This window comes from Pseudomonas sp. RIT411, from assembly GCF_003057735.2.
Taxonomy (GTDB): Bacteria; Pseudomonadota; Gammaproteobacteria; order Pseudomonadales; family Pseudomonadaceae; genus Chryseomonas; species Chryseomonas oryzihabitans.
In genome coordinates this window covers 1-56869 of the sequence record NZ_QBIZ02000010.1, presented here as the reverse complement: position 1 = coordinate 56869, position 56869 = coordinate 1, and the positions used below count along the sequence as shown (strand labels likewise).

Annotated in this window: 53 protein-coding genes (1 of these 53 cut by a window edge); 24 read left to right on the top strand and 29 right to left on the bottom strand. The window is 66.2% G+C overall.

Annotated features, from left to right (window positions below; translation table 11 throughout):
* From DBY63_RS15180 to DBY63_RS15115, 14 genes are all read right to left on the bottom strand, one after another.
* Positions 1-305, bottom strand: the 5' end (the start) of a protein-coding gene (locus tag DBY63_RS15180; protein ID WP_044341956.1) for an MFS transporter. 1219 nt of this gene lie to the left of the window's left edge; the window shows 305 of its 1524 coding nt (coding positions 1-305); its start codon is at positions 303-305; its stop codon lies off the left edge, out of view.
* A gap of 111 nt (positions 306-416) precedes the next feature.
* Positions 417-1430: an Ldh family oxidoreductase gene (locus tag DBY63_RS15175; protein ID WP_108582368.1), complete on the bottom strand. Its 1014-nt coding sequence runs from the start codon at positions 1428-1430 to the stop codon at positions 417-419.
* 92 nt (positions 1431-1522) lie between these two features.
* On the bottom strand, positions 1523-2590 hold the full coding sequence (gene hemE / locus DBY63_RS15170; protein WP_042136641.1) for a uroporphyrinogen decarboxylase: 1068 nt from the start codon (positions 2588-2590) through the stop codon (positions 1523-1525).
* Positions 2591-2686: 96 nt separating this feature from the next.
* Entirely contained in the window at positions 2687-3127 is a 441-nt protein-coding gene (gene cynS, locus DBY63_RS15165) for a cyanase (protein WP_108582367.1), read from the bottom strand.
* A 190-nt stretch (positions 3128-3317) separates the two neighbouring features.
* On the bottom strand, positions 3318-4736 hold the full coding sequence (locus tag DBY63_RS15160; RefSeq protein ID WP_027598906.1) for an FAD-dependent oxidoreductase: 1419 nt from the start codon (positions 4734-4736) through the stop codon (positions 3318-3320).
* A 91-nt stretch (positions 4737-4827) separates the two neighbouring features.
* Complete coding sequence (gltB, locus tag DBY63_RS15155) at positions 4828-9276, bottom strand: glutamate synthase large subunit (protein WP_108582366.1); 4449 nt, start codon at positions 9274-9276, stop codon at positions 4828-4830.
* A gap of 216 nt (positions 9277-9492) precedes the next feature.
* Positions 9493-11091: an AAA family ATPase gene (locus tag DBY63_RS15150; RefSeq protein ID WP_074584071.1), complete on the bottom strand. Its 1599-nt coding sequence runs from the start codon at positions 11089-11091 to the stop codon at positions 9493-9495.
* A gap of 18 nt (positions 11092-11109) precedes the next feature.
* A complete protein-coding gene (gene aroB / locus DBY63_RS15145) occupies positions 11110-12204 on the bottom strand; it encodes a 3-dehydroquinate synthase (protein ID WP_077173122.1) in 1095 nt (364 codons plus the stop codon).
* A 52-nt stretch (positions 12205-12256) separates the two neighbouring features.
* Positions 12257-12775, bottom strand: a complete 519-nt coding sequence (gene aroK, locus DBY63_RS15140) for a shikimate kinase AroK (protein ID WP_077173123.1) — start codon at positions 12773-12775, stop codon at positions 12257-12259.
* Between the two features lie 5 nt (positions 12776-12780).
* Entirely contained in the window at positions 12781-15012 is a 2232-nt protein-coding gene (pilQ, locus tag DBY63_RS15135) for a type IV pilus secretin PilQ (RefSeq protein ID WP_077173164.1), read from the bottom strand.
* Between the two features lie 18 nt (positions 15013-15030).
* Entirely contained in the window at positions 15031-15549 is a 519-nt protein-coding gene (locus DBY63_RS15130) for a pilus assembly protein PilP (RefSeq protein WP_027602907.1), read from the bottom strand.
* A complete protein-coding gene (pilO, locus tag DBY63_RS15125) occupies positions 15546-16199 on the bottom strand; it encodes a type 4a pilus biogenesis protein PilO (protein WP_007161624.1) in 654 nt (217 codons plus the stop codon). Before pilO ends, DBY63_RS15130 begins: the two co-directional genes overlap by 4 nt.
* Positions 16196-16786, bottom strand: a complete 591-nt coding sequence (locus DBY63_RS15120; RefSeq protein ID WP_108582365.1) for a PilN domain-containing protein — start codon at positions 16784-16786, stop codon at positions 16196-16198. Before DBY63_RS15120 ends, pilO begins: the two co-directional genes overlap by 4 nt.
* Positions 16787-17851 (bottom strand): pilus assembly protein PilM, encoded by a 1065-nt coding sequence (locus tag DBY63_RS15115; RefSeq protein ID WP_027598915.1) that lies wholly within the window; start codon positions 17849-17851, stop codon positions 16787-16789.
* A gap of 167 nt (positions 17852-18018) precedes the next feature.
* Here DBY63_RS15115 and DBY63_RS15110 point away from each other — a divergent pair, with 167 nt between their 5' ends.
* Complete coding sequence (locus DBY63_RS15110) at positions 18019-20439, top strand: penicillin-binding protein 1A (protein ID WP_039976065.1); 2421 nt, start codon at positions 18019-18021, stop codon at positions 20437-20439.
* A 53-nt stretch (positions 20440-20492) separates the two neighbouring features.
* On the opposite strand, the gene DBY63_RS15105 is transcribed toward DBY63_RS15110, so the two are convergent.
* The 3 genes from DBY63_RS15105 to rpmE form a co-directional block, all read right to left on the bottom strand.
* A complete protein-coding gene (locus DBY63_RS15105) occupies positions 20493-21761 on the bottom strand; it encodes a malic enzyme-like NAD(P)-binding protein (protein WP_027598917.1) in 1269 nt (422 codons plus the stop codon).
* A 112-nt stretch (positions 21762-21873) separates the two neighbouring features.
* The gene (locus DBY63_RS15100) at positions 21874-22698 is read right to left on the bottom strand and encodes a thermonuclease family protein (RefSeq protein WP_074584070.1); all 825 of its coding nucleotides are present in this window, start codon (positions 22696-22698) and stop codon (positions 21874-21876) included.
* Positions 22698-22913, bottom strand: coding sequence for a 50S ribosomal protein L31 (rpmE, locus tag DBY63_RS15095; protein WP_007161618.1), 216 nt, complete (start codon positions 22911-22913; stop codon positions 22698-22700). Before rpmE ends, DBY63_RS15100 begins: the two co-directional genes overlap by 1 nt.
* A gap of 157 nt (positions 22914-23070) precedes the next feature.
* Between rpmE and DBY63_RS15090 the strand changes: the two genes are divergently transcribed.
* The 6 genes from DBY63_RS15090 to DBY63_RS15065 all read left to right on the top strand — a co-directional run bounded on the left by DBY63_RS15090 (position 23071) and on the right by DBY63_RS15065 (position 30417).
* Entirely contained in the window at positions 23071-25284 is a 2214-nt protein-coding gene (locus DBY63_RS15090) for a primosomal protein N' (protein ID WP_007161617.1), read from the top strand.
* 96 nt (positions 25285-25380) lie between these two features.
* Positions 25381-27138: an arginine--tRNA ligase gene (gene argS, locus DBY63_RS15085; RefSeq protein WP_108582363.1), complete on the top strand. Its 1758-nt coding sequence runs from the start codon at positions 25381-25383 to the stop codon at positions 27136-27138.
* Positions 27139-27156: 18 nt separating this feature from the next.
* Positions 27157-27897: an SPOR domain-containing protein gene (locus DBY63_RS15080; protein WP_007161615.1), complete on the top strand. Its 741-nt coding sequence runs from the start codon at positions 27157-27159 to the stop codon at positions 27895-27897.
* 101 nt (positions 27898-27998) lie between these two features.
* On the top strand, positions 27999-28532 hold the full coding sequence (hslV, locus tag DBY63_RS15075; protein ID WP_007161614.1) for an ATP-dependent protease subunit HslV: 534 nt from the start codon (positions 27999-28001) through the stop codon (positions 28530-28532).
* A 19-nt stretch (positions 28533-28551) separates the two neighbouring features.
* Complete coding sequence (gene hslU / locus DBY63_RS15070) at positions 28552-29901, top strand: ATP-dependent protease ATPase subunit HslU (RefSeq protein WP_042136625.1); 1350 nt, start codon at positions 28552-28554, stop codon at positions 29899-29901.
* A 144-nt stretch (positions 29902-30045) separates the two neighbouring features.
* On the top strand, positions 30046-30417 hold the full coding sequence (locus DBY63_RS15065; protein WP_007161612.1) for a DUF971 domain-containing protein: 372 nt from the start codon (positions 30046-30048) through the stop codon (positions 30415-30417).
* A 6-nt stretch (positions 30418-30423) separates the two neighbouring features.
* Here the strand turns inward: DBY63_RS15065 and DBY63_RS15060 are convergent, their stop codons facing one another.
* Positions 30424-30702 (bottom strand): polyhydroxyalkanoic acid system family protein, encoded by a 279-nt coding sequence (locus DBY63_RS15060; RefSeq protein WP_027598922.1) that lies wholly within the window; start codon positions 30700-30702, stop codon positions 30424-30426.
* 150 nt (positions 30703-30852) lie between these two features.
* Here DBY63_RS15060 and ubiE point away from each other — a divergent pair, with 150 nt between their 5' ends.
* From ubiE to DBY63_RS15015, 9 genes are all read left to right on the top strand, one after another.
* Positions 30853-31623: a bifunctional demethylmenaquinone methyltransferase/2-methoxy-6-polyprenyl-1,4-benzoquinol methylase UbiE gene (gene ubiE / locus DBY63_RS15055; protein ID WP_007161610.1), complete on the top strand. Its 771-nt coding sequence runs from the start codon at positions 30853-30855 to the stop codon at positions 31621-31623.
* On the top strand, positions 31623-32258 hold the full coding sequence (locus DBY63_RS15050) for an SCP2 sterol-binding domain-containing protein (RefSeq protein ID WP_108582362.1): 636 nt from the start codon (positions 31623-31625) through the stop codon (positions 32256-32258). Before ubiE ends, DBY63_RS15050 begins: the two co-directional genes overlap by 1 nt.
* Positions 32255-33853, top strand: coding sequence for a ubiquinone biosynthesis regulatory protein kinase UbiB (gene ubiB / locus DBY63_RS15045; RefSeq protein ID WP_108582361.1), 1599 nt, complete (start codon positions 32255-32257; stop codon positions 33851-33853). Before DBY63_RS15050 ends, ubiB begins: the two co-directional genes overlap by 4 nt.
* A gap of 135 nt (positions 33854-33988) precedes the next feature.
* Positions 33989-34390, top strand: a complete 402-nt coding sequence (gene hisI / locus DBY63_RS15040) for a phosphoribosyl-AMP cyclohydrolase (protein ID WP_007161607.1) — start codon at positions 33989-33991, stop codon at positions 34388-34390.
* Positions 34383-34715: a phosphoribosyl-ATP diphosphatase gene (locus tag DBY63_RS15035; protein WP_007161606.1), complete on the top strand. Its 333-nt coding sequence runs from the start codon at positions 34383-34385 to the stop codon at positions 34713-34715. Before hisI ends, DBY63_RS15035 begins: the two co-directional genes overlap by 8 nt.
* A 27-nt stretch (positions 34716-34742) precedes the next feature.
* Complete coding sequence (locus DBY63_RS15030; protein WP_007161605.1) at positions 34743-35009, top strand: twin-arginine translocase TatA/TatE family subunit; 267 nt, start codon at positions 34743-34745, stop codon at positions 35007-35009.
* 9 nt (positions 35010-35018) lie between these two features.
* The gene (gene tatB, locus DBY63_RS15025) at positions 35019-35375 is read left to right on the top strand and encodes a Sec-independent protein translocase protein TatB (protein ID WP_007161604.1); all 357 of its coding nucleotides are present in this window, start codon (positions 35019-35021) and stop codon (positions 35373-35375) included.
* Positions 35372-36169: a twin-arginine translocase subunit TatC gene (tatC, locus tag DBY63_RS15020; RefSeq protein ID WP_007161603.1), complete on the top strand. Its 798-nt coding sequence runs from the start codon at positions 35372-35374 to the stop codon at positions 36167-36169. The genes tatB and tatC overlap by 4 nt, the downstream gene beginning before the upstream one ends.
* Positions 36166-36876, top strand: a complete 711-nt coding sequence (locus DBY63_RS15015; RefSeq protein ID WP_108582360.1) for a 16S rRNA (uracil(1498)-N(3))-methyltransferase — start codon at positions 36166-36168, stop codon at positions 36874-36876. The genes tatC and DBY63_RS15015 overlap by 4 nt, the downstream gene beginning before the upstream one ends.
* Positions 36877-36947: 71 nt before the next feature.
* Here the strand turns inward: DBY63_RS15015 and mdoH are convergent, their stop codons facing one another.
* The 4 genes from mdoH to pip all read right to left on the bottom strand — a co-directional run bounded on the left by mdoH (position 36948) and on the right by pip (position 42671).
* The gene (gene mdoH / locus DBY63_RS15010; protein WP_108582359.1) at positions 36948-39545 is read right to left on the bottom strand and encodes a glucans biosynthesis glucosyltransferase MdoH; all 2598 of its coding nucleotides are present in this window, start codon (positions 39543-39545) and stop codon (positions 36948-36950) included.
* Positions 39538-41055 (bottom strand): glucan biosynthesis protein G, encoded by a 1518-nt coding sequence (locus DBY63_RS15005; RefSeq protein ID WP_026083843.1) that lies wholly within the window; start codon positions 41053-41055, stop codon positions 39538-39540. The genes mdoH and DBY63_RS15005 overlap by 8 nt, the downstream gene beginning before the upstream one ends.
* Before the next feature lie 216 nt (positions 41056-41271).
* Positions 41272-41709: a D-aminoacyl-tRNA deacylase gene (dtd, locus tag DBY63_RS15000; protein WP_027598929.1), complete on the bottom strand. Its 438-nt coding sequence runs from the start codon at positions 41707-41709 to the stop codon at positions 41272-41274.
* Positions 41706-42671 carry a prolyl aminopeptidase gene (pip, locus tag DBY63_RS14995; protein ID WP_027598930.1) on the bottom strand — a complete coding sequence of 322 codons (966 nt, stop codon included), beginning with the start codon at positions 42669-42671 and terminating at the stop codon, positions 41706-41708. The genes dtd and pip overlap by 4 nt, the downstream gene beginning before the upstream one ends.
* 132 nt (positions 42672-42803) lie before the next feature.
* On the opposite strand from pip, the gene DBY63_RS14990 reads away from it, so the two are divergent.
* Positions 42804-43607 (top strand): hypothetical protein, encoded by an 804-nt coding sequence (locus DBY63_RS14990; protein WP_108582358.1) that lies wholly within the window; start codon positions 42804-42806, stop codon positions 43605-43607.
* Between the two features lie 17 nt (positions 43608-43624).
* Here the strand turns inward: DBY63_RS14990 and DBY63_RS14985 are convergent, their stop codons facing one another.
* From DBY63_RS14985 to DBY63_RS14955, 7 genes are all read right to left on the bottom strand, one after another.
* Positions 43625-44119: a YbhB/YbcL family Raf kinase inhibitor-like protein gene (locus DBY63_RS14985; RefSeq protein ID WP_027602891.1), complete on the bottom strand. Its 495-nt coding sequence runs from the start codon at positions 44117-44119 to the stop codon at positions 43625-43627.
* Positions 44120-44135: 16 nt separating this feature from the next.
* Positions 44136-44699 carry a lipocalin family protein gene (locus DBY63_RS14980; protein WP_007161595.1) on the bottom strand — a complete coding sequence of 188 codons (564 nt, stop codon included), beginning with the start codon at positions 44697-44699 and terminating at the stop codon, positions 44136-44138.
* Positions 44696-44950 (bottom strand): hypothetical protein, encoded by a 255-nt coding sequence (locus DBY63_RS14975; protein WP_108582357.1) that lies wholly within the window; start codon positions 44948-44950, stop codon positions 44696-44698. Before DBY63_RS14975 ends, DBY63_RS14980 begins: the two co-directional genes overlap by 4 nt.
* 64 nt (positions 44951-45014) lie before the next feature.
* Entirely contained in the window at positions 45015-46928 is a 1914-nt protein-coding gene (gene speA, locus DBY63_RS14970) for an arginine decarboxylase (protein ID WP_007161593.1), read from the bottom strand.
* Between the two features lie 86 nt (positions 46929-47014).
* The gene (locus DBY63_RS14965) at positions 47015-47359 is read right to left on the bottom strand and encodes a translation initiation factor Sui1 (protein WP_027598933.1); all 345 of its coding nucleotides are present in this window, start codon (positions 47357-47359) and stop codon (positions 47015-47017) included.
* 143 nt (positions 47360-47502) lie between these two features.
* Positions 47503-48054 carry an NUDIX hydrolase gene (locus DBY63_RS14960; protein ID WP_108582356.1) on the bottom strand — a complete coding sequence of 184 codons (552 nt, stop codon included), beginning with the start codon at positions 48052-48054 and terminating at the stop codon, positions 47503-47505.
* Complete coding sequence (locus DBY63_RS14955) at positions 48054-49070, bottom strand: DUF2333 family protein (protein WP_007161590.1); 1017 nt, start codon at positions 49068-49070, stop codon at positions 48054-48056. Before DBY63_RS14955 ends, DBY63_RS14960 begins: the two co-directional genes overlap by 1 nt.
* Positions 49071-49338: 268 nt before the next feature.
* On the opposite strand from DBY63_RS14955, the gene DBY63_RS14950 reads away from it, so the two are divergent.
* The 7 genes from DBY63_RS14950 to DBY63_RS14920 form a co-directional block, all read left to right on the top strand.
* A complete protein-coding gene (locus DBY63_RS14950; RefSeq protein ID WP_017641054.1) occupies positions 49339-50958 on the top strand; it encodes a PleD family two-component system response regulator in 1620 nt (539 codons plus the stop codon).
* Between the two features lie 51 nt (positions 50959-51009).
* Entirely contained in the window at positions 51010-52764 is a 1755-nt protein-coding gene (gene dsbD, locus DBY63_RS14945) for a protein-disulfide reductase DsbD (protein ID WP_108582355.1), read from the top strand.
* 116 nt (positions 52765-52880) lie between these two features.
* Positions 52881-53327, top strand: a complete 447-nt coding sequence (gene aroQ / locus DBY63_RS14940; RefSeq protein ID WP_007161587.1) for a type II 3-dehydroquinate dehydratase — start codon at positions 52881-52883, stop codon at positions 53325-53327.
* Between the two features lie 53 nt (positions 53328-53380).
* Positions 53381-53848 carry an acetyl-CoA carboxylase biotin carboxyl carrier protein gene (accB, locus tag DBY63_RS14935; protein ID WP_007161586.1) on the top strand — a complete coding sequence of 156 codons (468 nt, stop codon included), beginning with the start codon at positions 53381-53383 and terminating at the stop codon, positions 53846-53848.
* Between the two features lie 16 nt (positions 53849-53864).
* Positions 53865-55211, top strand: a complete 1347-nt coding sequence (gene accC, locus DBY63_RS14930; protein ID WP_027598936.1) for an acetyl-CoA carboxylase biotin carboxylase subunit — start codon at positions 53865-53867, stop codon at positions 55209-55211.
* A gap of 94 nt (positions 55212-55305) precedes the next feature.
* A complete protein-coding gene (gene prmA, locus DBY63_RS14925) occupies positions 55306-56181 on the top strand; it encodes a 50S ribosomal protein L11 methyltransferase (RefSeq protein WP_108582354.1) in 876 nt (291 codons plus the stop codon).
* Positions 56182-56289: 108 nt separating this feature from the next.
* Positions 56290-56869 (top strand): MJ0042-type zinc finger domain-containing protein (locus tag DBY63_RS14920; RefSeq protein WP_177411460.1); only part of this gene is annotated, 580 nt, incomplete at its 3' end.

Below are 56869 nucleotides of genomic sequence, written 5' to 3'. Positions count from 1 at the left end.
AGATCGGTAGCCACCAGGCAGCACACCTGGCCGACCAGGTGGATGCCGACGGCGGCGAAGATCAGGTTGCGATAGCCCAGGCGCTGGGCGAACCACTGGTGCGGGGCGCTGGTGACGATGACCGCGGCGCTGTAGCAGGCGGTGGCCAGGGTGTAGCTGCGCTGGTCGATACCCAGGCCGCCATAGACATAGCGGTTGGCCAGGGCGATCGACAAATTGTCGAGAAAGTACACCAGCACCATCAGGGTGATGCTCAGCAGCAACAGGCCGCGATGATGGGGGCGATCGGTGTCGTCGGCGTACATGAAGACCCAAGGCTGGCACTAAGGGGGCCAGTCGTGGACCCTGCGTCCGGGGCGGGGTTCAGAGACTGCGTTGGCGCAGCCTCTTCGAAGTGATGCGGATCGCGTCCTGGCTCAGCCGGGCAGCAGCGCCCGGACGTCGGCCAGGAGTTCGTCGGGCACCTCCAACCAGCCACGGGTGGTATTGCGTTCTCGTGCCTGGTAACGACGCTGCGACGGCAGGCGGGCGCCCTGGGCTTCGATGCCGGCGAACAGCTGCTCGGCGCGCTGCTGGTAGTCGGCTACCGCGGCGCCGAGAAAGCGCTGGGGATCGAAGGCCAGGATGAGTTCGCCGTGATAGGGCAGCCCGCCGGCACCAGCGTCGACCGCGGAAGACTCCGGACTGGTGAGATCGCCGATCAGCGGACCGGCGAGCAATTCGATCATGGCCGCCAGCGCCGAGCCCTTGTGACCGCCAAAGGTGAGCATGGCGCCCTCCTCCAGCACGGTGCGGGCATCGTTGCTGGGCGCGCCCTCGGCATCCACCCCCCAGCCCTCGGGCAGGGCCTTGCCTGCGCGACGATGCAATTCGATTTCGCCGCGGGCCACGGCGCTGGTGGCGAAATCGAAGACGAAGGGCGGACCCTCGGGCCGCGGCCAGCCGAAGGCCAGGGGATTGGTACCGAACAGCGGGCGACGACCACCGGCCGGGGCGACATAGGCCTGGGTCGGATTGCAGGCCAGGGCCACCAGGCCCCTGGCGGTAAGGGCTTCCATCTCCACCCAGAGCGCCGAGAAGTGCACGCAGTTGTTGATCGCCAGGGCTGCCAGGCCACAGCTGCGCGCCTTGGCATCGAGCAGGGGCAGCCCCGTCTCGAAGGCCAGCGGGGAGAAGCCGCCACCCGCATCGACCCGGACGATGGCCGGAGCCACGTCCTCTACCGTCGGCTCGGCATCGGGCACCACCTTGCCGGCCTTGAGCGTCTTGACGATGCCCAGCAGCCGATAGATGCCGTGGGAGGCGCAGTCGTCACGCTGGCCGGCGACCATCATGGCGGCGATGGCCGCGCCCTGCGGCTGACTGAAACCTTGGGCCGCGAGCACCTCTTCGGCCAGGTGCTGCAGGTCTTCCGGGGTCATCTGGGCCATGGCGGCGCTCCATCGGGAAAACCCCGACTATGCCGCAACCGGCCACGACCCGCTCGCTCGACTTGGGATCGGTCGTGCCGATCCCGGCACAATCAGCCCTGGTGGTAGCGCCCCGACAACTCGTGCACGGCTTCGATGAAGGCACCGGCATGGGCCGGATCCACCTCGGGGGTGATGCCGTGGCCGAGGTTGAAGACGTGGCCGCTGCCCTGGCCATAGCTTTCCAGGATGCGCCCCACCTCGGCGCGGATGGCCGCCGGCTTGGCGTAGAGCACGCTGGGGTCCATGTTGCCCTGCAGGGCGACCTTGCTGCCGACCCGCCGACGGGCTTCGCCGATGTCGCAGGTCCAGTCCAGGCCCAGGGCCTCGGCGCCGCTGTCGGCCAGGCTTTCCAGCCAGAGACCGCCATTCTTGGTGAAGAGGATCACCGGCACCCGGCGTCCTTCATGCTCGCGGATCAGCCCGGCGACGATCTTGCGCATGTAGGCCAGGGAAAATTCCTGGTAGGCCGCGGCGGACAGGTTGCCTCCCCAGGTATCGAAGATCTGCACCGCCTGGGCGCCGGCGCGGATCTGGCCGTTGAGGTAGGCGGTGACCGCCTGGGCCAGCTTGTCCAGCAGCAGGTGCAGGGCCTCGGGGGTGTCGTAGAGCATGGCCTTGGCCTTGCGGAAATCCTTGCTGGAGCCGCCTTCGATCATGTAGGTGGCCAGGGTCCAGGGGCTGCCGGAAAAGCCGATCAGGGGTACCCGCCCGTCCAGCGCCGTGCGGATGGTGCGCACGGCGTCCATGACGTAGCCCAGGTCGGATTCGGCATCGGGTATCGGCAGCGCCTCGATGTCGGCCGGGGTGTCGATCACCTTGCGAAAGCGCGGACCCTCGCCGGTCTCGAAGTAGAGGCCCTGCCCCATGGCGTCGGGGATGGTGAGGATGTCGGAAAAGAGGATGGCGGCATCCAGCGGATAGCGCTCCAGCGGCTGCAGGGTCACCTCGCAGGCGAATTGCGGGTTCTTGCACAGACTCATGAAGTCCCCGGCACGCGCCCGGCTGGCGCGGTACTCGGGCAGATAGCGTCCGGCCTGGCGCATCATCCACACCGGGGTGACATCCACCGGCTGCTTGAGCAGGGCACGCAGGAAACGGTCGTTCTTCAGGGCAGTCATGGTGACATCCGGCAGCAAAAGTGCCGGCATTGTCGCAAAGCGGCTGGCAAAAGGCACGGCACCGGGGCGTGCCTTTTGTCTATCGCACCGATCGGCTTACCAGCTCTTGTAGGGCAGGAACTTGCCGTTGAGCACGATCTGCACCCGGTCGCCCTTGGGATCGGCCACCCGCGAGATGTCCATGCTGAAGTCGATGGCACTCATGATGCCGTCACCGAACTCTTCATGGATCAGGGTTTTGATGGTATCGCCGTAGACATTGATCATCTCGTAGAAGCGATAGATCAGCGGATCGGTGGGCACGGCCTTGTCCCACTGCTTGTGCGGGCAGGCTTGCAGCGCCAGGGACACCTCGGCCGGCAATTCCAGCACCTGGCACAGGCGTTCCGCCACCGCCGGCGCCATGCTGTTCATGCCCAGGCAGGCGGAGGTGGTCCAGACCCGCGACATTTCCAGGCTGGCGGCGATCGCCGCCCAGCTCAGGCCCAGGCGCTGCTTGGCGGCGAGAATGGCGGCGGTCATTTCGGGCTTGTTCATGGCAGTACCTCGCAGGAGAGAACCGGGATCTTTGCAGACCCTGTGCCAGACGCAGAAAGCGCTCTGGCACAGGCTCCGCAGCTCACTTACCTGCCATCACTGCACCAGAACGCAGCCCTGCCCCTGGATGACGCCCAAGAAAAAAGCCGACCGGCTCAGCGCCGGTCGGCTCTTGTCCAGCCGTCGGGTATTAGACGCCCAGGTAGTCGAGGATGCCCTCGGCGGCGTTGCGACCTTCGAAGATGGCGGTCACCACCAGGTCGGAGCCGCGCACCATGTCGCCACCGGCAAAGATCTTCGGGTTGCTGGTCTGGTGCTTGAACTCGTGCAGCCCCGGCGCGACCACGCGGCCCTGGCTGTCGAGGTCGATGCCGAATTGCTCGAACCAGGGCGCCGGGCTCGGCCGGAAACCGAAGGCGATGACCACCGCATCCGCCGGCAGGATCTCCTCGGAACCGGGGATCGGCTCGGGACTGCGGCGACCGCGGGCATCGGGCTCGCCCAGGCGGGTCTCCACCACCTTGACGCCTTCCACCCGGTCTTCGCCGATGATGGCGATGGGCTGGCGGTTGAAGAGGAACTTCACGCCCTCTTCCTTGGCATTCTTCACTTCCTTGCGCGAGCCCGGCATGTTGGCGGCGTCGCGACGGTAGGCGCAGGTCACGCTCTTGGCGCCCTGGCGAATGGAGGTGCGGTTGCAGTCCATGGCGGTGTCACCACCCCCCAGGACCACCACGCGCTTGCCCTTCATGTCGACGAAGTCGGCCGCATCCTTTTCGAAGCCCAGGTTGCGGTTGACGTTGGCCACCAGGAAATCCAGGGCGTCATGCACGCCCGGCAGGTCTTCGCCGGGGAAGCCGCCCTTCATGTAGGTGTAGGTGCCCATGCCCAGGAAGACCGCATCGAATTCCTCGAGCAGTTGGTCCATGGTCACGTCCTTGCCCACCTCGGTATTGAGGCGGAACTCCACGCCCATCCCGCCGAAGACCTCGCGACGGCGGCTGAGCACGGTCTTTTCCAGCTTGAACTCGGGAATGCCGAAGGTCAGCAGGCCGCCGATCTCGGGGTGCTTGTCGAACACCACCGGGGTCACGCCATTGCGCACCAGGATGTCGGCACAACCCAGGCCGGCCGGACCGGCACCGATGACGGCGACGCGCTTGCCGGTCGGCTTGACCTTGGACATGTCCGGGCGCCAGCCCATGGCGAAGGCGGTGTCGGTGATGTACTTCTCCACCGAACCGATGGTCACCGCGCCGAAACCGTCGTTGAGGGTACAGGCACCCTCGCAGAGGCGATCCTGCGGGCAGACCCGGCCACAGACTTCGGGCAGGGTGTTGGTCTGGTGCGACAGCTCCGCCGCCGCCAGGATGTTGCCTTCGGACACCAGCTTGAGCCAGTTGGGAATGAAGTTGTGCACCGGGCACTTCCATTCGCAATAGGGGTTGCCGCAACCCAGGCAGCGGTGCGCCTGCTCGGCAGCCTGCTGGGGCTTGAAGGGATCGTGGATCTCGACGAATTCCTTCTTGCGCTGGCGCAGCAGCTTCTTCTTCGGATCCTTGCGACCGACCTCGATGAACTGGAAGTCGTTGTTCAGACGTTCAGCCATTTCCAAACCTCTTGAAGCGACGCCCTTTTCTGCCGGGCGCCACGAGCTATCACGGTGAAACCGGCGCCCTGGGGAGCCGGCATCGAAGTCGTTATTCCGGACGGGCGCGGGTGCTGACCAGCAGCGACGCCAGGCTTGCGGCCTTGGGCTTCACCAGCCAGAACTTGCGCAGGTAGTCGTCCAGGTTTTCATGGAGATGGCTGCCCCAGGCACTGCCGGTCTCGCGTACGTATTCGGCCAGCACCCCTTCCAGGTGGCTGCGATAGGCTTCCATGGCTTCGCTGTTGATGCGCTGGATTTCCACCAGCTCGTGGTTGACCCGGTCATAGAAGCCGTTGTCCAGGTCCAGCACATAGGCGAAGCCGCCGGTCATGCCCGAGCCGAAGTTGTAGCCGGTCTTGCCCAGGACGCAGACGAAGCCGCCGGTCATGTATTCGCAGCAGTGGTCGCCGGTGCCTTCCACCACGGTGTGGGCCCCGGAGTTGCGCACCCCGAAGCGCTCACCGGCGGTGCCGGCGGCGAACAGCTTGCCACCGGTGGCGCCATAGAGGCAGGTGTTGCCGATGATGGCCGATTCCTGGCTCCTGAAGCCCGCGCCCTGGGGCGGGGTGATGACCAGCTTGCCGCCGGTCATGCCCTTGCCCACGTAGTCGTTGGCGTCGCCTTCCAGATACAGATGCAGGCCGCCGGCGTTCCAGACGCCGAAGCTCTGGCCGGCGGTGCCCTTGAAGCGGAAGGTCAGCGGCGCCTTGACCATGCCCTGGTTGCCGTGGCGTCGGGCGATCTCGCCGGAGACCCGGGCGCCGATGGAGCGGTCGCAGTTGCCGATGCTCAGGCTGAACTCACCGCCTTCGAGCTTTTCGATCCCTCGCAGCGACAGACGCACCATTTCCTCGGCCAGCAGACCCTGGTCGAACGGCGGGTTCTTTTCCACCTGGCAGTATTGCGGCTTCTCGGCCGGAATGTGATCGCTTCCCAGCAGCGGGGTGAGATCCAGGTGCTGCTGCTTGGCGGTCTCGCCCGGCAGGATTTCCAGCAGGTCGGTACGGCCGATCAGCTCGCCCAGGCTGCGCACGCCCAGCCTGGCCAGCCACTCGCGGGTTTCCTCGGCGATGAAGGTGAAGAAATTCATCACCATCTCCACCGTGCCGATGAAGTGTTCCTTGCGCAGCCGGTCGTTCTGGGTGGCGACGCCGGTAGCGCAGTTGTTCAGGTGGCAGATGCGCAGGTACTTGCAGCCCAGGGCGATCATCGGCGCGGTGCCGAAGCCGAAGCTCTCGGCGCCGAGGATGGCCGCCTTGATCACGTCCAGACCGGTCTTCAGGCCGCCGTCGGTCTGCACCCGCACCTTGCCGCGCAGATCGTTGCCGCGCAACGTCTGGTGCGCCTCGGCCAGGCCCAGCTCCCAGGGCGAGCCGGCGTACTTGATGGAGGTTACCGGCGAAGCGCCGGTACCGCCGTCGTAGCCGGAGATGGTGATAAGGTCGGCATAGGCCTTGGCCACACCGGCGGCCACCGTACCCACCCCGGGCTCGGAGACCAGCTTGACCGACACCAGCGCCTTGGGGTTGACCTGCTTGAGGTCGAAGATCAGCTGCGACAGGTCTTCGATGGAATAGATGTCGTGGTGCGGCGGCGGCGAGATCAGGGTCACGCCGGGCACCGCATAGCGCAGCTTGGCGATCAGGCCGTTGACCTTGCCGCCCGGCAGCTGGCCGCCCTCGCCCGGCTTGGCGCCCTGCGCCACCTTGATCTGCAAGACCTCGGCGTTGACCAGGTACTCGGGGGTGACGCCGAAGCGGCCGGTGGCCACCTGCTTGATCTTGGAGCTCTTGATGGTGCCGTAGCGCGCCGGATCCTCGCCACCCTCGCCGGAGTTGGAGCGCCCGCCCAGGCGGTTCATGGCCTCGGCCAGGGCCTCGTGGGCCTCCGGCGACAGGGCGCCCAGGGAGATGCCGGCAGCGTCGAAGCGGGTGAAGATGTTGGCCAGCGGCTCGACCTCTTCCAGGGCCAGGGGCTGGTCGCTGGTCTTGACCTTGAGCAGGTCGCGGATCATGGCCACCGGACGCTGGTCCACCAGCGCGGTGTATTCGCGGAACTTGGCGTAGTCGCCCTGTTGCACGGCGGCCTGCAACAGATTGACCACGTCCGGGTTGTAGGCGTGGTACTCGCCGCCATAGACGAACTTGAGCAGGCCACCCGGCTGGATCGGCTTGCGGTTGTTCCAGGCTTCGCCGGCCAGCAGCTTCTGCTCGGCTTCCAGGTCGACGAAGCGCGCACCCTTGATGCGGCTGGTAACGCCGGGGAAGCAGAGGTCGGTGACCTCGTCCGCCAGCCCCACGGCCTCGAACAGCTGTGCGCCGCGATAGGAGGCGACGGTGGAGATGCCCATCTTGGAGATCACCTTGAGCAGGCCCTTGGTGATGCCCTTGCGGTAGTACTTGAACACCTCGTAGAGATCGCCCAGCACCTCGCCGGTGCGGATCAGATCGCCCAGCACCTCGTAGGCCAGGAACGGATAGACCGCGGTCGCACCAAAGCCCAGCAGCACGGCGAAGTGGTGCGGATCGCGGGCGGTTGCGGTCTCCACCAGGATGTTGCTGCTGGTGCGCAGGCCCAGGTTGACCAGGTGGTGGTGCACGGCGCCGGTGGCCAGCACCGCGTGCACCGGCAGCTTGCCCGGCTCGATGTGGCGGTCGGTCAGCACCAGCAATACCTTGCCGGCGCGCACGGCCTCCTCGGCCTGCTCGACGATGTTGCGCAGCGCCGCCTCGAGCCCCATGGACTCGGGATAGTTGAGGTCGATCTTGACATGCTCGAAGCCGGGCTTGGGCATGTTGAGGATGGTCCGCCACTTGGCCGGCGAAACCACCGGGCTGCTCAGGATGGCGCGATCGGCGTGCTCGGCGGTTTCCTCGAAGACGTTGCGCTCGGCGCCCAGGCAGGTCTCCAGGGACGTGACGATGGACTCGCGCAACGGGTCGATCGGCGGGTTGGTGACCTGGGCGAATTGCTGGCGGAAATAGTCGTAGGGCGAACGGATGCGCCGCGACAGCACCGCCATGGGCGTATCGTCGCCCATCGAGCCCACGGCTTCCTGGCCCTGCTCGCCCAGCGGGCGCAAGACCTGGTCACGCTCCTCGAAGGTGACCTGGAACATCTTCATGTACTGGCGCAGCTGATCCTGGTCGTAGAAGGCCGAACCGTGATCGTTGTCGTCCAGGGTCGCCTGGATGCGCATGGCGTTCTTGCGCAGCCACTGCTTGTAGGGATGGCGCGCCTTGAGGCGATTGTCGATGTCGTCGGTCTGCAGCACCTCGCCGGTCTCGGTGTCCACGGCGAGGATCTGGCCCGGGCCGACCCGACCCTTGGCGATGACGTCGTCGGGCTGGTAGTTCCAGACGCCGACTTCCGAAGCCAGGGTGATGTAGCCGTTCTTGGTGGTCACCCAGCGCGCCGGGCGCAGGCCGTTGCGGTCGAGCAGACAGACCGCGTAGCGGCCTTCGGTCAGCACCACCCCGGCCGGACCGTCCCAGGGCTCCATGTGCATGGAGTTGAATTCGTAGAAGGCGCGCAGATCGGCGTCCATGGTCTCGACGTTCTGCCAGGCCGGCGGAATGATCATGCGCACGGCGCGGAACAGGTCCATGCCGCCGGTCACCAGCAGCTCCAGCATGTTGTCCATGCTGGAGGAATCGGAACCGACGCGGTTGACCAGCGGACCGAGCTGGTCGAGGTCCGGAATCAGTTCGTTGACGAACTTGGTGCGCCGCGCCTGGGCCCAGTTGCGGTTGCCGGTGATGGTGTTGATCTCGCCGTTGTGGGCGAGGTAGCGGAAGGGCTGCGCCAGCGGCCACTTCGGCAGGGTGTTGGTGGAGAAGCGCTGGTGGAACACGCAGATGGCGGTCGCCAAGCGCGGATCGCCGAGGTCCGGATAGAAGGCGGCGAGATCCGCCGGCATCATCAGGCCCTTGTAGACGATGACCCGCGACGACAGGCTGCAGATGTAGTGCTCGGCGTCCTCGGCATTGCGCACCGAGGAACGGCGGCGCGCGGAGAACAGCTTGACCCCGAACTGCTGGTCGTCGAGACCGGGACCGGCGACGAATACCTGCTCGATGCGCGGCAGGCGGGCCAGGGCCAGTTCGCCCAGCACCGAGGTGTCGATGGGCACCTTGCGCCAGCCGACCAGGGTCAGGCCGGCGGCCTCGATCTCCAGGTTCATGTTGGCGCGGGCCTGTTCGGCGCGGGCCTCGTCCTGGTTGAAGAACACCACGCCCGCGGCGTACTGCTCGGGCAACTCGGCGCCGAATTGCTCCTGGGCGATGGCGCGCAGGAAGGCGTCCGGCTTCTGCATGAGCAGACCGCAACCGTCGCCGGTCTTGCCGTCCGCGTTGATACCGCCCCGGTGGGTCATGCAGGTCAGGGCTTCGATGGCCGTTTCCAGCAGGTCGTGGCTGGGCTCGCCCTGCATATGGGCGATCAGGCCGAAGCCGCAGTTGTCCTTGAAGCTATCGGGATTGAACAGGCCTGCTTTCATAGCGCTCTCACCGGCAATCAGGTTATTGCGAAGGCATCACAAAACGGTCCGCTTATTTGAACTTTTTTCGGACAGTCAAAGGCTGACCAGTGTAGCGAAAAAATCGCTTACGACAAACACTGATGACACCTGATGAAAATTCGATGACGCAAAACAGAAAGCCCCGGCGTCACTCTCGTGATAGCGCCGGGGCTTTCTTTTCGTGCCAGGCAAGAATCAGCGACTGGTGGCGATGTCCTGCTGGATGCTGGCGAAGGTCCGCGGCCAGGGCTTGCTGGCCTGTACCTTGGCCGGCAGCTGCTTGACCGCCGCCTCGGCCGCCGCCCGATTGGCGAAGTTGCCGTAGGTCACCACATAGAGCGCCTTGCCCTGGTAGCTCTTCTTGAAATAGCGGAAGTTGCCACTGTCGGCCTGGGCGGCGATGAAGTCCTGCGCAGCCTTTTCGGTGCTGGTGCCCACCACCTGCAAGGCGTACTTGCTGCCCGCCTGACTGCCGTACCAGCCCGCCGCAGCGCCACCGGTGTGCGCAGGGGCAGCAGCCGGGGCCGGCTTGGCCGGTGCCGGCGCGGGGGTCGGCGCAGGTGCGGTATGCCGGGGCGCCGGAGCGGCCACTGCCGGCGCGCTGGGCGCTGGCGTGCGTGTCGGTGTCCGGCTGGGCAGTTCGTCCTCGTCACTGATGGGCGGGGCGTCGGTGGTCACGGTGGGCGGTACGCCACCCGCACCCATGTCGTTGCCAGCAGCGGTACCAGCCTGACGCCCTCCCGCCGCTTCCGCCAGGGGTTCGCGGATGACCGGCTGCGACTCGCCCACCAGCGGCAGGGGTAGCGGCTTGGAAGAGCCATCGAACTGGATGGGCGCCCCCTGGGCGTCTTTGCCGACGGACGCGGTGTTCTGGCCGCCCATGGGCAGGTCCTGCCCGGCCGTGCCGGTCGCCGGGGTTTCGCTCTTGCCGCCCTTGAGCGACAGCGCCGCGGCGCCGACTGCCAGCACCACCACCCCGAGAATGACCAGATGCTTGCGCGGCAGCGCCGCCAGCAGATTGCGCGAGCCCTTCGCCGGAGCAGCGGCCTTCTTGCGCCGGGCGGTCATGCCGGCCACCAGGACATCCCGGGCTTCCTCGTTGAGCCGACCGGGCCAGCCACCGGAGCGCTGGTGAATGGTCGCGAGTTGCTCGTCGGTAAAGATCTCCAGCCCCTGACCGGCACCCTCCAGGCGCTGGGCGAGATATTCCTCGGCCTCGCTTTCGCTGTAGGGCAGCAATTCGATGGCGTGATAGCGCTCTTCGCCCTGGGCGATGTCCTCCAGGCGCATCACCACTTCCGCCTCGCCGAACAGGAAGACGTGCAGACGCTCCTTTTCGCCGCCACCGGCCAGCTCCAGCAGGGCTTCCAGGGCGGGGGTGGCCAGCGCCTCGGCGTCATCCACCAGGATGTAGACCTCCTGCCCCGCCAGGCGCACTTCCGCCGCCTGCGCGAGAATGGCCGCCGGCGTCTGGCTGTCGGCGCCCACGCCCTTGGCGACCTGGGCCAGCACGGTGCGGGCGTCGCCGCCGTTCTGCGCGGAAATCACCACGCAGTGCACGGCTTCCTTCTTGGTGCTGGCCGCCAGCGCCTGGCGCAGCAGCGTCTTGCCGCTGCCCTCGGGACCGCTGACCACCAGCAACAACTGGCTGTAGCGGGCCAGGTGATGCAACTGACCCAGCACCGGCTTGCGCTGCGCCGGAAAGAATTTGAAACCGGGAACGCGGGCGGCGAACGGGTCGTGAGTGAACTGATAGTGACCGAGGAAGGCTTCGTCGGCGTGCAGATTGGACATGGGACTCTCTTGTTCTCCTTACTGGGCGGTCAGCGCTTGGTAATCGGTACGCAGCGTCTGCTCGAGAATGTCGCGGGCGAAGTCGGCGGTCACCACGGCCTGGCCCAAATCACTGAGCAGTACCAGCCGGAGTTGTCCATCCAGGACCTTCTTGTCCACCGCCATGAGGCGTTCGAAATCGGCCGGCTGCATGTCGGCCGGCGGTACCACGGGAAGCCCGGCCCGGACCAGCAGGCGCAGGGCGCGGTCGCGCTGGGCGGCCGTGAGCCAGCCCAGCAGCAGGGACATCTGCAGCGCCATGACCATGCCGGCGGAAACCGCTTCGCCGTGCAGCCAGACGCCATAGCCCTGGTGGGTCTCGATGGCGTGGCCGAAGGTATGCCCCAGGTTGAGGATGGCCCGCAGGCCCGACTCGCGCTCGTCGCTGCCGACCACTTGGGCCTTGGCCGCGCAGGAGCGCTCGATGGCTTCGGTGAGGGCCTGCTGGTCCAGTGCCAGCAGCGCCTCGACATGCTCTTCGAGCCAGCCAAGGAAGGACTCGTCGCAGATCAGGCCGTACTTGATGACCTCGGCCAGACCCGCCGACAGTTCACGCGCCGGCAGGGTCGCCAGGCTGGCGGTGTCGATGACCACGGCCTTGGGCTGGTAGAAGGCGCCGATCATGTTCTTGCCCAGTGGGTGGTTGATGCCGGTCTTGCCGCCCACCGAGGAATCGACCTGGGACAGCAGCGTGGTCGGCACCTGGATGAAGTCCACCCCGCGCTGATAGCAGGCCGCGGCGAACCCGCCCATGTCGCCGATCACCCCGCCACCGAGGGCGATGAGGGTGGTCTTGCGATCATGACGATCCTGCAGCAGACCGTCGAAGATCAGCTGCAGGGTTTCCCAGTTCTTGTGCGCCTCGCCATCGGGCAGCACGATCGAGCTGACCTGGCGATCGCCCAGGGTGCGCAGCAGGCGCTCCAGATAGAGCGGCGCGATGGTTTCGTTGGTGACGATCGCCACCTTGCGCCCGGCGAGATGGGGCAGGAAGCATTCCGGCTGATCCAGAAGGCCCTGGCCGATGTAGATCGGGTAGCTGCGCTCACCGAGCTCGACGTGAAGAGTCCGCATGCCGTCACCTTGATTCAAAGGGCGCCTAGCATAGCGCAGAACGTCGACGGCTTTAATGCGGCGCCAGGGCTTTCAGACGGTCGAGTATCTGCAGTACGACCAGCCGGGGCGGCCGCTCGTCGGTATCGATGATGATGTCGGCGATCTCGCGATACAGCGGATCGCGCATGGCCATGAGAGTGCGCAGCACCGCCGCGGGATCGGCGGTCTGCAGGAGCGGGCGATTGCGATCGCGGGAGGTGCGCTCGATCTGCTGCTCGATGGAGGCATGCAGATAGATGACCCGCCCACCGCGCTTGAGCGCCTGGCGATTGTCCTCGCGCAACACGGCGCCACCGCCGGTGGCCATCACCAGGCCGTTTTCCGCACACAGCTCGGCGATCGCGGCGCGTTCGCGCTCGCGAAAGCCCTGCTCGCCTTCCACATCGAAGATCCAGGGGATGTCGGCACCGGTACGTTCTTCGATTACCTTGTCGGAATCCTTGAACGGCAGCCGCAATTCCTTCGCCAGGAGCCGGCCGATGGTGCTCTTGCCCGAGCCCATCGGTCCTACGAGAAACAGATTACGCACTTATGTCATCGACCAACCGCTATCGCCTGGTTGTTCATGATACGCGGCGTGAGGAAGATCAGCAGCTCGACTTTGCTGTCGGTGACCGAATCCCGGCGGAACAGTCGGCCGACATAGGGGATGTCGCCCAGCAGAGGGACCTTCTCAGTAGAGCGAGTTTGACTGTTAGAGAAAACACCACCTAAGACGATGGTCTCGCCATCGGACACCAGCACCTTGGCATTAACTTCGTTTTTACTGATCGGCGGAACACCGTTTAACACTCGGTTGTAGTCTGGCGCATCCTTATTCACTTTGACTTCCATGATGATGCGATTGTCCGGGGTAATTTGCGGCGTGACCTCCAGCGACAGGGCGGCCTGCTTGAAGCTGGTGCTGGTGGCACCACTGGAGCTGGCTTCCTGGTAGGGGATCTCGGTACCGCGCAGGATCTTGGCGGTCTCCTTGTCCGAGGTCACCACCTTGGGCTGAGAGATAATTTCGCCATTTCCACTAGCCTGTAGAGCAGACAGCTGCAGATCAAGCATCTTGCCACCGACCATGAAGCCGATGCCGATGCCCGAGGTGCTGCCGGAAACGCCCATGTCGACGAAAGGCGTGGGCGCGACGCCGTTGGTCGAGGTGAAGTTACCCACGGTACTGGTACCCGGCAGGAAGGCCTGACCGGTAGTGGGGTCGACCGTGGTGGCGCCGTCCTTGCCATAGACCGCGAAGTTGCCCGAACTGGCGTTACCGCCCCAGCGCACGCCCAGCTGCTTGCTGTAGTCGACGTTGGCCTCCACCAGGCGCGCCTCGATCATTACCTGGCGCACCGGGATGTCCAGCTGCGAGACGATGCGGCGCAGTTCATCCAGGCGACTCTGCGTCTGGTAGGCGATGATGCTGTTGGTGCGCTCGTCCACCGAGATGGAGCCACGCTCGTCAGCGGTCTTGTCGGCACTGGTCACCGACTGGAACAGCTTGGCGATGTCGGCGGCCTTGGCGTAGTTAACCTGGATCAGGTCGCGACGCAAGGGGGCCAATTGCTGGATCTGCTTCTGGGACTCCAGCTCCTGACGTTCGCGGGCGGCGATCTCGTCGGCCGGGGCCACCAGCAGCACGTTGCCGATCTGGCGCTTGTCCAGCCCCTTGGTCTTGAGGATCAGATCCAGCGCCTGGTCCCAGGGCACGTTCTGCAGGCGCAGGGTGATGTTGCCCTGCACGGTGTCGCTCGCCACCAGGTTGAGATTGGTGAAGTCGGCGATCAGCTGCAGCACCGAGCGGACATCGATGTCCTGGAAGTTCAGCGACAGCTTCTCGCCGGTATAGGTGAAGCGATCGGCTGCGCGCTTTTCCTTTTCCTCGGTGGTGAGCGGCTTGACGCTCAGGGTCAGACGGTTGTTGGTCTGGTAGGCCAGGTAGTCGTAGGTACCGGTCGGCTCGATGACGATGGACGCCCCGCCGCTGTCAGCGGAGGCGTTGACGAACTGCACCGGGGTGGCGAAATCCTTGACGTCCAGCCGTACCCGCAGCTCTTCAGGCAGCTGGGTACCGGCAAAGGTCAGGCGAATCTTGCCGCCCTGCTCCTGGATGTCCGGATTGATGCCGGTCTCGCTCAGGTCGATGACCACGTTGCCCTCGCCCTGGGGCCCACGCTGGAAATCGATATGGCGGATCGCCTTGCCGCGCAATTGCGGCCGCGGCGCGGTCATGGCCGCCACGGTAGAGGTGGCCTGGGTCGGCGGCAGCGGCGTGCGGGCGATCGCGCCGGGCAAGGGAGCGGACGACGGCGCGGTCACGGTGGTCGGCGCAGCGGCGCGCGGCAGGTTGGGCGTCAGGTTGGCCTGGGCGCTGGCGGTCTGGCGACCGGCGGTGCCCCCGATGGTGACGAACAGGTTGCGACCGTCGGCCCGGGTGTCATAGCTGGCCAGATTGGTGAGGTTGATGATCAGGCGGGTGCGGTTGCCTGCCTCGACCACCGTCACGCTGCGGGCATTGCCATTGCCCAGCTCACGACTCTTGGTACCGAGCTTGTTGGCGACGCCGGGCAGGTCCAGGGCGATGCGCGCCGGCTGCTCGATGGTGTAGCCCTTGGGCACCGGCACCGGCTGATCGAAGGTCAGCTTGAGTTCGATGCGATCCCCGGGCAGGGAGGCGACGTTCAAGGCCTGCAGATCGGCTGCCAGAGCCTGGCAGGCCAGGCTGCTCAGCAGCAGGGCCAGGCCCAGCCCCAGTCGTCCCGCGATAGTAGTGTTCACAGTGCTCGCCCCGCCCATTTAAGTCTTTTCCTTCAAGGTGATGGTGCGCGGCCGTTCCAGCCAGCCACCCTCGCCATCCGGGACGATTTCGATCACGTCGATCTCGCCATCGGTAATCTTGGTGATGCGCCCGTCATTGCGTCCCAGGTAGTCGCCCACCTTGACGCGATGCACGCCCCCGGCGCCGTTGACCAGCGCATAGCGGCCACTGGCATTGGCCAGGATGCCGACCATGCTGAAGGTCTCGATGTTGAAGCCTTCGAGAAACTGCTTGGGCCGATTCACGTCCGGCTTGATGTTGCCGGTTCCGCGCTGGCGCACCGTGGGATCGATGCGTACCGGTGCCTGGAAGGGGCTGCGCAGGGCCGAAGCCGCATAGGTGAAGGGTTCGTAGGCGCGAAACTGCGGCAGCGGCTCGATGGAACCACGCGGCTTGGCGCGGGTTTCGTCCATGAAGGCCTGCAGATCGCTGGTATCGCTGGAACCGCAGCCGACCAGCACGCCGGTCAGCAGGCATAACAACAGGGGCGTCCTCATTTGCCGAGCCCCTTGTCGTTGTAGCGATAGGTCTTGGCCAGGACATTCATGCGCAACTTGCCGCCGCCTCCGGAGACCGTGCCGCCGCCATTGGCGTTTCTGTCGTCCACCGGCTTGAGGTCGAAGTCGTGCAGGGTGACGATGCGCGGCAGGCTGGACACGCTGCTGACGAAAGTCGCCAAGTCATGATAGCTGCCCACCACGGTGATCTGGATCGGCAACTCGACATAGAACTGCTGGGTGACCTCGGGCAGCAGCTTGATCTGCTCGAATTCCAGGCCGCTGCCGAGACCGGTGCGGGTGATGTCTTCCAGTAGCGCCGGCACCTCGGTATCGCCGGGCAGTTGCCGCAGCAGGGCACCGAAGGACTCCTCCATCTCCACCATCTGCTGCTTGTAGGCATCCAGATTGGCGGCCTGGAAGGCCTTGCTGGCGTATTGCTGCTTGAGCGTCTCTTCCTGGTTGCGCTGGCTGTCCAGCTGGGCCTGCATGTCGCTGAGGTGGAACTGATAGCCGAGCAGCAGCACCACCAGCACGATCAGCAGGCAGGCGATGACTTTTACCGGCTTGGGCCAGGAACCCAGATTCTCGAGGTTGAGGTCGTTGATGTCGACCTTGCGCAGGCTGGCCAGGGAATCGGCGAGACTCATGGTTTGCCTCCCTGGGCGAGCGGGGCCGGCGCAGCGGGGGCGCCGGGCTGGGTCTGCTTGACGGTGAGCTGGAAGGTGTTGGCCTGGTCCACCGCACCCGCGGTGGTGGCCTTCACCTCGATTAGCGTAGGCGAGGCGAACCAGTCCGAGGCATCCAGGTTACGCATCAGGTTGGAGACCCGGTTGTTGGACTCCGCCTCGCCGCTGATCGACAGGGTGTCACCCTGCATCTTCAGCTCGCGGAAATAGACGCCGTCCGGCAGCGTCCGCACCAGTTGATCGAAGACATGGCCGATGACTGGGCGGTTGCCCTGCAGGTCCTGGATGATCTTCATCCGCGCCAGCAGTTGCTGACGACGGGTCTTGAGTTCGCTGATCTCCTTGATGCGCACGTCCAGCTGGGCGATGTTCTGCTGGATGAAGGCATTGCGCGCCTCCTGGCGGGCGATCTCGCCGGACAGGTACTGGTCGCCGAGAAACACGGCGCCACAGGAGAGCACGAAGATGCCACCCAGGATCACCAGGAACTGCTTGCGCCTTTCTTCGCGCAGCTGCTCCCGCCAGGGCAAGAGGTTGATGCGGGCCATCTAGTCGAAACTCCTCATGGCCAGGCCGCAGGCGATCATCAGCGCCGGGGCGTCACCCGCCAGGGCCGCCGCGTTGACCTTGTTGCTGACGGTCATGTCGGCGAAGGGATTGGCCAGGACCGTGGGGGTGCCGATTTTCTGCTGGATCAAACGGTCGAGTCCGGAAATTGACGCGGTTCCTCCAGCAAGCAAGATGTAGTCCACATCATTGTATTGCCCGGCGGCGAAAAAGAACTGCAGCGAACGCGCCACCTGTTGCACCACCGCCTCGCGGAAGGGCGTCAGCACCTCGCTCTGGTAGTCGTCCGGCAGCCCGCCCTGCTTCTTGGCCAGACCGGCCTCTTCCACCGACAGGCCATAGCGACGCTGGATCTCTTCGGTGAGCTGGCGACCGCCAAACAGCTGTTCGCGGGTGTAGATGGTCTTGCCGTTGTGCAGCACGCTCAGGGTGGTCATGGTGGCGCCGATGTCGACCACCGCCACGGTCAGGTCGTCGACGTGGCCACCGAGCTGATTGGCCAGCAGCTGATAGGCGCGCTCCAGGGCATAGGCCTCGACGTCGACCACCTTGGCCGAGACGCCGGCCAGCGCCAGGGCCGCTTCGCGGACCTCGACGTTTTCCTTCCGGCAGGCGGCCAGCAGCACCTCGACGCGCTCGGCGTTGCGCGGCGACGGCCCCTGCACCTCGAAATCGATGGCGACCTCGTCCAGCGGATAGGGAATGTACTGGTCGGCTTCCAGCTTGATCTGGTTTTCCAGCTCGTCGTCGGTCAGACCGGCGTCCATCTCGATGGTCTTGGCGATCACCGCCGAGCCGGAGACGGCCACGGCAGCGCTGCGCGCGGAGGTGCGCGCCTTGACCAGCACCCGGCCGATGGCCAGGCCCACGCCTTCGAGTTCGGCGATGTTCTTCTCGACCACGGCATTGGCCGGCAGGGGTTCGACCGCATAGGCCTCCACCCGGTAGCGCCCGCCTGCACGGCTCAACTCGATGAGTTTCACGGATGTCGAACTGACGTCGATACCCAGCAGCGTATTCGCCTTCTTTCTGAATAGCCCTAGCACATCAGTTCCCTATGAGCGACGGTGGTCTTCCGCGGACGGGCATTAGATAACAGACTTGACACCCGAGCAAATAGCGGCCAACCGCCAAACGCGCCTATAATGGCGACGCCGTGTAGGCTGACCCTCACCTGTCGCCCTTTCCTTCTTTCCATTCGAAAAGTCTCTTGATGCGTGTTCTGAAATTTTTCTGGTGGTCGTTGGTCGCCCTGGTCTGCAGCCTTTTGCTGGGTCTCAGCGGTGCCTTCCTCTACCTCAGCCCCAGCCTGCCCTCCATCGACGCCCTGCGAAACGTGCAACTGCAGATCCCTCTGCGGGTGTACAGCGCGGACGGCAAGCTCATCGCCGAATTCGGTGAAATGCGCCGCTCGCCTCTGCGGTTCAACGAGATACCGCCCGATTTCATCCATGCCCTGCTCTCCGCCGAGGATGACAACTTCGCCAATCACTATGGCGTGGATGTGAAAAGCCTGGCGCGAGCGGTGAGCCAGCTGGTCAAGACCGGACACATCCAGACCGGCGGCAGCACCATCACCATGCAGGTCGCCAAGAACTACTTCCTGACCAGCGAACGCAGCTTCTCGCGCAAATTCACCGAGATCCTCCTGGCGCTGCAAATCGAGCGCCAACTGACCAAAGACGAGATCCTCGAGCTCTACGTCAACAAGATCTACCTGGGCAACCGCGCCTACGGTATCGAGGCCGCCGCCCAGGTCTACTATGGCAAGTCCATCAAGGACCTGACCGTTGCCCAGATGGCAATGATCGCCGGTCTGCCCAAGGCGCCGTCGCGTTACAACCCGGTCGCTAATCCTGAGCGTAGCCTGGAAAGACGCAATTGGATTCTCGAACGCATGTTCAAGCTCGGTTATATCGATCAGGCGGCCTACCAGGCCGGCATCGCCGAGCCGCTCGAGGCCTATCACCATGTCGCCATTCCCGAGCTCAACGCCCCCTACATCGCCGAGATGGCGCGGGCGGAAATGGTCGGCCGCTATGGCGGTGACGCCTATACCGATGGCTACCAGGTCTATACCACCATCGACAGCCGGCTGCAGACAGACGCCTTCGAGGCCGTGCGCGACGGCCTGACAGACTACGACCGCCGCCATGGCTACCGCGGACCCGAGGCCCAGTGGCCCAACCGCAGCCGGGCCGAGTGGACCGCACTGATCCAGAAGCAGCGCATCGTCGGCGGCCAGGATCCGGCCATCGTCACCCAGGTGGAAAAGAGCGGCATCCTGGTCCTGACCCGCGAGGGCAAGGAAGAGGCAGTCTCCTGGGATTCGATGAAGTGGGCCCGCCCCTACCTCAGCGCCAACAGCCTGGGGCCGCGGCCGAACGGTCCGGCCGACGTGGTCAAGGTCGGCGACCTGATCCGGGTGCAGCGCCAGGACGATGGCAGCCTGAAGTTCTCGCAGATCCCCAAGGCGCAGAGCGCCCTGGTCTCCCTCGACCCCCAGGATGGCGCCATCCGCGCCCTGATCGGCGGTTTCTCCTTCGAGCAGAGCAACTACAACCGCGCGACCCAGGCCCGCCGCCAGCCCGGCTCCAGCTTCAAGCCGTTCATCTATAGCGCGGCCCTGGAAAAGGGCTTCACTGCCGCCAGCCTGGTCAACGATGCGCCCATCGTCTTCATGGACGAGAATCCCGACGAAGCCTGGCGACCAAAGAACGACAACAACACCTTCCTCGGCCCTATCCGTCTGCGCGAGGCGCTGTATCGCTCGCGCAACCTGGTGTCCATCCGGGTGCTGCAGGCCATCGGCATCGACTATGCGCTGGACTACGTCAGTCGCTTCGGCTTCGAGCGCGACCAGTTGCCGCGCAACCTGTCCCTGGCCCTCGGTACCCCGGGCCTGACGCCGCTGGAAGTCGCCACCGGCTGGTCGGTGTTCGCCAACGAGGGGTACAAGGTGACCCCCTACGTGGTCGATCACGTGACCGATCGCGACGGCAAGGTGGTCTATCGCACTGCCGCGCCGCGGGTGCCCCAGCAGGTGCAGGCCAAGGCCGCACCCGGCGTCGAGGTCACGCCGGCAGCCGATACCGCCGCGGCCGATCCGGCCAATCCGGCGCCGGTGTTCGCGCCCCAGGTCATCGACCCGCGCAACGCCTTCATCATGAACAGCATGCTGCAGGACGTGATCAAGCGCGGCACCGGGCGCAAGGCGCTGGAACTGGGTCGCAACGACCTGGCCGGCAAGACCGGTACCACCAACGAATCCAAGGACACCTGGTTCTCCGGCTACAACGGTGACTACGTGACCACGGTCTGGGCCGGCTTCGATCAGCCCGAGACCCTGGGTCGCCAGGAATTCGGTGGCACCGTGGCCCTGCCGATCTGGATGAGCTACATGGGCGCGGCGCTCAAGGACAAGCCGCCGCATCAGCTCAAGGAACCGGAAGGCATCGTTTCCATCCGCGTGGACCCCACCACCGGTCGCGCCGCGCCGCCCGGCACGCCCAACGCCTACTTCGAGCTGTTCAAGAGCGAGGACACCCCGCCGAGCCTGGACGAGCTGCCGCCTGGCGTGGCGCCCGGCACGCCGCTGCCCTCCAGCGAAACCGTGCCCATGGACATCTTCTGATCTCCAGCCAATAAAAAACCCCGCCACGGCGGGGTTTTTTATTGCTTCGGGCCTTATTTGGCGAAGACGTCATCCACCGACTTCAGCGGATAGTTCGCCGGATAGGGCAGCGTGGCCACGCCGGTCTCGATGGCGGCCTTGGCCACGGCATCGGATACCAGGGTGATCAGGCGCGCATCCATCGGCTTGGGAATGATGTACTCGCGGCCGAAGCTCAGGCTGTCGACCTTGTAGGCTTCGCAGACTTCCTTGGGCACCGGCAGCTTGGCCAGGTCACGCAGGGCCAGGGCGGCGGCGATCTTCATCTCTTCGTTGATGACCCGGGCGCGGACGTCCAGGGCACCGCGGAAGATGAAGGGGAAGCCGAGGACGTTGTTGACCTGGTTCGGGTAGTCGGAACGACCGGTGGCCATGATCACGTCGTCGCGGGTGGCGTGGGCCAGCTCGGGGGTGATTTCCGGATCCGGGTTGGAGCAGGCGAAGACGATGGGGTTGGCCGCCATGCGCTTGAGGCCTTCGGCCGACAGCAAGTTCGGGCCGGACAGACCGACGAAGACGTCGGCGCCCTCGAGAGCATCGTCCAGGGTGCGCTTGCTGGTCTCGGTGGCGAAGGCCGCCTTGTACTGGTTCAGGTCGTTGCGGCCGCTGTGGACCACGCCCTGACGGTCGATCATGTAGATGTTCTCGACCTTGGCGCCCATGCTGGCCAGGAGGCGCATGCAGGAGATGGCGGCGGCACCGGCACCCAGGCAGACGATCTTGGCGTCTTCCAGGCGCTTGCCGGCGATTTCCAGGGCGTTGAGCATGCCGGCGGCGGTGACGATGGCGGTGCCGTGCTGGTCATCGTGGAACACCGGGATGTCGCACTGCTCGATCAGGGCGCGCTCGATCTCGAAGCACTCGGGCGCCTTGATGTCTTCCAGGTTGATGCCACCGAAGGTGATGGAGATGCGCTTGACGGTGTCGATGAAGGCCTGGGGGCTCTCGGCGTCCACCTCGATGTCGAAGACGTCCACACCGGCGAAGCGCTTGAACAGCACACCCTTGCCTTCCATCACCGGCTTGGAGGCCAGCGGGCCGAGGTTGCCCAGGCCGAGGATGGCGGTACCGTCGGAGATCACGGCGACCAGGTTGCCCTTGCCGGTGTAGCGGTAGGCCAGTTCGGGATCGCGACCGATCTCGCGGACCGGTTCGGCGACGCCGGGGCTGTAGGCCAGGGACAGGTCGCGGGCGGTCGCGGTGGGCTTGGTCAGCTCGACGCTGAGTTTGCCGGGGCGCGGCTGGGCGTGGTATTCGAGGGCAGCGGTTTTGAGATCAGACATTATTGGTATATCCGCGTGGTGTGGGTCTTGGGTCGGGCGAGAATACGCAAAGACTCAAGGTGCCACAAGCAATCGGCCATATGCCTGAAATCAATCGCAATACGACTTTCGGCTAAAACGATTCAACCTGCAAACCCAGCATGTGCGGATCGCTCAAGGTCATCTGCCAGCGGGCGCGCCCCGCTTCCTGGCGCCGGCTGCGATCGGAAATCCAGCCCCGCGCCTCGAGCTGGCGGCCGATCCATTGATGCAGCGGCACGCCGTCGAAGGCCTCGACGAAGCGCTCGGGGACATTGACCACCAGATCGCCTTCGAACTGCAGCCAGAGGCCGCCGCGATTGCGTTCGACGTCCAGCAGACGCCCCTGCACCACGGCGAAACCGCCTTCCGCGATCCGGGTGGCGGGGGTCGGCTCCTGCTTCCAGACCCCGAGACGCGCCCGGCGCGCCTGGCTTTGCGCGGCGGCCTGACAATCGGCCAGCCGGATATTGGGCGCGATGGCGACGGCATAGCCGAGACCCTCGGCGATCAACCGGGCTTCAAGATTGTCGCCCTCGCGATCATAGAGATGTGCCAGGGTGCGGCCGTAATGGTCGGTCGCCTCGCTACCCGGCACCAGCCGCAGGCGCTCGTCGCTGGCCGCGACCAGTTCCTGCAGGCGCCGGCGCGCCGCCTCGGCATAGGGCTGGGCGGTACCGCCGGACTTGCCCAGCTCGGGCGCATTGACGCCTATCAGCCGGACCGAGCGGCCGTCGACCAGGCGCAGGGTATCGCCATCCACCACCTGCCGGACCATCACCTCCTGGCTACCAGGCAGCAGCGGGCACGCCGCCGCCAGGGCCGCGGGCGCGCCGGTCAGGCCAGAAACGAAAAAGGCGCCCCAGAGGGACGCCTTCTTCAGTGTCGAACCATGCGGAGATGGTCGACGGCAGCGCATTACTTGCTGCTGCCGAACACGCCGAAGCGCTGCTTGAAGCGGTCGATACGGCCGCCAGCGTCCAGGACCTTCTGCTTGCCGGTGTAGAACGGGTGGCATTCGGAGCAGACGTCCAGGTGAATGTTCTTGCTCAGGGTCGAGCGGGTCTTGATGACGTTGCCGCAGCTGCAGGTGGCTTCGATGGCATCGTACTGCGGATGGATATCAGCTTTCATGGGGCTATCCTCGGGGTCTAGCTGTGCCGCCACCCGGCGCCATTGCCGGATACCGCACAGATTTGGGCTGCAAATCATACCAGAGCAGCTAAGAGGTGCAAGCAGCCCCCAAACCGCCCGTCTGCTACCATCGGGCTTTCCTCCTGCGAGCCCTGCCGTGCCCCTGATCCTGCGCCTGGCGCTGCCCTCCCCGCTGCGCCGCCTGTTCGACTATCTGCCGCCCAAGGGAGCGGTCGAGGAGCAGTTGCGCCCGGGCGTGCGGCTGCGGGTGCCCTTTGGCCGCCGCGAGGTGATCGGGGTCCTGATCGAGGTCGCCCAGGAGACCGAGGTGCCGCCGGACAAGCTGCGCAAGGCGCTGCAGTTGCTCGACGAGCGTCCGCCACTGCCGAGCGCGCTGTTCGAACTCTGCCAGTGGTCCGCCCAGTACTATCAGCACAGCCTCGGCGACACCCTGAGCTGGGCACTTCCTGCCCTTTTGCGTCAGGGAGAACCGGCGGAGCGAAGGCTGCAGCGCTTCTGGATCGCCCAACCCGAAGCCCGCCCGGAAGATCCGCGCCTGGCCCGGGCGCCGCGCCAGCGCGAGGCGCTCAAGACCCTGCGCCAGCATCCCCATGGCGTGCTGCACGAATTGCTCGGCCAGCTCGGCCTGGTCAAGGACAGCCTCGACCTCCTGCAGGCCAAGGGCCTGGTCCAGGTGGAGACCCGCTATCACCAGCCGCATCGGCACCAGGGCGCCTGGCTCGCCCAGGCCGAGCTGCCGCTCAACGGCGAGCAGCGCCTGGCCTACGAAGCGGTCCGCGCCGGCAGCGGCTTCCACTGTTATCTGCTGGAAGGGGTGACCGGCAGCGGCAAGACCGAGGTCTATCTGCAGCTGATCCGCGCCACCCTGGAAGCGGGACGTCAGGCCCTGCTGCTGATCCCCGAGATCAACCTGGGGCCCCAGACCCTGGGTCGGTTCGAACAGCGCTTCAATGCGCGCATCGCCCTGCTGCATTCGGCGCTGACCGATCGCGAGCGCATGGACATCTGGCTGGCCGCCCGCGATGGCGAACTGGACATCGTGGTGGGCACCCGCTCGGCGCTGTTCACCCCGCTCAAGCACCCCGGGCTGATCATCGTCGACGAAGAACACGACGCCTCCTATAAACAGCAGGAAGGCCTGAGGTACCACGCCCGCGACCTGGCGGTGGTCCGCGCGCGCTTCGAGAATCTACCGGTGGTGCTGGGTTCGGCCACGCCCTCGCTGGAAAGCCTGCACAACGCCGAGCAGGGGCGTTACGCCCATCTGCGTCTGTCACTCCGCGCCGGTGGCGCCCAGCCGCCGCGCTTCGAGCGCCTGGACGTGCGCAGTCGCCCCCTGGACAGCGGCCTGTCCCAACCGCTGCTCAAGGCCATGGGCGCTACCCTGGAACGCGGCCAGCAGGTGCTGGTGTTCCTCAATCGTCGCGGCTTCGCCCCCACCCTGCTCTGCCACGATTGCGGCTGGCTGGCCCAATGCCCGCGCTGCGACGCCCGCATGACCTATCACCGCGGCTCCGGCGAGTTGCGCTGCCACCATTGCGATCAGCGCCAGACGCCCCCGCGCCACTGCCCCTCCTGCGGCAAGCTCGACCTGCGTCCGGTGGGTGCCGGCACCGAACGCGCCGAGGAACGCCTGCAGCTGCTGTTCCCGGACGTCCCGGTGCTGCGCATCGACCGCGACACCACGGCGCGCAAGGACGCCCTGGGCAAGCTGCTGAGAACCATCCACAGCGGCGCGCCCTGCATCCTGGTCGGCACCCAGATGCTCGCAAAGGGGCACCACTTTCCCAAGGTGACCCTGGTCGCCGTGCTGGACGCCGACAGCGGGCTGTTTTCCGCCGACTTCCGCGCCAGCGAGCGCATGGCCCAGCAGATCGTCCAGGTGGCTGGCCGTGCCGGGCGCGCCGAGGAACCGGGCCAGGTGCTGATCCAGACCCATCTGGCCGATCATCCGCTCATGGTGCAACTGGCCGAGGAAGGCTATCCGGCCTTTGCCCGCCAGGCCCTGCAGGAACGCCGCGCCGCCGGCCTGCCGCCCTTCGCCTATCTGGCGCTGCTGCGAGCCGACGCCCATCGCCAGGATCAGGTGGAGAATTTTCTCGAGGCGGCCTATCACGTCGCCGAGGGCCTGGCGGTCAATCTCGCCCTGCCCCAGGTGGAGTTGCTCGGTCCGGTACCGGCGCCAATGGAAAGACGCGCCGGTCGCCATCGGGCCCAGTTGCTGCTGCAGAGCAGCAGTCGCGCGCCCCTGCACCGGCTGCTGGGCATCTGGGTCGTCCAGCTGGAAAGCCTGCCCGAAGCCCGCCAGGTGCGCTGGTCGCTGGATGTGGATCCCATCGATCTCTTCTAGTGGCATAGGCTTACCATTGGCAAGGCCGGGCTCGCCACGGATAATGCCGGGTTTTCATCGCAGTGCGCGCTCGGCGCACGCCGAAGGCCAAAGACCATGAAAGACAGCATCCGCCAGCTCATCCAGCACGCCCTCGACCGCCTGATCGCCGACGGCACCCTGCCGGCCGACGTGGCCCCGGCCATCCAGGTCGAGAACACCAAGGACAAGAGCCACGGCGATTTCGCCAGCAACGTCGCCCTGCTGCTGGCCAAACCGGCCCGGGCCAAGCCTCGTGACCTGGCCGAGAAGCTGCTGGCCGCCCTGCCCGCCGATCCGGCGGTGAGCAAGGTGGAGATCGCCGGCCCCGGCTTTCTCAACTTCTTCCAGAATCATGCGCAACTGGCCGCGCGGCTGGATGCGGCCTTCGCCGATCCGCACCTGGGCGTGCCCAGCCACGAGCCGCGTCAGCGCGTGGTGGTGGACCTCTCCTCGCCGAACCTGGCCAAGGAGATGCACGTCGGTCACCTGAGATCCACCATCATTGGTGATGCCGTGGCGCGGGTGCTGGAATTCCTCGGCGACGAGGTGATCCGCCAGAACCACGTGGGTGACTGGGGTACCCAGTTCGGCATGCTGCTGGCCTACATGGAAGAGCAGCCCCAGGCCGCCGAAGGCGAGCTGGCCGATCTCGAGGTGTTCTATCGCGCCGCCAAGGGCCGCTTCGACGCCTCGCCGGAATTCGCCGCCCGCGCCCGCGAACTGGTGGTGGCGCTGCAGGCGGGCGATGCCCACTGCCTGCGGCTCTGGGAGCGATTCAATGCCGTCTCCCTGTCCCACTGCCAGGAGGTCTACGATCGCCTCAACGTCAAGCTGACCCCGGCCGACGTCAAGGGCGAGAGCGCCTACAACGACGACCTGGCCCAGGTGGTGGCCGATCTGGACGCCGCCGGTCTGCTCACCGAGAGCGACGGCGCCCGTTGCGTCTTCCTCGACGAATTCAAGAACGCCGAGGGCAATCCGCTGCCGGTGATCGTACAGAAGGCCGGCGGTGGCTATCTCTATTCCACCACCGACCTGGCCGCCATGCGCTATCGCAGCCGCCAGCTGCACGCCGATCGTGCGCTCTACTTCGTCGATCAGCGCCAGGCCCTGCACTTCCAGATGGCCTTCGAGGTGGCGCGCCGCGCCGGTTTCGTCGATGCGGCCATGGACCTCGAGCACATGGGCTTCGGCACCATGAACGGCGCCGACGGCCGTCCGTTCAAGACCCGCGACGGTGGCACCGTCAAGCTGGTCGACCTGCTCGACGAAGCCGAGGAACGCGCCTACCAACTGGTCAAGGAGCGCAATGCCGGTCGCGCCGAGCGTGGCGAAGCGCCCTTCAGCGAGGACGAATTGCGCCACATCGGCCGCGTGGTGGGCATCGCCTCGGTCAAGTACGCCGACCTGTCCAAGCACCGTACCAGCGACTACAGCTTCAACTTCGAACAGATGCTCAGCTTCGAGGGCAACACCGCGCCCTATCTGCTGTATGCCTACACCCGCGTCGCCAGCGTGTTGCGCAAGGCCGAGCAGAACGACCCCGCCGGCAGCATCCGCCTGGACGCGCCCCAGGAGCAGGACCTCGGCGGGCGTCTGGCGCAATTCGGCGAGATCCTCGCCAGCGTTGCCGACAAGGGCACCCCGCACCTGCTGTGCAGCTACCTCTATGACCTGGCCGGCCTGTTCTCCAGCTTCTACGAGAATTGCCCGATCCTGACCGCCGAGGACGCCGTCCTGCGCCAGAGCCGCCTGCGGCTGGCCGCCCTGACCGGGCGCACCCTCAAGCAGGGTCTGGAACTGCTCGGTCTGCACACCCTGGAACGCATGTAAGAGACGGATCACCGCCTGATGGCCACCAAGAAAGCCCCACCCAAGCGCGGCGCCAGTCGCAACACCTCGGCTCCCAAGAAACAGCCCCTGCCCGGCTGGGTCTGGCTCGCGTCGGGTCTGGCCATCGGGGCCTTCGTGGTGTTCCTGATGAAGCTCGAACCGGGCAACAAGGCGGTGCAGCGCGCCAAGCCGGAAGAGGGTCGCCCGGCCGCCGCGGCGGGCAACGGCAAGCCAGCCGCGACCGCCGCTGGCAAGACCGAGGGCACGCCGCCCACGCCGATCAAGCCCAAGTACGATTTCTATACCCTGCTGCCGGAATCCGAGGTGATCGTGCCGCCGGATGCCGTGCCGCGCAATCCGGCCGCCAAGCCGGCCACCCCGGCCAAGCCGGATGCCGCCGCGACCCCGGCGCAACCCGGCCAGGCGGCCACGGCGACACCGGCCACGCCCGCGACCACACCGGGCCAGCCGGCCGCCACGCCGCCCAAGGAAGCCACCACCAAGGCCCAGCCGCCGGTGACGCTGTTCTTCCTCCAGGCCGGGTCCTTCCGCACCCAGGCCGATGCCGACCGGGTCCGCGCCCAGATCATCATGCTTGGCCAGGACGTGCGGGTGGAGTCGGGCAAGGTCAAGGACGACACCTGGTACCGGGTACTGGTCGGTCCCTACAGCGATCGCGACCAGCTGACCCAGGCGCAGAAACAGCTCGCCGGCAGCGGCTTCAAGAATCTGTTGCTGCAACAGCGACGCGGTCACTGATCGGAGCAATCCCTCGCCGCGGCGCTTGAAGGGCGTCGCGGCCATCCCCATATCTCCGCGTAACCGGGGCTGACTGCCCCAAGCAACGCGGAGAGATTCCCTTGACCACCATCGTTTCTGTACGCCGCAACGGCAAGGTCGTGATCGGCGGCGACGGCCAGGTTTCCCTGGGCAATACCGTCATGAAAGGCAACGCCAAGAAAGTCCGGCGGCTGTACCGGGGCGAGGTGCTGGCCGGTTTCGCCGGCGGTACCGCCGACGCCTTTACCCTCTTCGAGCGCTTCGAGGCGCAACTCGAGAAGCACCAGGGCCACCTGGTCCGGGCCGCCGTCGAGCTGGCCAAGGACTGGCGCACCGACCGCGCCCTGCGCCGCCTGGAAGCCATGCTGGCGGTCGCCAACAAGGACGCTTCCCTGATCATCACCGGCAATGGCGACGTGGTGGAGCCCGAAGAAGGCCTGATCGCCATGGGTTCCGGTGGCGCCTATGCCCAGGCCGCCGCCCGCGCCCTGCTCATGCACACCGACCTGGGTGCGCGCGAGATCGCCGAGACCGCCCTGAATATCGCCGGTGACATCTGCGTGTTCACCAACCGCAACCTGACTATCGAGGAGCTGGACGCGCCCCAGGCGTGATCCGGTTTAGAGACTGCCCATGTCCATGACCCCCCGCGAGATCGTCCACGAACTCAATCGCCACATCATCGGCCAGGACGACGCCAAGCGCGCCGTGGCCATCGCCCTGCGCAACCGCTGGCGGCGCATGCAGCTGCCGGTCGAGCTGCGCCCCGAGGTCACGCCCAAAAACATCCTGATGATCGGCCCCACGGGTGTGGGCAAGACCGAAATCGCCCGCCGCCTGGCCAAGCTGGCCAATGCGCCCTTCCTCAAGGTGGAAGCGACCAAGTTCACCGAGGTCGGCTATGTCGGCCGCGACGTCGAGTCCATCATCCGTGACCTCGCCGATGCCGCGGTGAAGATGCTGCGCGAGCAGGAGATGGTGCGTAACCGCCATCGCGCCGAAGACGCCGCCGAAGAGCGCATCCTCGATGCCCTGCTGCCGCCGGCGCGTCCCTCGGTAGGCTTCAGCAACGAACCCCAGCCGGCGTCGACCGATAGCAACACCCGCCAGCTGTTCCGCAAGCGCCTGCGCGAAGGCCAGCTGGACGACAAGGAAATCGACATCGAGGTGGCCGATGCCCCTGCCGGCGTCGAGATCATGACCCCGCCCGGCATGGAGGAGATGACCAGCCAGCTGCAGAATCTCTTCGCCGGCATGCACAAGGGCAAGACCAAGCAGCGCAAGCTCAAGGTCAAGGAAGCGCTCAAGCTGGTGCGTGACGAGGAAGCCGCCCGTCTGGTCAACGAAGAAGAACTCAAGGGCCGCGCCCTGGAAGCCGTCGAACAGCACGGCATCGTCTTCATCGACGAGATCGACAAGGTCGCCAAGCGCGGCAACACCAGCGGTGCCGATGTGTCCCGCGAAGGCGTGCAGCGCGACCTGCTGCCGCTGATCGAGGGCTGCACCGTCAACACCAAGCTGGGCATGGTCAAGACCGACCATATCCTGTTCATCGCCTCGGGCGCCTTCCACCTGTCCAAGCCCAGCGATCTGGTGCCGGAGCTGCAGGGTCGTCTGCCGATCCGCGTCGAGCTCAAGGCGCTGACCCCGCAGGACTTCGAGCGCATCCTCACCGAGCCGCACGCCTCGCTCACCGAGCAGTATCGCGAACTGCTCAAGACCGAGGGGCTGCTGGTGGAATTCGCCGCCGACGGCATCACCCGCATCGCCGAGATCGCCTGGCAGGTCAACGAGAAGACCGAGAACATCGGTGCCCGGCGCCTGCATACCCTGCTGGAACGCCTGCTGGAAGAGGTGTCCTTCAGCGCCGCCGACCTCGCCGGCCAGCAGAATGGCGAGCCCATCGTCATCGACGCGGCCTATGTGAACGGCCACCTGGGCGAACTGGCCCAGGACGAAGACCTGTCGCGCTATATACTGTAACGGTAGGTTTGGTGCATTCGTGATCTCGGCCATCGGCCGCTCCTACAGGAGACATCGAACCCTGTAGGAGCGGCCGCATCGGCGGACCGCCATGGCCGCGATGGCCTCAGGCAAAGACTGCAAAACCGCTCAGAGAACCTCACCATGCGTACTCCCACCGCCATCCAGCTCCACAAGGCTTCGAAGACCCTCAGCGTCAGCTATGGCGCGGAAACCTTCGAGCTGCCCGCCGAATTCCTGCGCGTGCATTCGCCCTCGGCCGAGGTTCAGGGACACGGCAATCCGGTATTGCAGTGGGGCAAGCAGCAGGTCGGCATCAGCGCCGTCGAACCGGCCGGGCGCTATGCCATCAAGCTGACCTTCGACGACGGCCACGACAGCGGCCTGTTCAGCTGGGACTATCTCTATGAACTGGGCAGTCGCCGCGACGCGCTCTGGGCCGACTACCTGGAACAACTGGCCCGCGCCGGCAAGACGCGGGACCCGCATGTCAGCGCGGTCAAGCTGATGCTCTGAGCGGACTCAGGCCGCCAGGGCCTTGTCCAGCTTGCGCTCGATTTCCTTCTCGATCTGGCCACTGAGCATCGAGAACATCATGCCCAGGGTCGCCAGCACCCGCACCCGGTCCTCACCGACCTCGATCCGCCCATCCACGCCGCTGCGCGTGAACTTCAGGGTATCGCCTTCCCAGGCGCAGGCCACCCCATAGTCGCGCGTGAGTTTTTCCGCCAGCTGGTCGGTCTTCTGGCGAACGCTTTCCAGGCCGAGCGAATGGCTGCGTTCGATGGTGATCTGGGACATCGGGGAACTCCGGATAAGGGTCCCTGACTATAGCGAGGGCCCGGCACCTCGCCAATCGCGAGAACCGAGCGGTCAGCCAGGTTTTAGCCAGGCAAGCCGGGCGATCCCCCTGCTAGAATGCCCTCTTGTCCCTGTCCCAGGTGTAGCCCCATGAGCGATCCGCGCAAAGGCCCCGAGGCCGAATCCCAGACCCACTTCGGCTACCAGAGCGTTCCGGAGAGCCAGAAGGCTTACAAGGTCGCGGAAGTCTTCCATTCGGTCGCGGCCAAGTACGATGTGATGAACGACCTGATGTCGGCGGGCATCCACCGGCTGTGGAAGAGATTCACCATCGAACTCTCCGGCGTGCGCCGCGGCAACCGGGTGCTGGACATCGCCGGCGGTACCGGCGACCTGACCAAGCAGTTCGCCCGCCTGGTCGGCCCCACCGGCGAGGTGGTCCTGGCCGACATCAACGATTCCATGCTCAGGGTCGGACGCGACCGCCTGCTCGACGAAGGCGTCGCCAGCAACGTGCGCTTCGTCCAGGCCGATGCCGAGAAGCTGCCCTTCCCCGACAACCACTTCGACTGCATCACCATCGCCTTCGGTCTGCGCAACGTCACCCACAAGGACCAGGCGCTGGCCTCCATGCTGCGCGTGCTCAAGCCCGGCGGCCGGCTGCTGGTGCTGGAATTCTCCAAGCCCACCAATCCGCTGGTGTCCAAGGCCTATGACGCCTACTCCTTCGGCTTCCTGCCGCTGATGGGCAAGCTGGTGGCCGGTGACGCCGACAGCTATCGCTACCTGGCCGAATCCATCCGCATGCACCCCGACCAGCAGACCCTCAAGGCCATGATGGAAGAGACCGGCTTCGCCCGGGTGACCTTCCACAACATGACCGGCGGCGTGGTCGCCCTGCACCGCGGCATCAAGCCCTGATGGCCCTCGTCACCCAGGCGTTGCTGGCCGCGCTGGAGCGTGGCCTGAATCCGCTGCTGGCGCTGGATCCGGTGGCGCTGCCGCGACTGGCCGGCCTGACCGGCCGGGTGATCGCGGTCCAGACCCGGCAACCGGCGTTGCGCCTCTACATCCTGCCCGCGGGTGACGGCCTGCACTTCGCCGCCCATCACGAGGGCGACATCGACTGCACCCTGAGCGCCCCGGCGACGCGCCTGGCCGAGCTGGCCCTGGCCCGCGACAAGCAGCGGGTGCTGCACCAGCCGGACGTCCGCCTGGAAGGCGACAGCACCCTGCTGATCGAGCTGTCCGATATCCTGCAGAAGCTGGAGCTGGACTGGCAGCACGAGGTCAGTCGCTGGCTCGGCCCGCTGCCCGCGGCGCTGCTCGGCGATCTGACCCGGCGTGGCCAGGCCCTTGGCGAACAGAGTCGTGACAGTCTGCAGCTGACGCTGTCCAACTGGCTGAACGAAGAGAGTCGTCAGCTGGTCGGCCGCCTGGAAGGCGAGGCCCGCTTCGCCGAGATCGATGCCCTGCGCCTGGACGTGGATCGTCTCGACGCCCGTCTCGCCCGCCTGGGCGCCGCCCGCAACGCCAGGGATAACCCCGACGAATGAAGCTGTTCGCTGCCCTCAACCGCCTGTTGCGGATCTTCTTCGTGGTGATCCGCTATCGGCTGGACGACATCGTCTACGCCCTGCCGCTGCCCTGGTACCTGCGCGCCACCCGCTATGTGCTGCCCTGGCGCTGGCTGCCGCGGCCGAGCAAGACCCTGCCGCGCGGCGCCCGCCTGCGCCTGGCGCTGGAAGGCCTGGGCCCGGTGTTCGTCAAGTTCGGCCAGATCCTCTCCACCCGTCGCGACCTCATGCCCGAGGATATCGCCGACGAACTGATGTTCCTGCAGGACAAGGTCCCGCCCTTTCCACCGGAAAAGGCCGTGGCGCTCATCGAGTCGCAACTCGGCGTCCCCATCAAGCAGGCCTTCGCCCGTTTCGACCACCAGCCGCTGGCCTCGGCCTCGGTGGCCCAGGTGCATGCCGCCCAGCTGCGTACCGGCGAAGAGGTGGTGGTCAAGGTGGTACGGCCCGGCCTGAAGGGCATCATCAGCCAGGACATCGCCTGGCTGTTCCTGCTTGCGCGCATGGCCGAGCGGCTGTCCGCCGAAGCCCGCCGCCTGCACCCGATGGATGTGGTCAGCGACTACGAGAAGACCATCTACGACGAACTGGACCTCCTGCGCGAAGCCGCCAACTCCAGCCAGCTCAGACGCAATTTCGACGGCTCCGAGCGCCTCTATGTGCCCCAGGTGTACTGGGACTGGTGCCGCGAGCGGGTGCTGGTCATGGAGCGCATCTACGGCATCCCGGTGACCGACCTGGCCGCGCTGCGCGACCAGGGCACCGACTTCAAGCTGCTGGCCGAACGCGGCGTGGAGATCTTCTTCACCCAGGTGTTCCGCGACAGCTTCTTCCATGCCGACATGCACCCGGGCAACATCTTCGTCAGCACCGCCAAGCCGTGGGATCCGCTCTACATCGCCGTGGACTGCGGCATCATCGGCAGCCTGACCCCCGAGGACCAGGACTACCTGGCGCGCAACCTCTGGGCCTTCTTCCAGCGCGACTACCGCAAGGTCGCCCAGCTGCACATCGACTCCGGCTGGGTGCCGGCCAACACCCAGGTCAACGAACTGGAAGCGGCCATCCGCACCGTCTGCGAACCCATCTTCGAGAAGCCGCTCAAGGACATCTCCTTCGGCCAGCTGCTGCTGCGGCTGTTCCAGGTGGCACGCCGCTTCAACATGGAAATCCAGCCGCAGCTGGTGCTGCTGCAGAAGACCCTGCTCAACATCGAAGGCCTGGGCCGCCAGCTCTATCCGGACCTGGACCTCTGGTCCACCGCCAAGCCCTATCTGGAAAAGTGGATGCGCAAGCGGCTGAGTCCGCCCCAGGTCGCCCGCAACATCCAGCAGCAACTGGAGCAGATCCCGCATCTGGCGCAGATGGCCCGCGACACCCTGGAACGCATCACTCAGCCCCACCGCAAGGACCCGCCCAATCCCTGGGGGGATCGCCGCGACGACTGGATCGTGCGCGTCATAGGCGCGGTGCTGCTGGTGGGCGCCGCCCAGCTGGGTCTCGAACCCCAGGCCCATGCCTGGCCGGCCTGGGCCATGCTGGTCGGCGGCCTGGTTCTGGTGATCAGGCGCTGAACTCCTTAAGCTGTAACCTTCCTGTCATTTTTATCGGGCGAAATACACGCCCTCAGCCACTGGTGCCCTGCCGCTGTATTCGAGCCGCGTCTTGTGCGAGGCTGGTACCCTAAATTCGTAGTACTGAACAGACCGATGAGCGACTGGTTAGACGAGATCCACTGGAACAGCGATGGCCTGGTACCGGCCATCGCCCAGGACCCCACCTCGGGGCGCATCCTGATGATGGCCTGGATGAACCGCGAATCCCTGGCCCTGACCGCTGCCGAAGGCCGTGCCGTCTACTGGTCGCGTTCGCGCAACCGGCTGTGGCGCAAGGGCGAGGAATCCGGGCACGTGCAGCGCGTCATCGAGCTGCGCCTGGATTGCGATGCCGACGTGGTGGTGCTGCAGGTGGAACAGCTCGGTGGCATCGCCTGCCATACCGGCCGGGAAAGCTGCTTCTATCGCGTGTTGCGCGAGGGCCAGTGGGAGACCGTCGATCCGGTGGTCAAGGACCCCAGCGCCATCTATGCCGGAGGGCACGGCCATGACTGACACCCTCGCGCGCCTGGCGCAGGTGCTGGAAGAACGCAAGCAGGCCGCCCCGGACTCCTCCTATGTGGCCAGCCTCTACCACAAGGGTCTGAACAAGATCCTGGAAAAGGTCGGCGAAGAAAGCGTCGAGACCATTCTCGCCGCCAAGGACGCCGCCATCAGCCAGCAATACGACGACGTCATCTACGAGACCGCCGACCTCTGGTTCCACAGCCTGATCATGCTCTCGGCCCTGGGCCAGCATCCCCAGGCCGTGCTGGACGAGCTGGATCGTCGTTTCGGCCTCTCCGGGCACGCCGAAAAGGCCGCCCGCACTCAATCCTGACCCCAAGCTTCGCAACGAGGAAAGACCATGGGTATCTTCGACTGGAAACACTGGATCGTCATCCTGCTCGTCGTGGTGATCGTCTTTGGCACCAAACGCCTGAAGCATCTGGGCTCCGACGTGGGCGAAGCCATCAAGGGCTTCCGCAAGGCCATGCACACCGACGAGGACGACAAGGCCGAACAGCCGGCGCCCACCGCCAGCACGGCCAACCCGAATGCGCCCCTGAATCGTCCCCAGACCTTCGATGCCGAGCACCGCAAGGTCGAAGAGCCGGTGGTGCGCAAGGACTAAGGCCCCGCCATGTTCGGAATCAGCTTTCCCGAAATGATGCTGGTGGGGTTCGTCGCCCTGCTGGTGCTGGGCCCGGAACGCCTGCCCGGTGCTGCGCGCACCGCGGGTCTGTGGATCGGTCGCCTGAGGCGCAGCTTCAACAGCATCCGCCAGGAAGTGGAGCGCGAGATCGGCGCTGACGAAATTCGCCAGCAGCTGCGCAACGAGCATATCCTGTCCATGGAACAGCGCGACAACCGGCCCAAGCCTGCCGCTTCCACCCCGGAAGCCCAGACCCCACCGGCCGCCGTTGCTCCGCCCATGCCCCAGGACGTGGTTGCCGAACGCCCGCAGGATCCGCCCCAGACGCCGCCAAGAGCACCATGAGCGACAAGCCTTCCGAACACGATGACCAGGAAATGCCCCTGGTCTCGCACCTCACCGAATTGCGCACCCGCATCCTCCGATGCGTGCTGGCGACCTTTCTGATCTTTCTCGGGCTGTTCTACTTCGCCCAGAAGATCTATGCCTTCGCCTCCGAGCCGATCCGCCGCGTCCTTCCCGAGGGCGCGACCATGATCTCCACGGACGTCACCTCGCCGTTCCTCGCGCCCTTCAAGCTGACGCTGGTGGTGTCGCTGTTCATCGCCATGCCGGTGATCCTGCACCAGGTCTGGGGGTTCGTCGCGCCCGGGCTCTATCGTCACGAGAAGAAGGTCGCCATCCCGCTGCTGATCTCCAGCATCGTGCTGTTCTACGCCGGCATGGCCTTCGCCTACTTCCTGGTGTTCCCGATCATCTTCCACTTCTTCAGCAGCATCACGCCGGAAGGCGCCATGATGATGCCGGATCTGAACGCCTATCTGGATTTCATCCTGACGCTGTTCTTCGCCTTTGGCGTGGCCTTCGAGATCCCGGTGGCCACCGTGCTGCTGATCTGGATCGGCGTGGTCGATGTGGCCTACCTGAAGAAGATCCGCCCCTACGTCATCATCGGCTGTTTCGTGGTCGGCATGATCCTGACCCCGCCGGACGTCTTCTCCCAGACCATGCTCGCCGTACCCATGTGGCTGCTGTTCGAGATCGGCCTGCTGTTCGGCCGCTTCGTGCAGAAGCGCGAGCGCCCGCTGGCCGACGAAGACGCCGCCCCCGAAGCCCAGCCGCCCGCCGAACGTCCGTGAATCTGATCCTGCTCGAAGCGGCCGACTTCACGGCTGCTGACCGGGTCGTGCTGCGCGATCCGCGCCGTCTCGCCCATCTGCGTGAGGTCCACCAGGCGGCCGCTGGCGACCGGATGCGCGTCGGCCTCCTGGATGGTCTGATGGGTTCCGGCCAGATCGAGTCCCTCGACGCCGGCCAGGCCTGCCTGACCGTCACCCTCGACCAACCACCGCCGGCCAAGCTGCCGCTCACCCTGCTGCTGGCCCTGCCCCGTCCCAAGATGCTGCGCCGGGTACTGCAGACGGTGTCCGCCATGGGCGTCGCGCGCCTGGTGCTGCTGAACAGCTACCGGGTGGAAAAGAGCTTCTGGCAGACCCCGTTCCTCGAGCCCGCGGCTATCGAGGAGCAATTGCGCCTGGGGCTGGAGCAGGCCCGGGACACGGTGCTGCCGGAGGTGCTGATCGAAAAGCGATTCAAGCCCTTCGTCGAGGATCGCCTGCCCGCGCTCGCCGCCGGCACCCGCGGCCTGGTCGGTCATCCGGGCAACTACCCGGCCTGCCCTCGCGCCCTCAACGAGCCCGTGACGCTGGCGATCGGTCCCGAGGGTGGCTGGATACCCTATGAGGTCGAAAAGCTGCAGGAAGCGGGTCTGGCGCCCGTACAGCTCGGTGAGCGCATCCTGCGCGTCGAGAACGCCGTACCCGCCCTCCTCGCCCGCCTGTTCTAGCCCGACCACGGACAAGAAAAAGCCCCGGCGTCTCGCGACACCGGGGCTTTTTCAATGCGCGGAGCGCCGCCTCAGGAGGCAGACCGCGGGGTCAGGCTGGCCGGACTGGCTGCGGCATCCGCGGCCGAGTCACTGTGGGAGCGCGGCCGCAGGGTGGCGTAGGCTTCCCGCCAGTTGCGGTGCTCTTCAGCCTTCCAGACCTGCAGGTGCAGTTGCGCCATGCCGTCCGGATCGCTGAGCAGACGCCACTGGTCGTCGCCCTTGGTCTTTTCCGGACCGGCGGCCAGGACCCGGGCCACCCGCTCTTCGCGCAGCCGGCGCGCCGGCTCCACCACCTTGCCGTGGCGACCGCGGGCCATGCCGATGGCCAGGGCATTGAGCACCGGATCGACGGTGGCGCGCAGGAAGCCCCTGGTCAGGGCATTGCGGTTGTTCAGGTGCAGGTACTCGTCGGTCGCCACCAGCTCGCGCGGCGGTGCGTACTCTTCCGGGATCAGGAACAGGTGATGGCGGCGACTGCCCAGACCCAGGTTGGTCCGGCTGGAAATCACCGACACCGGTGCCGACAGGATCAGCGACACCACGATGGGCGACAGCCACCAGAGGAAGCGCGGATCCAGCCAGGCCACGCCGGCGGTCCAGATCAGACCGAGCAGCATCTGCGAACCATGGCGGCGGAAGGCTTCGCTCCAGGGCGTGTCGTTGTCATCCCGCTGGGGCGAATTCCACTGCACCGACCAGCCCAGGAAGGCGGCGGTCACGAACACCGTGTGGAACAGCATCCGCACCGGTGCCAGCAGCACCGAGAAGAGCATCTCCAGCATCATGGAAAGGAACAGCCGCAGGCCGCCACCGAATTCCTTGGCGCCCTTGGCGATGATCAGCACCACGCTGAGCAGCTTGGGCAGGAACAGCAGGATCAGGGTGGTGGAGAACAGCGCGATGGCCTGCTCCGGATGCCACTGGGGCCAGACCGGGAATAGCTGGCGGGGCTGGAAGAAGTACTGCGGCTCCAGCAGCTTGTGGATCGCCAAGAGCGCCGTGGACAGCACCAGGAAGAGGAACCACAGCGGCGCCGACAGGTAGGACATCACCCCGGTGAGGAACACCGCGCGGTGTACCGGGTGCATGCCCTTGACCAGAAACAGCCGGAAGTTCATCAGGTTGCCATGGCACCAGCGACGGTCACGCTTGAGTTCGTCCAGCAGGTTGGGCGGCAGTTCTTCGTAGCTGCCCGGCAGGTCGTAGGCGATCCACACGCCCCAGCCGGAACGCCGCATCAGCGCCGCTTCGACGAAGTCGTGAGAGAGAATCGCACCGGCGAACGAACCCGTGCCCGGCAGCGGTGCCAGGGCGCAGTGGTCGATGAACGGCTTGACCCGGATGATGGCGTTGTGGCCCCAGTAGTGGGATTCACCCAGCTGCCAGAAGTGCAGGCCGGCGGTGAACAGCGGTCCGTACACGCGGGTGGCGAACTGCTGCAGGCGCGCGTACAGGGTGTCCATGCCGGACGCCTTGGGCGCGGTCTGGATGATGCCGGCACGCGGATTGGCTTCCATCAGCCGGACCAGGCTGGCCAGGCATTCGCCGCTCATGACGCTGTCGGCGTCGAGCACCACCATGTACTTGTACTGGCTGCCCCAGCGACGGCAGAAGTCGTCGATGTTGCCGCTCTTGCGCTTCACCCGACGACGACGACGGCGATAGAAGATGTGGCCGAAGCCACCGACCTCGCGGCACAGCTCCAGCCAGGCCTTTTCTTCGGCCACGCATTTGTCCGGATCGTTGCTGTCGCTGAGGATGAAGAAGTCGAAGTGCTCCAGCTCGCCGCTGGCGCGGACCGACTCGTAGGTGGCGCGCAGACCGGCGAAGACCCTTGGCACGTCTTCGTTGGCGATGGGCATCACCAGGGCGGTACGCGACTGGGGATCGATCGGCTCGGTGCCGGTGGAGCTGGCCGAGATGCTGTACTTGTCGCGGCCGCTGAGCAGCTGCCAGAAGCCCATCAGGGCGGTCCAGAAACCGGCGGACACCCAGCAGAACAGCAGGGCGAAGAGCAGCAGGATGCTGGTCTGCACCACATAGGGCAGTACCTGGCGGATGGACTCGCCCCAGCCCTGACGGTAGACCTCGCCGAGATCGACCAGCGCCCAGCCCTGATAGGGCAGCACGGCCTTCATGTACCAGGTGGCGATGCCGGTCTGCACCAGCATCAGGATCAGCAGGATGAAGCGCCGGAAGGAACCTACCTTGCGCCAGTGCGCATGGGCATCGGCTTCGGGATCGGGTTGCCAGCGGCTGTGATCCTTGCGGCCGAGCAGCCGCTTCCAGCTCCGCGCCACGGGATTGGTGCGCCAGGGATCGGGCACCATCATGGAGCGGGTCATGGGCGGGGTGGCCTTGATGAAGACGCGACCCTGGGCATCGCTGCCCAGCAGCTCGCCATCCTCCAGGGTGTCGTCCCAACCGGCGGCCAGACGCGCTTCGGTGGAGGCGATCACCGCCTCGGCCCCCTGGGCGCCTTCGCCGCGGGCACCGGCCAGTTGCCGGTGCAGCGACTCGACGTCCGCCGTCTGGTCCAGCACCTGCCGTTGCCCGGCGGGCAACGGCAGGTGTTCGAGGTAGTCGCCAGCAGCGGCGACCGAGGTATCGCGGGTGGTGTTATTCATTGGCAGGTAGCTGGTAAGTCCAGGTTTCGCTGAGCGGTTTGTCACCCTGGGCGAGGTTGGCGCGCATTTCCACCGGCTTGGTCTGATCCTTGACCTTGAGTCTCAAGGTCAGGCGATAGCCCTTGGTAACCGGGTTGTAGCGCACAGAGTTCTCGACCAGTTCACCGTTGGCATCCAGGCTGACCTGGGAGCCGACCTGCGAATCCTCGGGCAGGTCATCGAGGTTCGGACCTTCGAAGTCGATGATGTAGGCCAGGCTGCCATCGGTCTGGCGCACCAGGTTGGACTGGCGCACGTCACCGGTGGACAGACGGGTCTGGGAGACCCAGGCCAGGTCCTTGGTGTGCAGGTTGGGTTCGTCGGTGGTGAAGTGCAGGCGATAGCTGACATCGATCGGCTGGCCCTTCTCCGGCAGGGTGTCCGGCGTCCAGAAGGCCACGATGTTGTCGTTGGTCTCGTCCGGGGTGGGGATTTCCACCAGCTCGACGTGACCCTTGCCCCAGTCGCCCTTGGGCTCTACCCAGCCGCTGGGACGCTTGTCGTAGCGCTCGTCCAGGTCCTGGTACTTGTAGAACTCGTGGCCACGCTGCAGCAGACCGAAACCGCGCGGATTCTCGATGGTGTAAGTGCTGACCGACAGGCGGCGCGGGTTGTTCAGCGGACGCCACAGCCACTCACCGTTGCCGGCATGGATGGCCAGACCGTTGGAGTCGTGCAGTGCCGGACGATAGTTGACCTGGGCGCTCGGCTGGTTGGGGCCGAACAGGTACATGCTGGTCAACGGCGCGATACCCAGCTTGTTGACGTTGTCGCGCAGGAACACCTTGGCTTCGACGTCGACGGTGCTGTCCTTGCCGGGAGTCAGCACGAAGCGATAGGCACCGGTGGCGCGCGGCGAATCGAGCAGCGCATAGATCACCAGGTTGCGGCGATCCGACTGGGGCTGTTCGACCCAGAATTCAGTGAAGCGCGGAAATTCCTCGCCGGACGGCAGCGCGGTGTCGATGGCCAGGCCACGGGCGGACAGGCCATAGACCTGGTTCTTGCCGATCACGCGGAAATAGCTGGCGCCGAGCATGGTCATCAGCTCGTCATGCTTGTCCGCCTTGTTCAGCGGATAGAGCACCTTGAATCCGGCGAAGCCGAGATCCTTGAGCTGGGCCTGGTCGACCTGCAGGTTGCCGAAGTTGAACATCGAGGGATCGTATTTGATCTCTTCGACATTGTTGGCGGTGACCTCGTTGATCTTCACCGGCACGCTGTAGTGCATGCCCTCGTGATAGAAATTCAGGCGGAAGGGCGTCTTGGCATCCTTCCAGTAGGCCTTGTCCTGATTGAAGGTGATCTGCTGATAGTCGGCATACTTCATGCCGCTGAAGGATGCGGGCAGGTTGCTCTTGGGCGCGACGAATTTCTGGCCGGAGAGTTCTTTGGCCTTGGCGGCCACGTCGTCCAGGCTGAAGGCCAGGGCCTGGGCACTGAACAGACCCAGAGCGACGGAGAGCCCGATCAGGGCGAAGCCCTGCTTGCCCGGCTTAACTTTGGAATGAGATAACACGCAGCCTCCTAAATCAGCGTACGAATACGTTTGGCGACGGGTGGTCGCAAAACGGATAGGCAGAGGTCCGACTCCCGCAGGGGTCAATGATTCCCCAGTTGGACGACCGTTCAAACTCGAACTGCGCAATCATAGACACTTGGCAGGGCGCTGTAAGGGGCGCCCTCACTAAATCGACAATAAAAATGTCACTGGTCCGTCGTTGACCAGGGAAACCTGCATGTCGGCGCCGAAACGACCGGTCTGGACCTCGGGATGAAGGTCGCGGGCGAGGCCTACCAGATGGTTGAACAGCCGCTCGCCCTGGGCCGGTGGCGCGGCGCTGGAAAAGCTCGGCCGGCGGCCGCTGCGGGTATCGGCGGCCAGGGTGAACTGGGAGACCAGCAGCAAGCCGCCGCCGACGTCCTGCAGGGACAGATTCATGCGCTGCTCGCCGTCGGCGAACACCCGGTACTCCAGCAGTCGCTTGAGCATGCGACTGCAGACGGCCTCGTCATCCGCCGGCTCGATACCGACCAGGACCAGCAGGCCCGCGCCTATGGCGCCGACCGTATGGCCCTCAACCTCGACGCTGGCGCGGCTGACCCTTTGCAGCAGCGCCTTCACTCGGCCTCCTGGGGCAGATCGAGCAGCTGGCGGGCGATCTGATCGGTCGCCCGCACCAGGGCGTCGCAGATACCGGGCTCGCTGGCCGCATGACCGGCGTCGCGGATGATCTGCAATTCGCTGCCCGGCCAGGCGTGGTGCAGGGCCCAGGCATTGTCCAGCGGGCAGACCATGTCGTAGCGGCCGTGCACGATCACCGCCGGGATATGGGCGATCCGGGGCATGTCGCGCAGGAGCTGGTCGGGCTCGAGGAAGGCATCGTTGATGAAGTAGTGGCACTCGATGCGGGCGATGGCCAGGGCGTGCTCGCTGAATTTCTCCAGCACGTCGGGATTGGGCCTCAGGGTCACCGTACGCCCCTCCCAGCAGGACCAGGCGCGCGCGGCGGACATCTGTGCCAGTTCGTCCGGACCGGTCAGGCGGCGATAGTAGGCCTGGATGAGGTTGCCGCGCTCTTCCTCGGCGATGGGGTGCAGATAGTCCTGCCAGAAATCGGGAAACAGCCGGCTCGCGCCTTCCTGGTAGAACCACTGCAGATCCACCGGGCGGCAGAGAAAGATGCCGCGCAGGACCATGGCCTTGACCCGCTCGGGATGGCGCTGGGCATAGGCCAGCGCCAGGGTCGACCCCCAGGAGCCACCGAACAGCACCCATTGCTCGATGCCCAGGTGTTCGCGCAGGCGCTCGATGTCCTCGACCAGGTGCCAGGTGGTGTTGTTCTCCAGGCTGGCATAGGGCGTGGAGCGACCGCAGCCGCGCTGATCGAAGGTGACGATGCGGTAGAGATTGGGATCGAAGAAGCGCCGGCTCAAGCGATCGCATCCGGAGCCGGGTCCGCCATGGATGAACAGCACCGGCAGACCATCCGGCGAGCCGCTCTCATCGACATAGAGCACATGGGGCGCTTCGACGGCCAGCTCGTGGCGGGCGTAAGGCTTGATTTCCGGATACAGATTCAGCATGTCGCGCTCCGCGGGGCAGGGTCGGCCCCTTCATCATAGACCTGCACCTTACCGGGTTTCCACGCTACCCGGGCTTGCTTCACGTCCAGTGGCACCCGCACCATCGACGACCAGTCGCCCGAGGAGATCGCCATGTCCCATGCCAAGCTGCAGTTGCTGCTGATCGATCCGCAAAACGATTTCTGCGACCTGCCGGGTGCGGCCCTGCCGGTGCCCGGTGCGGTGGCCGGGCTGCAGCGCGTCGCGGCCCTGATCGAGCGCCTGGGTGCCCGCCTCAGCGGGGTGCAGGTGACCCTGGACTCCCATCAACCGCTGCACATCGCCCATCCGCACAGCTGGCAGGATGCCCAGGGCCAGCCACCGGCGCCCTTTACCCAGATCGGTGCGGACGAGGTGGCCAGCGGTCGCTGGCAGACCCGTGATCCAGCCGAACGTGCCCGGGCGCTGGCCTATGTGCAGGCGCTGGAAGCCGGGGGTCGCTATCGCCTGGTGATCTGGCCGGAGCACTGCCTGGTGGGCGGCTGGGGCCATGGGGTGCAGCAGGATGTCCATCAGGCGCTCAATGCCTGGGGCCGGCAGCAGGGACGCCTGGTGGATTTCATCGCCAAGGGCGGCAATCCCCATACCGAACATTATTCGGCACTGCGCGCCGAGGTCCCGGATCCGGCGGACCCGGGCACCGCGGTGGACGCTGGCCTGATCGCCCGCCTCCAGGCGGCCGATACCCTGTTGATCGCCGGCGAAGCGCTTTCGCACTGCGTGGCCAGCACCGTTCGCGATCTGCTGGAATTCTGGCCGCGGGAGAGGCGCCAGGACCTAGTGCTGCTGACCGACTGCAGTCATTCGGTGCCGGGCTTCGAAGCCCAGGGCGACGCCCTCCTCGCCGAGATGCGCGCCGCCGGCATCCGCCTGGCGACCTCGACGGACGTGCTCTAGCCCGTCCGTCCGCGGCCCTACTTGATCTCGTAGAGACCGGTGTAGGTCGCCGAAGCCAGCTGGTTGAGGTGGATCATGAAGCGACCGACCGCATTGGTCGCGTCCGCCGGCACCGGCAGCTGATCGACCTTGAGCGCATGCAGCTGGAAGATGTAGCGGTGCGGCTTGTCACCCTTGGGCGGCGCCGCGCCGCCGAAGCCGCGGGTGCCATAGTCGTTGATCAGCTGCAGGGCGCCCGCCGGCAGACCCGAGCCATCGGCGCGGCCGGCGTCTTCCGCCAGGCCCTGGGTACCGACCGGGATGTTGACCACCACCCAGTGCCAGAACCCGCTGCCGGTGGGGGCGTCCGGATCGTAGACGGTCAGCGCCAGGCTCTTGGTATCGGCCGGCAGATCGGACCACTGCAGCGCGGGCGAGATGTTGTCGCCGTGGGCACCGAAGTCGGCCACGTCGAATTCGTGGCGCTTGGGCATGAAGGCGTTGTCGGAAAAGGCATCGGTCCAGAGTTTCACGGGGAGCTCCTGTGGCCTAGGGCATGTGGGCGTCGGTCTCGCGCCAGACCAGACGATTGAGGTTGTAGCCCTTCTCGCGGGCGATGCGCAGCAGCTTTTCGCTCTGCGCCGCGGAAATGTCGGGCTTGCGCGCCAGCAACCAGAGGTACTTGCGATCCGGACTGCCGACCAGGGCGGTCTTGTAGTCGTCGTCGACATAGAGGATCCAGTAGGGTCCCTTGGCGACATTGGGCAGGACACCGCTGAACCAGGTATCGAAGCGCACTTCCAGGCGATCGGTCACGCCCGGCTTGATGGGGGTGGCGGTGCCGGTGGCTTCCTCCACCTTGCCGTCCAGGGTACGGCAGCGGTTGAACACGGCGACCGAGCCGTCGGCCATGACGTGATAGTTGGCTTCGGACTGGGCGCACTTGCGCTGGAAGAACATCGGCAGCCGCGCCACCTCGTACCAGTGTCCCTGGTAGCGCTGCAGGTCGACATTGCCCGCGGTGAGCGGCGGGACTTCGCGCGGGCCGCTGGCGCAGGCCGCGAGCAGTCCGGCGGCACCCGCCAGCAGTAGCAGTTTGGTAGAGGTTTTCATCGCAGACCCTGCCCGGCGAACATCGCCACCTTATCGTTGAGATACTGCACGCTGATGAAGGAGCCGCGATCGCCCCAGGTACAGGTGGTGACGCCCAGGGCACCCGCGCATTCCGTGGGTACACCCAGGATCTGCTCCACCTCGGCCTTGGTCTGGCCGGCCTTGAGCCGGGAATAGTTTTCCTGATTGACCTTGCCGCAGCCAGCCAGCATCAGACTGCCCACCAGCAACAGCGCCAAGCGCCCTTTCATACCTCTGCTCCTCCATCCTGACGGCAAGGCTATAGAGCCCGCCCGGCCGCCAGGGTTCGCTTCGTCAGCCGGCGAGATAGGAGGAACGGGTCAGGCCCAGGCGCATGGCGTCGAGGAACTGGGTGCGCTCGCGCGCGGTGAGGCGCGCACTGGCTACCTTGTCGCGGTAGTAGGTCATCAGCTCCTCGGGCGAGAGGTGCACGTACCTGAGCATGTCCTCGATGGTGTCGTGGGTCTCGATGCCCCCGTGGCGCACACTGCCGTCGGCGTCCTGGTAGACGTTCACCGAATCGGTGTCGCCGAACAGGTTGTGCATGTCGCCGAGGATCTCCTGGTAGGCGCCCACCAGGAACACCGCCAGCAGATAGTCTTCGCCCTCGCGCACCTCGTGCACCGGCAGGCTGGTCTCGATGCTCTGCTCGTCGACGTACTGCTTGATCTTGCCGTCGGAGTCGCAGGTCAGGTCCTGCAGCACGGCGCGGCGCACCGGCTCCTCGTCCAGGCGGGTCAGGGGCACGATGGGCAGGATCTGGTCGATGGCCCAGGTGTCGGGCAGGCTCTGGAACACCGAGAAGTTGCAGATGTACTTGTCGGCCAGCTTGTCGTTGAGTTCGTCGAGCACCTGGCGGTGGGAACGCTGGCGCGCCTTGAGCTGGTTGTAGAGGCGACGGCAGATGGCGAAGTAGCACTGCTCGGCCAGGGCCTTGTCGCTCAGGCTCAGGGTGCCGGCGGCGTACTGGGCGGCGGCTTCGCTGACGTACTGGGTGGCGCGCCAGTAGGTCTCGGTGACCATCTCCGGATCGGTGTCGCCGAGCAGTTCGGCCAGCCACTGCACCACCTCGGCCTTGCCTTCGAAGCGCTCGCTGGCCGGCACGCTGTCGTTGTGGCGTTCGACGTCGGTGACCTGCATCACCAGCATGGCGTGGTGGGCGGTCATGGCGCGACCGCTTTCCGAGAAGATGTTCGGATGCGGCAACTCCTGCTGGTCGCAGAATTCCTTGAGCATGCCGACCACGGTACCGGCGTAGTCGTCCATGTCGTAGTTGATCGAGCTGGCGTTGCGCGAGTGGGTGCCGTCGTAGTCGACGCCCAGACCGCCGCCGACATCGATGTGGTCCAGCGGCAGGCCCAGGGCGCGCAGCTCGGCGTAGTAGCGGATGGCTTCGCGGAAGCCCTGGCGGTAGTCGGCCAGGTTGGCGATCTGCGAACCCATGTGGAAGTGCAGCAGGCGCACGCCCTGCTCCAGGCCGGCGGCGCGGAAGCGCTCGATCACCGACAGCAGCTGGGCGGCGGAGAGACCGAACTTGGACTTCTCGCCACCGGTGTCGGCCCACTTGCTCGACGCCAGGGACGACAGCCGCACCCGCAGGCCGACCTGGGGCGTGACCTTGAGCTCGGCCGCCTCCTCGATCACCAGCGGGACCTCGGATTCCTTCTCGATGACGATGAAGACGCTGTGGCCCAGCTTCTGGCCCATCAGCGCCAGGCGGATGAATTCGCGGTCCTTGTAGCCGTTGCAGACGATGGTGCCGCCCTTGGGCGCCAGCGCCAGCACCGCCATCAGCTCCGGCTTGGAGCCGGCTTCCAGGCCGATGGAGACGTCACGGGTGGCGATGATGTTTTCCACCACCGCCTCCTGCTGGTTGACCTTGATCGGATAGAGGGCGGTGTAGCGACCCTGGTAGTCCAGGCGCTCGATGTTGCGATCGAAGGCGCCGGTCAGGTGGCGCACCTGGCCCTGGAGGATGTCGGGGAAACGCACCAGCAGCGGCAGCGACAGCCCCGCTTCGCGCAGCTGGCCGACCAGCACATGGAGGTCGATCGGCTGGCCATCCGGGCCGTGGGGGCGGACTTCGACGTTGCCGGCGTCGCTGATGGCGAAGTAGCCGGCACCCCAGTGGCGAATACCATAGACGCTGCGGCTGTCCGCCACGGTCCACTGGCTGCCGTCATCTTTGCGCGTGCGTCGTGGGGACATTCGCGGGAATCTCCTGTAGGGAATCTTGCTTTGGATGGACCGCCGCCAGGGGCGGTAAGTTGTACGCGGAGGCTGGAAGGCCTGGCCTAGCCGCCCGATCTCTTGGTCTTGAAGCCGCGTTTTTCGAGTTCGCCGAGCAACAGATCGACATGGTCGCCCTGGATCTCGATGACGCCATCCTTGAGCGCCCCGCCGGTGCCGCAGCGACGCTTGAGCGCGCTGGCCAGGTCCTTGAGCTCCTCCTCGCCCAGGGGCACGCCGCTGACCGTGGTCACCGTCTTGCCGCCACGGCCCTTGGTCTCGCGGCGCACCCGGGCGATGCCGTCGCCCGCCGGAGCCGGCGCCTGAGGTTCTTCCGGGCGAATGCGGCCGACGTCGGTGGAGTACACCAGACGGCTGAGATCCGACAGCGACGAGGTTTTCTTGCTCAAAGGACGGTCCTCCCAGTCGGGTTCAGGCGCCGGGCGCCTGGAGGAAGCCTTGGACGCAGCGCCGGCCGGCACGGGCCGCGCTGGTCCGGGGCCGCGCAATGTAGCAGCATCGTCCGCGGATGCTAAGGCGCGAATGCGAGAAATTAAGGCAGGGATGCGACATCCGCGCGGCTGAGCGCCAGCTGCAGGGCTTCCAGCGAATCCGGGCAATAAGGTCGCTGACGCGCGTCGTCGAGGATGGCCGCCGGGGCCAGGAAGCGCGCCTCCAGCACCTCTTCCGGTTGCAGCCGCAACGGACCGTTCCAGCGCGCGCTGAACACGCCGCCCCAGAGGCGATTGCCCGGCTCCTCGAAATAGAAGGTGCCATGGGCGCGCAGGGGCACGCCGCTGACGCCCAGTTCCTCGGCCAGCTCGCGAGCGGCGGACTCCGCATAGCTCTCGCCCGGCGCCACCATGCCGCCGGCGGCGACGTCCCAGTAGCCCGGGTAGAGCGCCTTGCTCAGGGTGCGCCGGTGCACGCAGAGTTCGCCGGCATCATTGAACAGGAGGATGAAGGTGCAGCGACCGATCAGGCCGCGGGCACGCAGTTCCGCCCGCGGCAATTCACCCTGGATGCGGTCGTCGCGATCGACCCAGACCACCCGTTCCCGGTCGGAGGCGGCGCGATGCGCCGCTTCGCGAGCGTCCGGCGTCATCAGCCCTGTTCCAGCAACTGGCGCAGGTCGATGATGGCGGCGTTGGCGCGGGAGATGTAGTTGGCGATCACCAGCGAGTGGTTGGCCAGGATGCCGAAGCCGCTGCCGTTGAGGATCATCGGACTCCAGACCGGCTGCTGCGCCGCTTCCAGTTCGCGGATGATCTCGCGCACGTTCACCGTGGCGTTCTTCTTCGCCAGGGTGTCGGCGAAGTCGACCTCGATGGCGCGCAGGATGTGCGACAGCGCCCAGGCCTGACCGCGGGCCTCGTAGAAGACGTTGTCGATCTGCAGCCAGGGCGTCTCGACGCGCTGCTCGTGCACCTCCGGCACCTGGCCGGCGGGGATGTCCTGGTTCGGCCGCACCTCGGCGTCAAGGCGAACCCGACCGACGCTGGCGGACAGCCGCTGGGACAGCGAACCCAGGCGGGTCTCGACGTCACCCAGCCAGTTGCGCAGGTTGTCCGAACGCGAATAGAAGTAGGCGGTGGGCTGGCCCTGGGCATTCTGGCCACCCAGGCGCGCCAGGTAGCGGTCCAGGGAGGCGATGCCGGCGCGGTATTCCGATTCCGACGAGGGCATGGCCCAGCTGTGGTTGTCGAAGTTGAAGCGCGGCTCGGCCTGGGCCAGGTCGACGTCCTCGGTGGACTGCGACTGGGAACGGGCGAAGTCCTTGCGCAGGGCGCGCGCCAGGTCGCGGGTCTGCACCAGCACGCCGTATTCCCAGGACGGCATGTCGTCGAGCCAGAGGCCCGGCGGGAAGATGTCGTTGGAGAGATAGCCACCCGGCTTGTCCAGCAGGGTACCGGCCACCTGCTTGAGGGTCTCGACCGTGGTGTAGCCGAGCACCAGCTTGCGCCCGCTGGCCGCGGCCGCCTCCTGGGCATGCTGCTGCACCGGGAAGAAATCCGGTTCGCGACTCCAGTACCAGCCTATCGCCAGGGTGACCAGCAGGTAGAGCGCGACCAGCACTGCCACCAGCCGGAGCCATCCCGACCTCAAGTTCCACTCCCGCATGGGCAATTCCTTGCAATGTTTTCAAAGGTGTTGGCGCTTGGACCCCTGCCTGCGGCGCCGGTTGCGCAGCCTTGGCGGCCGGCGCGGGCGCCGTGCACCCGGGCAGCCGCTTCCGAGACTAGGGTAACAGGCGACGGACGCTACTCCAGAAGCGACCGACAGTGTCCATGCGAGCGGCATAGCCGCCGCTAACCAGGGTACCGCCTCTCCCCTGCCCGCCAGCAATTGGTAGCATAGGGCCACCACCTCAAGAATGACGGAACAATTCGTGAGCGAACCAGATGATCCGAGCCGGGACCGCCTCAAGCTGCACTTCGCGCAACGGGTCATCCACCAGTCGCGCCAGGTGCTGGAGATCTGGCAACGGCTGCAACGAGACGAGTGGACGGCCGGCAGCCTGGTCGAGCTGACCGACGCCAACGCGCGCCTGTTGCAATACGCCAAGCGCTTCGAGCAGCAAGGCCATGCCGAGCTCGCCGAGGCCATCGGCGCCTCCCTGGCCCAGGTCGCCGCCAATCGCGGTCGCCTCAACAGCCAGGCCATCACCGAACTCAGCCTGGCCATGCAGAGCCTGTCGCGCACCGGACTGCGCCAGGGTGACCAGCTGGAAACCACCAGCCTGCCGCCGCTGCGCAAGCCGATCTACATCGCCCTGCTCGACACCGAGCGCGCCGAGCGCCTGGCGCAGCAGATGGAATACTTCGGCGTCACCATCCAGATCATCCACGGCGCCGACGACTTCCGCGCGATGATGGACAGCCGGCATCCGGCGGTCATCGTCATGGACGTGGACTTCGGCGGCGCGGGTGCCGGCATCCAGCTGGCGCTGGAGGCCCAGACCGGTCTGGAGCGCAAGCTGCCGGTGCTGTTCTACAGCCACCAGGAAGCCGACACCCCCTTTCGCCTGGCCGCGGTGCGCGCCGGCGGCCAGGAGTTCTACACCGGCACCCTGGATTCGGCGCGGCTGCTGGAAAAGATCGAGACCCTCACCCGCACCGTCTACTACGATCCGATCCGTGCCCTGGTGGTGGACGACTCCCGCGCCCAGGCCATGGCCACGGAAATGGCGCTCAACAGCGCCGGCATCGTCACCCGCACCCTGATGCAACCCGGCGCGGTGATGGCGCACCTGGCCGAATTCGTGCCCGATCTGATCATCCTCGACATGTACATGCCCGAGTGCACCGGCACCGAGCTGGCCAAGGTCATCCGCCAGCACGAGCGCTATGTCAGCGTGCCCATCATCTACCTGTCGGCCGAGGACGACCTCGACAAGCAGCTGGACGCCATGAGCGAAGGCGGCGACGACTTCCTCACCAAGCCGATCAAGCCGCGCCACCTGATCGCCACCGTGCGTACCCGCGCGGCCCGGGCGCGCAGCCTGCAGGCGCGCATCGTCCAGGACAGCCTCACCGGCCTGTACAACCACACCCACACCCTGCAGCTGCTGGAAGACGCCTGCTTCCGCGCCCGGCGCAGCCAGCGGCCGATCACCTTCGCCATGCTGGACATCGACCACTTCAAGCAGGTCAACGACCACTACGGCCATCCCATGGGCGATCGGGTGATCAAGAGCCTGGCGCTGTTCCTCAAGCAGCGCCTGCGCAAGTCCGACCACATCGGCCGTTATGGCGGTGAGGAATTCGCCATCGTGCTGCCCGACACCGACCTGGCCACCGCCACCCGCCTGATCGACGAGATCCGCCAGCGCTTCGCCGAGATCCACTATCCGGCGCCGCCCAAGGAGCTCAGCTGCACCTTCAGCGCCGGCGTGGCGCAGCTGCAGCCCGGCCAGGAGATGCCCGCGCTGGCCAAACAGGCGGACGAAGCCCTCTATGCCGCCAAGCATGCGGGGCGCAATTGCGTGCGCCAGTACGGCCAGGACTGACCAGCCAGATGCCTCTGCTATGATCGGCCGCTGCCGATCGCCGAGAAGCCCATGCGTGTCCTGCTGTTCCTGCTCGCCCTGCTGCTGACCCTGCCCGCCACTGCCGGGCTGTTCGATGCGCCGCGCCCGAGCGCCGCACTGGGCCTGGACGGTCAGCGCCCCAGTCAACAATTCCTGCCGGTGGATCAGGCCTTTCGCCTGGAGCAGCGCCGCGACGCCGAGGGCCGTCCCCAGCTGCGCTTCACCATCGCCGAGGGCTACTACCTCTATCGGCAACGCTTTGCCTTCGACGCCGACCCCGGCCTGCTCACCGCGCCGGTAGCCCTGCCGCCCGGCGAGCCCAAGCACGATGAATGGTTCGGCGACGTCCAGGTCTATCACGCCGGCGTCGACATCCCCCTGCCCCTGGCGCCCGACCGCGGCGGCCAGATCAAGGTGACCTACCAGGGCTGCGCCGATCGCGGCCTCTGCTATCCGCCGGAAACCCGCACCCTGGACATCGCCGGCCCTGCGCTTGCGACCCCGGCGGCCACCGTGCCCGTCCCCGCTCAGCTCGACTGGCACAGGATCCTGCTGGCCTTTCTCGCCGGACTCGGGCTGACCTTCACCCCCTGCGTCCTGCCGATGCTGCCCATCGTCTCGGCGGTGGTTCTGGCCGGCAAGGCGCGCCCCGGACGTGGCCTGCTGCTGGCGCTGGCCTACGTGGTGCCCATGGCCCTGAGCTTCGCCGCCCTGGGCGCACTCATGGGCGTCTTTGGCGCCAGTCTCAATCTGCAGGCGCAATTGCAGTCGGCCTGGGTGCTGATTCCCTTCGCCGCGCTGTTCTCGCTGTTCGCCCTGGCCATGTTCGGTCTCTTCGAACTGCGCCTGCCGGCGGTCCTGCGCGAGCGCCTGGAACAGCTGGCCAGCGGCACCCGCGGCGGTTCCCTGGGCGGCGCGGCCACCCTCGGCGTGCTCTCCAGCCTGATCGTCTCGCCCTGCGTCTCCGCGCCCCTGGCGGGCCTGCTGCTCTATATCAGCAGCACCGCCGACTGGCTCGGTGGCGGACTGGCGCTGTTCGCCCTGGGCCTGGGCATGGGTACCCCGCTGATCCTTATCGCCGCCGGTGGCGGCGCCCTGCTGCCACGCAGCGGCGCCTGGCTGGTGGGCATGCGCAATGCCTTCGGCGTCCTGCTGCTGGCGGTAGCCCTGTGGCTGCTCGAACGGCTGCTGCCGGGGCCGCTGGCGCTGGCCGCCTGGGGCCTGCTGGCGGCCGGCGTCGGGCTGTTTCTCGGCGCCCTGGAATTCGTACCCAAGCCACCCCGCCAGCGGCTGCTGCAACTGGCCGGCCTGACCCTGGTGGTTTACGGCGCGGCCGCCGGCATCGGCGCCCTGCGTGGGGCCAGCGATCCCCTGCGACCGCTGGGCGACGCCGCGGCGCCCGCCGTGGCCGGCCGCGCGGACGTCATGCACAGCCTCAGCGATCCGGCGGCCCTGGCCAGCCGTCTCGGCCAGGGGCGACCGGTGCTGGTGGACGTCTATGCCGACTGGTGCATCAGCTGCAAGCTGATCGAGCGCGAGGTGTTCGGCAATCCCGAGGTCCAGGCGCACTTGCGCGACTTCACGCTGATCCGCTTCGATATGACGCAAAGCACCCGGGAACAGCGGCAGTGGCTGGAACGGCAGGGGCTGTTCGGTCCGCCAGCGATCCTGTTCTATGCCGGCAGTGGCCAGGAGCAGACCCAGGCGCGCATCGTCGGTGAAATCGACGCCGCGGGTTTTCTTGCCCGACTCGGTGAAGCAAAAAGGCTTATCGCCAGCGATTAAAAGAATTTCGCCCAACGTGCGGGTATTTCCGGCAAACGTCTAGCGACTGGACAGTCACCTCCGGTTGCGGCATAGTCCGCGGCCAATCTGGTTGCGAAATCGCGAGGCAAGTGGCTATGGCGCATCTGCTGGTACTGCACGGGCCCAACCTGAATCTCCTGGGCACCCGCGAGCCGGGCGTCTACGGGGCCACCACCCTAGCCCAGATCAACGCCGATCTCGAAGCCCGCGCCACTGCGGCGGGGCATCGCCTGCAATACCTGCAAAGCAACGCCGAGCACCTGCTGATCGAACGCATCCATGCCGCGCGTGACGAAGGGGTGGATTTCATCCTCATCAATCCGGCTGCCTTCACCCATACCAGTGTCGCCCTACGTGACGCCTTGCTCGCGGTGAGCATCCCATTCATCGAAGTGCACCTGTCGAACGTGCACAAGCGCGAGGCCTTCCGCCACCATTCCTATTTTTCCGACGTGGCGGTCGGTGTCATCTGCGGGCTCGGTGCCAGTGGCTATCGCCTGGCCCTGGAAGCCGCCTGCGAACAGCTCGCCGCCCGCGGCTGAGCGCGACTCAATATCCAGAACATCACCTGAACCCGAGGGGAGAGCCAACGCCAATGGACATCCGTAAAGTCAAGAAACTGATCGAGCTGCTGGAAGAGTCCGGTATCGACGAGCTGGAAATCCGCGAAGGCGAAGAATCCGTCCGCATCAGCCGCAACACCGGCCGCGGCCAGGGCATGCAGACCGTCTACGCCGCTGCCCCCGCTCCGGTCGCCGCCCCGGCCCCGGCTGCCGCGCCGGCCGCTGCCGCTGCACCCGCCAGCGAAGCCGCCGCGCCGCAACTGACCGGTAACGTGGCACGCTCGCCCATGGTCGGCACCTTCTACCGCGCCTCCTCGCCCACCACCCCGGCCTTCGTCGAAGTCGGCCAGCAGGTGAAGAAAGGCGACATCCTGTGCATCGTCGAAGCCATGAAGATGATGAACCACATCGAAGCCGAAGCCAGCGGCACCATCGGCCAGGTGCTGGTCGAGAACGGTCAGCCCGTCGAATTCGACCAGCCGCTGTTCACCATTGTCTAAGCCCGTGGAGCCCACGATGCTGGAAAAAGTCCTGATCGCCAACCGCGGGGAAATCGCCCTGCGCGTGGTGCGTGCCTGCAAGGAGCTGGGCATCAAGACGGTGGCGGTTCATTCCACCGCCGACCGCGAACTGATGCATCTGTCCCTCGCCGACGAATCGGTGTGCATCGGCCCGGCCCCCTCGCCCCAGTCCTACCTGAACATCCCGGCCATCATCAGTGCCGCGGAAGTCACCGGCGCCACCGCCATCCACCCTGGCTACGGCTTTCTCGCCGAGAACGCCGACTTCGCCGAGCAGGTGGAGCAGTCCGGATTCGCCTTCGTCGGCCCCACCGCCGACGTGATTCGCCTGATGGGCGACAAGGTGTCCGCCAAGAACGCCATGAAGCAGGCCGGTGTGCCCACCGTGCCGGGCTCCGACGGCGCCCTGCCGGATGACGAGGCCGAGTGCCTGCGCATCGGCCGCGAAGTCGGCTATCCGGTGATCATCAAGGCCGCCGGTGGCGGTGGTGGTCGCGGCATGCGCGTGGTCGAGGACGAGGCCGAGCTGATCAAGTCGATCAAGCTGACCCAGACCGAAGCCGGCGCCGCCTTTGGCAACTCCATGGTCTACATGGAGAAATTCCTCGGCAATCCGCGTCACGTGGAAGTCCAGGTGCTCTCCGATGGCCAGGGCAACGCCGTGCACCTCTATGACCGCGACTGCTCGCTGCAGCGCCGTCACCAGAAGGTCATCGAGGAGGCGCCTGCGCCCCAGATCGACGAGAAGGCCCGCGAAGAAGTCCTGGCACGCTGCGTCAAGGCCTGCATCGACATCGGCTACCGTGGCGCCGGCACCTTCGAGTTCCTCTACGAAGACGGTCGCTTCTACTTCATCGAGATGAACACCCGCGTGCAGGTGGAGCATCCGGTGACCGAGATGATCACTGGCGTCGACATCGTCAAGGAGATGCTCAGCATCGCCGCGGGCAACCCGCTGTCGATCAAGCAGGAAGACATCAAGATCACCGGTCACGCCATCGAGTGCCGGATCAACGCCGAAGATCCCAAGACCTTCATGCCCTCTCCGGGCCTGGTCAAGCACTATCATGCACCGGGCGGCAACGGCGTGCGGGTGGATTCGCACCTGTACAGCGGCTACAAGGTTCCGCCGAACTACGATTCGCTGATCGCCAAGCTGATCACCTGGGGCAAGACCCGCGACGAGGCCATGGCCCGGATGCGCAACGCCCTGGACGAGCTGATCGTCGACGGCATCAAGACCAATGCCGATCTGCACCGGATGCTGACCCGCGACCAGGCCTTCGGCCAGGGCGGCGTGAACATCCACTACCTGGAGAAGAAGCTCGGCCTGCGCCACTGAGGACGTGACGAGCTCTGATTCAGCGAACGGGCTGCCCTCGGGCAGCCCGTTTTCATTTACCCTCCCCGCTTTGACCCGATTCAGGTAGCCCACCATGTCCTGGCTGCAAGTCCGCCTCGCCCTCACCCCCGCCCAGGCGGAAACCTACGAAGACCTCATGCTCGAACTGGGCGCCGTCTCGGTGACCTTCATGGACGCCGAGGACCAGCCGATCTTCGAGCCGGATCTCGGCACCACCCCGCTGTGGTCCCAGACCCACCTGCTGGCGCTGTTCGAAGGTGATACCGACGCCGCCGCCCTGGAGCAGCGCGTGCAGCTCCTGGCCAACGGCCTCGTCTACGAGGTGGAGCGCCTGGAAGACCAGGAATGGGAACGCAGCTGGATGGACAACTTCCAGCCCATGCGTTTCGGCCAGCGACTGTGGATCGTGCCCAGCTGGCACGAGGCCCCGGAACCCGAGGCGGTCAATCTGCTGCTGGATCCGGGCCTGGCCTTTGGCACCGGCACTCATCCCACCACCTCGCTTTGCCTGCAGTGGCTGGACGGCGAACCGGTCCAGGGCCTGCAGGTGCTGGATTTCGGCTGCGGCTCGGGCATCCTCGCCATCGCTGCCCTGCTGCTGGGCGCCGAGCGCGCCGTGGGCACCGACATCGACGTCCAGGCCCTGGAAGCCTCGCGGGAGAATGCCAATCGCAACGGCATCGACCCGGCACGCTTTCCGCTGTACCTTCCCGTCGATCTGCCAGGCGAGCCGGCCGACGTGGTGGTGGCCAACATCCTCGCCGGTCCGCTGGTCGGCCTGGCCGAGCAGATCACCCGCCTGACCCGCATCGGCGGTCGCCTGGCCCTTTCCGGCATCCTCGCCGAGCAGGCCGAGGACGTGCGCGCCGCCTATGCCGGCTGCTTCGACCTGGAACCCACCGCCACCCTGGACGGCTGGGTACGCATTAGCGGCACCCGTCGTCGCTGACCTGCGCACCGCCACCGGTCCGCTCACCCGGCGGCCCGGTGGAGGCCCTTCTTTCGCCAGGGCCTTCGGGTACACTAGCGCGCTTCACTCCCTGGCTGTCGCCTCGCCATGACCGAATCCCTCGTCGCCCAGTGTCCGCATTGCCATACCCGCTTCCGCGTCACCCAGGAACACCTGGCTGCCGCGGACGGCGACGTACGCTGTGGCGTCTGCCTGGAAGTGTTCAACGCCAGCAACCAGGCCGCGCCCCTGACGGCGCCGCAGCCCATGCCCGTGCCACCTGCGCCCGTGGCCGAACCGGCGCCGACGCCCAGCGAAGCGGCCTGGCCCCATGACGAACTGGACCTGAGCCACCTGGAGCTGGACGCCGAGGTCGCCCGTCTGGGCGCCCTGGAAGAACAGCGCCGCGCGCCGGCAGCACCTTCCGCAGCAGCAACGCCGCCCGCCGTGGCCGCGCCGCGGGAAGAACCGGCACCGGTCCAGGGCCTGGCGGCCCATCGCCCCCAGCACGACGAAGACCCCTTCGAACTGCCGTCGCTCGGCGCCGCCTCGGCCGAGCGCGAACCCGAGCCGGAATCCCTGCGCCTGCCGGCCGAACCCGAGGTCGAGTTCGAACCGCAGCCCGCGCCCTTGCCGCTTCCCGCCGCCGAGCCGGAACCGGAGCCCGAGCCCGAGCCTGAGCCCGCCG

What these genes read in the sequence shown, in the direction of transcription:
- ubiB (WP_108582361.1), top strand. Translation starts at nt 32,255, where the DNA reads ATGAAGCTGTTCGCTGCCCTCAACCGCCTGTTGCGGATCTTCTTCGTG.
- DBY63_RS14975 (WP_108582357.1), bottom strand. Translation starts at nt 44,950, where the DNA reads ATGAAAGGGCGCTTGGCGCTGTTGCTGGTGGGCAGTCTGATGCTGGCT.
- tatC (WP_007161603.1), top strand. Translation starts at nt 35,372, where the DNA reads ATGAGCGACAAGCCTTCCGAACACGATGACCAGGAAATGCCCCTGGTC.
- DBY63_RS15120 (WP_108582365.1), bottom strand. Translation starts at nt 16,786, where the DNA reads ATGGCCCGCATCAACCTCTTGCCCTGGCGGGAGCAGCTGCGCGAAGAA.
- cynS (WP_108582367.1), bottom strand. Translation starts at nt 3,127, where the DNA reads ATGAACAAGCCCGAAATGACCGCCGCCATTCTCGCCGCCAAGCAGCGC.
- rpmE (WP_007161618.1), bottom strand. Translation starts at nt 22,913, where the DNA reads ATGAAAGCTGATATCCATCCGCAGTACGATGCCATCGAAGCCACCTGC.
- DBY63_RS15175 (WP_108582368.1), bottom strand. Translation starts at nt 1,430, where the DNA reads ATGGCCCAGATGACCCCGGAAGACCTGCAGCACCTGGCCGAAGAGGTG.
- hslU (WP_042136625.1), top strand. Translation starts at nt 28,552, where the DNA reads ATGTCCATGACCCCCCGCGAGATCGTCCACGAACTCAATCGCCACATC.
- hemE (WP_042136641.1), bottom strand. Translation starts at nt 2,590, where the DNA reads ATGACTGCCCTGAAGAACGACCGTTTCCTGCGTGCCCTGCTCAAGCAG.
- ubiE (WP_007161610.1), top strand. Translation starts at nt 30,853, where the DNA reads ATGAGCGATCCGCGCAAAGGCCCCGAGGCCGAATCCCAGACCCACTTC.
- argS (WP_108582363.1), top strand. Translation starts at nt 25,381, where the DNA reads ATGAAAGACAGCATCCGCCAGCTCATCCAGCACGCCCTCGACCGCCTG.
- DBY63_RS15105 (WP_027598917.1), bottom strand. Translation starts at nt 21,761, where the DNA reads ATGTCTGATCTCAAAACCGCTGCCCTCGAATACCACGCCCAGCCGCGC.
- prmA (WP_108582354.1), top strand. Translation starts at nt 55,306, where the DNA reads ATGTCCTGGCTGCAAGTCCGCCTCGCCCTCACCCCCGCCCAGGCGGAA.
- tatB (WP_007161604.1), top strand. Translation starts at nt 35,019, where the DNA reads ATGTTCGGAATCAGCTTTCCCGAAATGATGCTGGTGGGGTTCGTCGCC.
- gltB (WP_108582366.1), bottom strand. Translation starts at nt 9,276, where the DNA reads ATGAAAGCAGGCCTGTTCAATCCCGATAGCTTCAAGGACAACTGCGGC.
- DBY63_RS15110 (WP_039976065.1), top strand. Translation starts at nt 18,019, where the DNA reads ATGCGTGTTCTGAAATTTTTCTGGTGGTCGTTGGTCGCCCTGGTCTGC.
- DBY63_RS15080 (WP_007161615.1), top strand. Translation starts at nt 27,157, where the DNA reads ATGGCCACCAAGAAAGCCCCACCCAAGCGCGGCGCCAGTCGCAACACC.
- hisI (WP_007161607.1), top strand. Translation starts at nt 33,989, where the DNA reads ATGAGCGACTGGTTAGACGAGATCCACTGGAACAGCGATGGCCTGGTA.
- speA (WP_007161593.1), bottom strand. Translation starts at nt 46,928, where the DNA reads ATGTCCCCACGACGCACGCGCAAAGATGACGGCAGCCAGTGGACCGTG.
- mdoH (WP_108582359.1), bottom strand. Translation starts at nt 39,545, where the DNA reads ATGAATAACACCACCCGCGATACCTCGGTCGCCGCTGCTGGCGACTAC.
- dsbD (WP_108582355.1), top strand. Translation starts at nt 51,010, where the DNA reads ATGCGTGTCCTGCTGTTCCTGCTCGCCCTGCTGCTGACCCTGCCCGCC.
- DBY63_RS14990 (WP_108582358.1), top strand. Translation starts at nt 42,804, where the DNA reads ATGTCCCATGCCAAGCTGCAGTTGCTGCTGATCGATCCGCAAAACGAT.
- DBY63_RS15065 (WP_007161612.1), top strand. Translation starts at nt 30,046, where the DNA reads ATGCGTACTCCCACCGCCATCCAGCTCCACAAGGCTTCGAAGACCCTC.
- DBY63_RS14955 (WP_007161590.1), bottom strand. Translation starts at nt 49,070, where the DNA reads ATGCGGGAGTGGAACTTGAGGTCGGGATGGCTCCGGCTGGTGGCAGTG.
- DBY63_RS15035 (WP_007161606.1), top strand. Translation starts at nt 34,383, where the DNA reads ATGACTGACACCCTCGCGCGCCTGGCGCAGGTGCTGGAAGAACGCAAG.
- DBY63_RS15030 (WP_007161605.1), top strand. Translation starts at nt 34,743, where the DNA reads ATGGGTATCTTCGACTGGAAACACTGGATCGTCATCCTGCTCGTCGTG.
- aroB (WP_077173122.1), bottom strand. Translation starts at nt 12,204, where the DNA reads ATGCGGACTCTTCACGTCGAGCTCGGTGAGCGCAGCTACCCGATCTAC.
- DBY63_RS14960 (WP_108582356.1), bottom strand. Translation starts at nt 48,054, where the DNA reads ATGACGCCGGACGCTCGCGAAGCGGCGCATCGCGCCGCCTCCGACCGG.
- aroQ (WP_007161587.1), top strand. Translation starts at nt 52,881, where the DNA reads ATGGCGCATCTGCTGGTACTGCACGGGCCCAACCTGAATCTCCTGGGC.
- DBY63_RS15050 (WP_108582362.1), top strand. Translation starts at nt 31,623, where the DNA reads ATGGCCCTCGTCACCCAGGCGTTGCTGGCCGCGCTGGAGCGTGGCCTG.
- DBY63_RS15160 (WP_027598906.1), bottom strand. Translation starts at nt 4,736, where the DNA reads ATGGCTGAACGTCTGAACAACGACTTCCAGTTCATCGAGGTCGGTCGC.
- accB (WP_007161586.1), top strand. Translation starts at nt 53,381, where the DNA reads ATGGACATCCGTAAAGTCAAGAAACTGATCGAGCTGCTGGAAGAGTCC.
- DBY63_RS15150 (WP_074584071.1), bottom strand. Translation starts at nt 11,091, where the DNA reads ATGTCCAATCTGCACGCCGACGAAGCCTTCCTCGGTCACTATCAGTTC.
- DBY63_RS15130 (WP_027602907.1), bottom strand. Translation starts at nt 15,549, where the DNA reads ATGAGGACGCCCCTGTTGTTATGCCTGCTGACCGGCGTGCTGGTCGGC.
- DBY63_RS14980 (WP_007161595.1), bottom strand. Translation starts at nt 44,699, where the DNA reads ATGAAAACCTCTACCAAACTGCTACTGCTGGCGGGTGCCGCCGGACTG.
- pilO (WP_007161624.1), bottom strand. Translation starts at nt 16,199, where the DNA reads ATGAGTCTCGCCGATTCCCTGGCCAGCCTGCGCAAGGTCGACATCAAC.
- pip (WP_027598930.1), bottom strand. Translation starts at nt 42,671, where the DNA reads ATGCTGAATCTGTATCCGGAAATCAAGCCTTACGCCCGCCACGAGCTG.
- DBY63_RS15100 (WP_074584070.1), bottom strand. Translation starts at nt 22,698, where the DNA reads ATGCGCTGCCGTCGACCATCTCCGCATGGTTCGACACTGAAGAAGGCG.
- accC (WP_027598936.1), top strand. Translation starts at nt 53,865, where the DNA reads ATGCTGGAAAAAGTCCTGATCGCCAACCGCGGGGAAATCGCCCTGCGC.
- DBY63_RS15060 (WP_027598922.1), bottom strand. Translation starts at nt 30,702, where the DNA reads ATGTCCCAGATCACCATCGAACGCAGCCATTCGCTCGGCCTGGAAAGC.